At 61.6% G+C, this 46,893-nt stretch carries 49 protein-coding genes (1 of these 49 running past the window's edge); 26 read left to right on the forward strand and 23 right to left on the reverse strand.

Features of this window, described 5'->3' with window-relative positions; genetic code table 11:
- Window positions 1–276 carry the 5' end (the start) of a hypothetical protein gene (locus FZZ90_RS11855; protein ID WP_226425982.1) on the reverse strand. Its footprint begins 600 nt before the window's first position, so only the first 276 of its 876 coding nucleotides appear in the window; it begins with the start codon at window positions 274–276; its stop codon lies beyond the left edge, outside the window.
- Between the two features lie 153 nt (window positions 277–429).
- Between FZZ90_RS11855 and FZZ90_RS11860 the strand changes: the two genes are divergently transcribed.
- Window positions 430–933: a L,D-transpeptidase gene (locus tag FZZ90_RS11860; protein WP_226426031.1), complete on the forward strand. Its 504-nt coding sequence runs from the start codon at window positions 430–432 to the stop codon at window positions 931–933.
- On the opposite strand, the gene hemC is transcribed toward FZZ90_RS11860, so the two are convergent.
- The gene (gene hemC / locus FZZ90_RS11865) at window positions 934–1,887 is read right to left on the reverse strand and encodes a hydroxymethylbilane synthase (protein ID WP_226425983.1); all 954 of its coding nucleotides are present in this window, start codon (window positions 1,885–1,887) and stop codon (window positions 934–936) included.
- Between the two features lie 137 nt (window positions 1,888–2,024).
- Between hemC and FZZ90_RS11870 the strand changes: the two genes are divergently transcribed.
- Window positions 2,025–2,492 carry a hypothetical protein gene (locus tag FZZ90_RS11870; RefSeq protein WP_226425984.1) on the forward strand — a complete coding sequence of 156 codons (468 nt, stop codon included), beginning with the start codon at window positions 2,025–2,027 and terminating at the stop codon, window positions 2,490–2,492.
- A 189-nt stretch (window positions 2,493–2,681) separates the two neighbouring features.
- Here the strand turns inward: FZZ90_RS11870 and rpoD are convergent, their stop codons facing one another.
- The gene (gene rpoD, locus FZZ90_RS11875) at window positions 2,682–4,037 is read right to left on the reverse strand and encodes an RNA polymerase sigma factor RpoD (protein WP_226425985.1); all 1,356 of its coding nucleotides are present in this window, start codon (window positions 4,035–4,037) and stop codon (window positions 2,682–2,684) included.
- Between the two features lie 305 nt (window positions 4,038–4,342).
- Between rpoD and priA the strand changes: the two genes are divergently transcribed.
- Window positions 4,343–6,592 (forward strand): primosomal protein N', encoded by a 2,250-nt coding sequence (gene priA, locus FZZ90_RS11880; protein ID WP_226425986.1) that lies wholly within the window; start codon window positions 4,343–4,345, stop codon window positions 6,590–6,592.
- Here the strand turns inward: priA and FZZ90_RS11885 are convergent, their stop codons facing one another.
- From FZZ90_RS11885 to FZZ90_RS11895, 3 genes are read right to left on the reverse strand one after another with little or no spacing between them, the layout of a single operon-like run.
- Window positions 6,593–7,651 carry a DUF3153 domain-containing protein gene (locus tag FZZ90_RS11885; RefSeq protein WP_226425987.1) on the reverse strand — a complete coding sequence of 353 codons (1,059 nt, stop codon included), beginning with the start codon at window positions 7,649–7,651 and terminating at the stop codon, window positions 6,593–6,595.
- A 3-nt stretch (window positions 7,652–7,654) separates the two neighbouring features.
- Window positions 7,655–8,536, reverse strand: a complete 882-nt coding sequence (gene argB / locus FZZ90_RS11890; RefSeq protein WP_226425988.1) for an acetylglutamate kinase — start codon at window positions 8,534–8,536, stop codon at window positions 7,655–7,657.
- Window positions 8,537–8,539: 3 nt separating this feature from the next.
- Window positions 8,540–9,082: a DUF2854 domain-containing protein gene (locus tag FZZ90_RS11895; RefSeq protein ID WP_226425989.1), complete on the reverse strand. Its 543-nt coding sequence runs from the start codon at window positions 9,080–9,082 to the stop codon at window positions 8,540–8,542.
- A 69-nt stretch (window positions 9,083–9,151) separates the two neighbouring features.
- Here FZZ90_RS11895 and FZZ90_RS11900 point away from each other — a divergent pair, with 69 nt between their 5' ends.
- Complete coding sequence (locus tag FZZ90_RS11900) at window positions 9,152–9,340, forward strand: hypothetical protein (RefSeq protein ID WP_115023976.1); 189 nt, start codon at window positions 9,152–9,154, stop codon at window positions 9,338–9,340.
- A 29-nt stretch (window positions 9,341–9,369) separates the two neighbouring features.
- On the opposite strand, the gene FZZ90_RS11905 is transcribed toward FZZ90_RS11900, so the two are convergent.
- The gene (locus FZZ90_RS11905) at window positions 9,370–9,828 is read right to left on the reverse strand and encodes a single-stranded DNA-binding protein (RefSeq protein ID WP_226425990.1); all 459 of its coding nucleotides are present in this window, start codon (window positions 9,826–9,828) and stop codon (window positions 9,370–9,372) included.
- A 29-nt stretch (window positions 9,829–9,857) separates the two neighbouring features.
- Between FZZ90_RS11905 and FZZ90_RS11910 the strand changes: the two genes are divergently transcribed.
- Both FZZ90_RS11910 and cutA read left to right on the forward strand, forming a co-directional pair.
- Window positions 9,858–10,649, forward strand: a complete 792-nt coding sequence (locus FZZ90_RS11910; RefSeq protein WP_226426032.1) for a precorrin-6A/cobalt-precorrin-6A reductase — start codon at window positions 9,858–9,860, stop codon at window positions 10,647–10,649.
- Window positions 10,642–10,986 (forward strand): divalent-cation tolerance protein CutA, encoded by a 345-nt coding sequence (gene cutA / locus FZZ90_RS11915; RefSeq protein ID WP_226426033.1) that lies wholly within the window; start codon window positions 10,642–10,644, stop codon window positions 10,984–10,986. Before FZZ90_RS11910 ends, cutA begins: the two co-directional genes overlap by 8 nt.
- On the opposite strand, the gene FZZ90_RS11920 is transcribed toward cutA, so the two are convergent.
- The 4 genes from FZZ90_RS11920 to FZZ90_RS11935 form a co-directional block, all read right to left on the reverse strand.
- Entirely contained in the window at window positions 10,955–11,968 is a 1,014-nt protein-coding gene (locus tag FZZ90_RS11920; RefSeq protein ID WP_226425991.1) for an adenosine kinase, read from the reverse strand. The two genes, cutA and FZZ90_RS11920, sit on opposite strands and share 32 nt — an antisense overlap.
- Before the next feature lie 41 nt (window positions 11,969–12,009).
- Window positions 12,010–13,329, reverse strand: a complete 1,320-nt coding sequence (locus FZZ90_RS11925) for an adenylosuccinate synthase (protein ID WP_226401404.1) — start codon at window positions 13,327–13,329, stop codon at window positions 12,010–12,012.
- A gap of 85 nt (window positions 13,330–13,414) precedes the next feature.
- Window positions 13,415–13,840 (reverse strand): photosystem II protein Psb27, encoded by a 426-nt coding sequence (psb27, locus tag FZZ90_RS11930; protein WP_011363694.1) that lies wholly within the window; start codon window positions 13,838–13,840, stop codon window positions 13,415–13,417.
- Window positions 13,841–13,864: 24 nt separating this feature from the next.
- Window positions 13,865–15,646 (reverse strand): proline--tRNA ligase, encoded by a 1,782-nt coding sequence (locus FZZ90_RS11935; RefSeq protein ID WP_226425992.1) that lies wholly within the window; start codon window positions 15,644–15,646, stop codon window positions 13,865–13,867.
- 147 nt (window positions 15,647–15,793) lie between these two features.
- Between FZZ90_RS11935 and FZZ90_RS11940 the strand changes: the two genes are divergently transcribed.
- From FZZ90_RS11940 to FZZ90_RS11955, 4 genes are all read left to right on the forward strand, one after another.
- Complete coding sequence (locus FZZ90_RS11940; protein ID WP_370631062.1) at window positions 15,794–16,258, forward strand: resolvase; 465 nt, start codon at window positions 15,794–15,796, stop codon at window positions 16,256–16,258.
- Window positions 16,259–16,547: 289 nt separating this feature from the next.
- Entirely contained in the window at window positions 16,548–17,057 is a 510-nt protein-coding gene (locus FZZ90_RS11945; protein ID WP_226425994.1) for an inorganic diphosphatase, read from the forward strand.
- A 69-nt stretch (window positions 17,058–17,126) separates the two neighbouring features.
- Window positions 17,127–17,486 carry a 2Fe-2S iron-sulfur cluster-binding protein gene (locus FZZ90_RS11950; RefSeq protein WP_114987966.1) on the forward strand — a complete coding sequence of 120 codons (360 nt, stop codon included), beginning with the start codon at window positions 17,127–17,129 and terminating at the stop codon, window positions 17,484–17,486.
- Window positions 17,487–17,489: 3 nt separating this feature from the next.
- The gene (locus tag FZZ90_RS11955; RefSeq protein ID WP_226425995.1) at window positions 17,490–17,852 is read left to right on the forward strand and encodes a Spx/MgsR family RNA polymerase-binding regulatory protein; all 363 of its coding nucleotides are present in this window, start codon (window positions 17,490–17,492) and stop codon (window positions 17,850–17,852) included.
- Here the strand turns inward: FZZ90_RS11955 and FZZ90_RS11960 are convergent.
- Window positions 17,815–19,320, reverse strand: coding sequence for a hypothetical protein (locus FZZ90_RS11960; protein WP_226425996.1), 1,506 nt, complete (start codon window positions 19,318–19,320; stop codon window positions 17,815–17,817). The genes FZZ90_RS11955 and FZZ90_RS11960 overlap by 38 nt on opposite strands.
- 78 nt (window positions 19,321–19,398) lie before the next feature.
- Here FZZ90_RS11960 and lepB point away from each other — a divergent pair, with 78 nt between their 5' ends.
- Entirely contained in the window at window positions 19,399–20,064 is a 666-nt protein-coding gene (gene lepB, locus FZZ90_RS11965) for a signal peptidase I (RefSeq protein ID WP_226426034.1), read from the forward strand.
- On the opposite strand, the gene FZZ90_RS11970 is transcribed toward lepB, so the two are convergent.
- Together FZZ90_RS11970 and FZZ90_RS11975 are read right to left on the reverse strand one after the other, a co-directional pair.
- On the reverse strand, window positions 20,054–21,319 hold the full coding sequence (locus tag FZZ90_RS11970) for a dihydroorotase (RefSeq protein ID WP_226426035.1): 1,266 nt from the start codon (window positions 21,317–21,319) through the stop codon (window positions 20,054–20,056). The two genes, lepB and FZZ90_RS11970, sit on opposite strands and share 11 nt — an antisense overlap.
- Before the next feature lie 4 nt (window positions 21,320–21,323).
- The gene (locus FZZ90_RS11975; protein WP_226425997.1) at window positions 21,324–22,652 is read right to left on the reverse strand and encodes a histidine phosphatase family protein; all 1,329 of its coding nucleotides are present in this window, start codon (window positions 22,650–22,652) and stop codon (window positions 21,324–21,326) included.
- A gap of 76 nt (window positions 22,653–22,728) precedes the next feature.
- On the opposite strand from FZZ90_RS11975, the gene FZZ90_RS11980 reads away from it, so the two are divergent.
- The 7 genes from FZZ90_RS11980 (at window position 22,729) to FZZ90_RS12010 (ending at window position 31,251) form a co-directional block, all read left to right on the forward strand.
- Window positions 22,729–23,991: a type II CAAX endopeptidase family protein gene (locus tag FZZ90_RS11980; RefSeq protein WP_226425998.1), complete on the forward strand. Its 1,263-nt coding sequence runs from the start codon at window positions 22,729–22,731 to the stop codon at window positions 23,989–23,991.
- 3 nt (window positions 23,992–23,994) lie between these two features.
- Window positions 23,995–24,483 carry a hypothetical protein gene (locus FZZ90_RS11985; protein ID WP_226425999.1) on the forward strand — a complete coding sequence of 163 codons (489 nt, stop codon included), beginning with the start codon at window positions 23,995–23,997 and terminating at the stop codon, window positions 24,481–24,483.
- A complete protein-coding gene (locus FZZ90_RS11990; protein WP_226426000.1) occupies window positions 24,483–26,288 on the forward strand; it encodes a penicillin-binding protein 2 in 1,806 nt (601 codons plus the stop codon). The genes FZZ90_RS11985 and FZZ90_RS11990 overlap by 1 nt, the downstream gene beginning before the upstream one ends.
- Window positions 26,289–26,336: 48 nt before the next feature.
- Window positions 26,337–27,509 carry a transaldolase gene (locus tag FZZ90_RS11995; protein ID WP_226426001.1) on the forward strand — a complete coding sequence of 391 codons (1,173 nt, stop codon included), beginning with the start codon at window positions 26,337–26,339 and terminating at the stop codon, window positions 27,507–27,509.
- A 14-nt stretch (window positions 27,510–27,523) separates the two neighbouring features.
- Window positions 27,524–27,907, forward strand: a complete 384-nt coding sequence (locus FZZ90_RS12000; RefSeq protein WP_226426002.1) for a cyclic nucleotide-binding domain-containing protein — start codon at window positions 27,524–27,526, stop codon at window positions 27,905–27,907.
- A 429-nt stretch (window positions 27,908–28,336) separates the two neighbouring features.
- Window positions 28,337–29,719 carry a PucC family protein gene (locus FZZ90_RS12005; RefSeq protein WP_226426003.1) on the forward strand — a complete coding sequence of 461 codons (1,383 nt, stop codon included), beginning with the start codon at window positions 28,337–28,339 and terminating at the stop codon, window positions 29,717–29,719.
- Between the two features lie 53 nt (window positions 29,720–29,772).
- Window positions 29,773–31,251 (forward strand): cryptochrome/deoxyribodipyrimidine photo-lyase family protein, encoded by a 1,479-nt coding sequence (locus tag FZZ90_RS12010; RefSeq protein WP_226426004.1) that lies wholly within the window; start codon window positions 29,773–29,775, stop codon window positions 31,249–31,251.
- On the opposite strand, the gene FZZ90_RS12015 is transcribed toward FZZ90_RS12010, so the two are convergent.
- The 3 genes from FZZ90_RS12015 to pyrH are packed head-to-tail and all read right to left on the reverse strand — an operon-like array spanning window position 31,248 to window position 33,691.
- On the reverse strand, window positions 31,248–32,393 hold the full coding sequence (locus FZZ90_RS12015; protein WP_226426005.1) for a geranylgeranyl reductase family protein: 1,146 nt from the start codon (window positions 32,391–32,393) through the stop codon (window positions 31,248–31,250). The two genes, FZZ90_RS12010 and FZZ90_RS12015, sit on opposite strands and share 4 nt — an antisense overlap.
- Entirely contained in the window at window positions 32,390–32,938 is a 549-nt protein-coding gene (gene frr, locus FZZ90_RS12020) for a ribosome recycling factor (RefSeq protein WP_226426006.1), read from the reverse strand. The genes FZZ90_RS12015 and frr overlap by 4 nt, the downstream gene beginning before the upstream one ends.
- Window positions 32,939–32,977: 39 nt before the next feature.
- Entirely contained in the window at window positions 32,978–33,691 is a 714-nt protein-coding gene (gene pyrH / locus FZZ90_RS12025) for a UMP kinase (protein WP_226426007.1), read from the reverse strand.
- Between the two features lie 83 nt (window positions 33,692–33,774).
- Here pyrH and FZZ90_RS12030 point away from each other — a divergent pair, with 83 nt between their 5' ends.
- Complete coding sequence (locus tag FZZ90_RS12030; RefSeq protein WP_226426008.1) at window positions 33,775–33,969, forward strand: hypothetical protein; 195 nt, start codon at window positions 33,775–33,777, stop codon at window positions 33,967–33,969.
- Window positions 33,970–33,991: 22 nt separating this feature from the next.
- On the opposite strand, the gene cobO is transcribed toward FZZ90_RS12030, so the two are convergent.
- The 3 genes from cobO to FZZ90_RS12045 are packed head-to-tail and all read right to left on the reverse strand — an operon-like array spanning window position 33,992 to window position 36,499.
- A complete protein-coding gene (gene cobO, locus FZZ90_RS12035) occupies window positions 33,992–34,657 on the reverse strand; it encodes a cob(I)yrinic acid a,c-diamide adenosyltransferase (RefSeq protein WP_226426009.1) in 666 nt (221 codons plus the stop codon).
- A 22-nt stretch (window positions 34,658–34,679) separates the two neighbouring features.
- Entirely contained in the window at window positions 34,680–35,312 is a 633-nt protein-coding gene (locus tag FZZ90_RS12040) for a class I SAM-dependent methyltransferase (RefSeq protein WP_226426010.1), read from the reverse strand.
- Between the two features lie 32 nt (window positions 35,313–35,344).
- A complete protein-coding gene (locus FZZ90_RS12045; RefSeq protein ID WP_226426036.1) occupies window positions 35,345–36,499 on the reverse strand; it encodes a site-specific integrase in 1,155 nt (384 codons plus the stop codon).
- Window positions 36,500–36,571: 72 nt separating this feature from the next.
- Between FZZ90_RS12045 and hemH the strand changes: the two genes are divergently transcribed.
- The 6 genes from hemH to FZZ90_RS12075 are packed head-to-tail and all read left to right on the forward strand — an operon-like array spanning window position 36,572 to window position 43,066.
- Window positions 36,572–37,747, forward strand: a complete 1,176-nt coding sequence (gene hemH, locus FZZ90_RS12050; protein ID WP_226426011.1) for a ferrochelatase — start codon at window positions 36,572–36,574, stop codon at window positions 37,745–37,747.
- Window positions 37,748–37,803: 56 nt separating this feature from the next.
- Window positions 37,804–39,591 (forward strand): biosynthetic-type acetolactate synthase large subunit, encoded by a 1,788-nt coding sequence (gene ilvB / locus FZZ90_RS12055; RefSeq protein ID WP_226426012.1) that lies wholly within the window; start codon window positions 37,804–37,806, stop codon window positions 39,589–39,591.
- Window positions 39,588–39,935: a nuclease gene (locus FZZ90_RS12060; protein ID WP_226426013.1), complete on the forward strand. Its 348-nt coding sequence runs from the start codon at window positions 39,588–39,590 to the stop codon at window positions 39,933–39,935. Before ilvB ends, FZZ90_RS12060 begins: the two co-directional genes overlap by 4 nt.
- On the forward strand, window positions 39,928–40,152 hold the full coding sequence (locus FZZ90_RS12065) for a GIVxVP protein (protein ID WP_226426014.1): 225 nt from the start codon (window positions 39,928–39,930) through the stop codon (window positions 40,150–40,152). The genes FZZ90_RS12060 and FZZ90_RS12065 overlap by 8 nt, the downstream gene beginning before the upstream one ends.
- Window positions 40,153–40,185: 33 nt before the next feature.
- Window positions 40,186–41,376 carry an amino acid ABC transporter substrate-binding protein gene (locus tag FZZ90_RS12070; protein WP_226426015.1) on the forward strand — a complete coding sequence of 397 codons (1,191 nt, stop codon included), beginning with the start codon at window positions 40,186–40,188 and terminating at the stop codon, window positions 41,374–41,376.
- Window positions 41,377–41,398: 22 nt separating this feature from the next.
- Window positions 41,399–43,066 (forward strand): NAD(P)/FAD-dependent oxidoreductase, encoded by a 1,668-nt coding sequence (locus tag FZZ90_RS12075; RefSeq protein ID WP_226426016.1) that lies wholly within the window; start codon window positions 41,399–41,401, stop codon window positions 43,064–43,066.
- 3 nt (window positions 43,067–43,069) lie between these two features.
- On the opposite strand, the gene pgeF is transcribed toward FZZ90_RS12075, so the two are convergent.
- The 3 genes from pgeF to FZZ90_RS12090 are packed head-to-tail and all read right to left on the reverse strand — an operon-like array spanning window position 43,070 to window position 46,004.
- Entirely contained in the window at window positions 43,070–43,864 is a 795-nt protein-coding gene (gene pgeF / locus FZZ90_RS12080) for a peptidoglycan editing factor PgeF (protein WP_226426017.1), read from the reverse strand.
- An 11-nt stretch (window positions 43,865–43,875) separates the two neighbouring features.
- Window positions 43,876–44,760: a Tab2/Atab2 family RNA-binding protein gene (locus FZZ90_RS12085; protein ID WP_226426018.1), complete on the reverse strand. Its 885-nt coding sequence runs from the start codon at window positions 44,758–44,760 to the stop codon at window positions 43,876–43,878.
- Window positions 44,757–46,004, reverse strand: a complete 1,248-nt coding sequence (locus tag FZZ90_RS12090) for a S1 RNA-binding domain-containing protein (protein WP_226426019.1) — start codon at window positions 46,002–46,004, stop codon at window positions 44,757–44,759. The genes FZZ90_RS12085 and FZZ90_RS12090 overlap by 4 nt, the downstream gene beginning before the upstream one ends.
- Before the next feature lie 74 nt (window positions 46,005–46,078).
- On the opposite strand from FZZ90_RS12090, the gene FZZ90_RS12095 reads away from it, so the two are divergent.
- Window positions 46,079–46,893, forward strand: an 815-nt coding sequence (locus FZZ90_RS12095) for a creatininase family protein (protein ID WP_226426020.1), incomplete at its 3' end; no start/stop codon positions are given.

Below are 46,893 nucleotides of genomic sequence, written 5' to 3' on the forward strand. Positions count from 1 at the left end.
GAGATAGGCCAGGGACGCAAGGCGAGCGTGTTCGCCTGATTCGATTTCCTCGAGCAGTTGGCCGACTTCGCTGTTGATCGACGCGATCAGGTCGGCAGGTGCCGCCTCCCGCAGGCAGATGATCCCTTGCCTGCGCAGCGTCCAGGCCGCAGCGAGGAAGGTTCTGCGGTTGCTAAGTAGGTCGCCGAAGCGAAAGCTGATTGATTCAACCTCCTGGCTGAGGGCCTTGCCGTCGAGCAGGGTTGGCCGCGCCGTTGCGATCGCCGTGGAGGTCAACAGGGAGAGGAGAGATTTGAAGCAGGGTACCGCTGGATCGCAGGTCTCACGCTTGAGACCAAAGAGATCTTGAAGAGTTCAGTTTCAAGGCGATTGTGGCTGTTTTTTCTTGCGGCAATGAATACCTTGAGACCAATGGGTCTTGTGGGTCTCATGAAGTGGTCGTTGGTGCCGGCGCTGTTGCCTGGCCTGTTGGCGGTGGCTGTTTCTCCCTGTCTTGCTGCTGAACCTGCTGAGCTGGCGTTGCGGCGACCTGCTCGTGAGTCACGCATGGTCCTCGACCTCAGCAAACGACGGATCACCCTCGTTCGGGGTGAGCAGCAGCTTGGATCCTGGCCGGTGGCGATTGGAGATCCCAAGACGCCCACCCCCAAGGGGGAATTCGCCATCCTCAATAAGAAGGTCGATCCGATCTATGTGACCCATAAGTCGGGTCAGCGGCAGGAGCTGCGCGGACCCAGCAGCCCCATTGGCGATCGCTACATGGCTTTTCACCGCAATGGCCGCGGCGAATTTGGGATCCATGGAACGGCGTGGCCGCATTGGGTTCAGATTCGTGCGGCCGTCAGCCTGGGCTGCGTGCGCATGCTCAACAGCCACATCCGGCAGCTGTTTGATGCTGTGGATGTGGGAACGCGCCTGGAGATTCGCAGTTGATCAGGCTTCGGGGCGAACGGTGTCGAAGATCTCTTTGAGGATCTCTCCTGCTCCCTGATCTTTGAGGGTGTGGGCGAGGGAGAGGCCGATGGCTTCGGCGTCGCTGGAGGGGCCACTGGCTTGATCGCGGATCAAGCGTTTGCCATCAAGGCTGGCCACCATCCCGGTGAGGATCAGTTGATCGCCTTCGAAGCGGGTGTTCACGCCAATGGGGACCTGGCAGCCACCCTCCAGTTCCCGCAGGAAAGCGCGCTCGGCCAGGCAGCGCTGGGAGGTGGGTGTGTGCTCCAGCACTTTGATCGCCTCAAGCACTTCGGGCTTGTCCTCTACGCATTCAATCCCCAGGGCTCCCTGACCAACGGCGTGCAGTGAGATGTCGCCGGGGATCAGCTGGTGGATCCGATCGCCGAAGCCCAGCCGTCCCAGGCCTGCTGCGGCCAGGATCAGGCAGTCGTAACCACCGTTGTCCAATTTCTCCAGCCGGGTGATCACGTTCCCCCGAACGTCCTTGAAGACCAGGTGGGGGTAGTGGTGACGCAGCTGAGCTAGGCGGCGCAGTGAACTCGTTCCCACCACCGAACCTTCGGGAAGGGTGTCGAGCTTGTAGGCCTGGTTCTTGGCATTCACCACCAGCGCATCGGCCGGGTCTTCCCGTTCGGTGATGCAACCCAACATCAGGCCCTCAGGAAGGTTGGTGGGCAGATCTTTCAGGGAGTGAACGGCGATGTCCGCACGATCCACCAGCATCTGGGCCTCGAGTTCCTTGGTGAACAGGCCTTTGTCGCCGATCTTGGCCAGCGCAACGTCCAGGATCTTGTCGCCCTGGGTGGCCATGGCTTCCACGGTGATCTTCAAGCCGGGATGGGCCTTTTCCAGTTCCGCCTTTACCCAGTTGGTTTGCACCATGGCCAGCTGGCTGCGTCGTGAGGCGATGCGCAGTTCGGTGAGGGCCATGGAAAGGGCGAATCAGCCGCCCAGCCTACGCTTTTGGGCTTGGATTGATTGGTTCGTCTTCACGAGGTTGTGAAGCTTCGAAAGGGAAGATCTCTTTGTGAAGAACGCTTAACATTCCTCAGAACCGCAGGACAACCATGCCAGGACCCGTCGTCAATGGCGTTCGTCAGGCCGGAGTGATTGGCTCGGTTGCCCCGGACCCCCAAGAGCAGGAGGCCATGCTCCCCTTGGTGGCTGAGGGCTGCATTCGTCTAATCCTGTTGTGCAGTGGCGATGTCCTAATGGCGCGGCTGCGCCACACCACAGATCGCGATGGAGACCATGCCTTTCAACTGCTGCGGCCCCGTCTGGTGCGCTCAGCGGCGGAGCCCTCGCAGGACGGGCAGTCCAGCTGGGTGCTTCAGCCTTACCTTTCGGGGCTGACGTCGCAGCACAATCTGGTTCTGTTCAAGGGGGCAGTGGCCTCTGTGCTTGAACCAGATGCTCGCTTGCTCCAAACCTATGCCCTGGAAACACGCCAGGAGTGTCCCTTAGAAGAAACTCCGGTGGAGCGCTTGAAGCGTGCCTTTCAGGAATTCACTGAGACCTTCGAAGACAATCAGTGAACCTGTTGCACTGAGCTTTTGTTTTCCAAAGGAAAACCCCAGTCTCAGACTGGGGTTTGATCTCTTCCGTGTGAGGAGGGCGTCTCAATTCCCTCACGCTTGTTATAGGAGCCCGACACACCATTGAGCCAGGGGGAATGTACTTATGTATTACTCCCGTGACTGTTTGATGGCAGGCTCAGTTCGGGTTTACTTGATGTATTCCTTGAGCACCCCATTGCGGTTGGGGTGGCGCAATTTGCGCAGGGCCTTGGCTTCGATCTGACGGATCCGTTCACGGGTCACGTCAAAAATCTGGCCAATTTCCTCGAGGGTTTTCATCCGCCCGTCGTCCAATCCGTAGCGCAGTCGCAGCACATCGCGTTCGCGGGGGCTGAGGGTGGCCAAAACACCCTCCAGGTCTTCACGAAGCAGGTTCTTGGCAACGTCCTGCTCGGGATTCTCGATGTCGGCTTCGATGAAATCGCCCAGGCGGGAATCCTCTTCCTTGCCGATTGGGGTCTCCAGGGAGATCGGCAGCTGGGCACTCTTGGCGATGAAGCGCAGTTTTTCGATGGTCATTTCCATCGATTCGGCGATTTCCTCTTCCGTTGGCTTCCGGCCGAATTCCTGAGAGAGAACCTTGGTGGTTTTCTTGATCCTGGAGATCGTTTCGTAGAGGTGCACCGGCAGGCGGATGGTGCGGCTCTGGTCGGCAATGGCGCGTGTGATTGCCTGACGAATCCACCAGGTGGCGTAAGTGGAGAACTTATAGCCCTTTTCGTGATCGAACTTTTCGGCTGCCCGAATCAGGCCAAGGCTTCCTTCCTGAATCAGGTCTTGGAAGCTCAGGCCCCGATTCATGTACTTCTTGGCAATCGAGACCACCAGGCGCAAGTTGGATTGCACCATCTTTTCCTTGGCTCGTCGGCCCAGCATCAAGCGCCGGCGGAAGCGGATGAGCGGCATTTCCACGAGGGCCGCCCACTCTTTGTTGTCGGGTTCCCGGCCGTTGTCGCTTTCAAATTGAGCGGCAAGTTCCTCGAGATAAAGAAGATCGGCAATTTTGCGGGCCAGTTCGATCTCTTCGTCGGGACGCAGCAGTCGAATCCGGCCGATTTCCTGCAGATAAACCCGGATGGAGTCTTCGGTGTAAACGCCTTTAGGCCCGATCTTGATGCTGGCCAGGGCTTTGGCCTTGGCTTCTTTCTCAGCGGCTGCGGTTTTGGCTTTCTCTTCGGCGGTGGGTTTTGCTGCAGCTGCTTTAGCTGTCGAGGCTTTGGTGGCTGCTTTCTTTGTTGTGGCCTTTTTCGTAGTGGTTTTCGCCTTGGTGGTTTTCGCCGCAGCCTTTTTGGTTGATCCCGAAGGCTTGGCTTGATCCGCAGCGGCCAGTAGTTCGTCGGCCGCTGCGCTCAGGTCCTTTGCGCTCGCCTTACTGGTTCGTCGGCGTGCGGGGGCCTTTTTGGTCTCTTTTTCGGAATCCATGGTGACTTCCTTCACCTTGCCATCAGCATTGGCCAGAAGAACAATGTCCGGCTTGGCAGCTTTGGTGGCAGCAGGGGTCATGGTGTTAGTTGAAGTCGGATGAAGGGGAAACGCAAAAGCGGCAGAAACACACCAGCGGCAAAAGCCGGAACCAGAGACTTCCGTTCAAACGAAAGAGAACGACGCAGCTGACGCTGAGACGGAGTTCATGGGTTGACGGTGGTGTCCGCGAGTCGACGAAACGCTTGGACTGATTGTCTCTGTGCTGCCCGGGGTGGTCTCAGACCGGTCAAAGTGGCAAGGAATAAAACCTTGACTTCAGACTCTGTGTCTTCCCTCTGGATCGAGCGCAGGGTTGGCAGAAATTGCCCAACATCTCCACGTTAATGAAGTCTTCCGAAGTTTGCAAGGTCCTGTCGCATTCGCGGCGATGCGTTGAGGTCTGGCTGGAGGCCGGGCGAGAAGGGCGGTCCTTCAGCTATGCCGCAGATCCCACCATGGGATTGATGCCGGGAGATCTGGTGCGGGTGCGCCTCCGGGGTCGAGCCATGCATGGGCTGGTGGTGGCGGAGCGGGAGTGGGCTGAGCAGGATCTTCAGGAGCTGCAACCGGTGGAATCACTCCTGCAGCGAGCTGCTGTCGATTCGGATTGGTACAGCTGGCTGGAACGGGTGGCGGTCCGTTGCCATCTCAGTGTCTTTCGCACTTTGAAGGCGGCTCTGCCGGCGGGCTGGATTGGTCAGGCCGGCCAGCGTTCCCTAGCCGGCGGGCGTCAAATGTGGTGGATCCAGGCCCGTGTCCCCCCTGATGCTGCGGACCAACCCACCCCGCGCCAGCGGGAGCTTCTGGCTTGGTTGGAAGGCCAGGGCAATGGCGTTTGGCAACGGGACCTGGTGGCTTGTGGGTTTGGTGCCCAATTGCTGCCCCCCCTGATCCAGCAGGGTTACCTGGAGCGTGAGCAGCGTCGTTGTGAAGACCAGGGTTCCTCAGGTGGTGCTGGCCCCAAGGAGTGCCCCCAGGCTTTGACTGCTGAGCAGCAGGCCGTGGTCGATGCCTACCAACAGCTTTCTCCGGGGCGTGGACTGCTGCTCTGGGGAATCACCGGCTCCGGCAAGACCGAGGTGTATCTCCAACTGGCTGCTCAGGAGCTTGAGCGGGGCCGGCACGTCCTGCTGCTCACCCCCGAGATCGGATTGATCCCCCAACTCGTCGACCGCTGCCGCAAACGCTTTGGCTCGCGCGTCGTGGAATACCACAGCGGTTGTGGTGACGCCGAACGGGTTCGAACCTGGCGACGCTGTCTTGCTGCCGAACAGCCGTTGGTGGTGGTGGGAACCCGCTCCGCTGTGTTCGTGCCGTTGAAGCCACTGGGGCTGGTTGTTTTGGATGAGGAGCACGACAGCTCTTACAAGCAAGACGCCCCAATGCCCTGCTATCACGCCAGGGACTTGGCCTTGGACCGAGTTGTGATGCAACAGGCACGGCTTGTGCTGGGCAGCGCCACACCGTCGCTCGAGAGCTGGATTCAATCGGGCCCCGATGGTGCCTTGACCTTGGTGTGCCTGACCGAGCGGATTTCCCGGCAGGCCCTACCTCCTGTGCATGTCATCGACATGCGCCATGAGCTGGCCGAAGGGCACAAGCGTCTGGTCAGTCGCGCCTTGATGGATCGTCTTGCAGCGCTGCGGGAGCAGGGCGAACAGGCCGTGGTTTTGGTTCCTCGTCGGGGGTACAGCCCCTTTTTGAGCTGCCGCAGTTGCGGCGAGGTGGTGATGTGCCCCCACTGCGATGTGGCGCTCACCGTTCACCGCGGCCAGGGCGGACGTCAGTGGCTGCGATGCCATTGGTGTGACCATCGTGAGGACCTGGAGAACCGTTGCAGTCAATGCGGTTCCACGGCATTTAAACCCTTTGGGGCCGGTACCCAGAAGGTTTTGGAACTGCTCTCCCAGGAGCTCGAAGGCCTTCGATTGCTCCGCTTTGACCGCGATTCCACCGGGGGGCGTGATGGCCATCGACGCCTGTTGGACCGTTTTGCTGCCGGTGAAGCCGATGTCTTGATCGGCACGCAGATGCTGGCCAAGGGCATGGATCTGCCGAGGGTCACTCTGGCGGCGGTACTGGCGGCGGATGGGCTTCTGCACCGCCCCGATCTCCGCGCAGGAGAGCAGGCCCTGCAGTTGCTGTTGCAGTTGGCGGGCCGTGCTGGTCGAGGTGAGCGACCGGGGCAGGTGTTGGTGCAGACCTACACCCCAGAGCACCCGGTGATTCAACACCTGGTGGATGGTCGTTATGAAGCGTTCCTCTCCCAGGAAGTGGCCCTCCGCAAGGAAGCCGGTCTGGTGCCCTTCAGTCGCGCTTGTCTGCTGCGACTGTCTGGAGATTCCCCCAGCAAAACAGCAACGGCGGCAGCGGTTCTGGCGGAGCGGATCCGACCGATTTGTCAGCGCCAGAGCTGGTGGCTGTTGGGTCCGGCCCCGGCCCCGGTGGCCCGGGTGGCTGGCCGGAGCCGATGGCAGTTGTTGCTGCACGGTCCGGCGGGCTCCTCGCTTCCGTTGCCTCCGGGGCAGGCCCTTTGGGATGGCTTGCCCAAGGGTGTTGCGCTGACTGTGGATCCAGATCCGCAGCAGCTTTGATCAGGAGGGCAGCTCTGGGAAGCCAAAGCCCAGTTTCCGCCGCACCACCTGCAGCACCATGCTGCTGGTCAACAGCATCAGGATCACCACGGCCCCCAGGCCAAGCGGATTCCAGCGCCAGCCCTGCCAGCTGACTTCGGTGGTGGTGCCGGAAAGAGCCGTGCGCTCAACGCGCCCATGGTTGAGGCTCAGATGAACGTCGAGCCCAGGGATCTCGGGCAGATCGTTGAGGTCCACCATCAGCTGAAGGTGCTGCTGCACCCCCAGCAGCCAGTTGCGTTCTTCGAGCTTGAGCACCGGTGCAGGGAGTGAGACTCCAGCCGCGCGACCAGCCACGGCAACCACGGCGGCCATTTGTTGCGCCAGCTCATTCGATGAGACAACACGGCTGCTGATTTTTTGGCGCCCTGGGCCTGTTTGTTCGATCTTCAGCCCGGGCACATCCCGTTGCAGGTCTCGCTCGAATTGCTCCTGCCAGGGCAGCGGCCGTTCCTGGGTGCTCCGCATGTCCCAAGTGAGGGCCAGTCGATCCGGGCCGCGAAGGTCGAGATCAGCCTCGATTTGCACGCAGCCACTCAGCAACAGCGTGATCCCCAGCAGAACCGCCATCACCAGCACGGCGAAACCAGCCCCCGGTGAACGCGTCGGACCCGTTGGTGGTGGCGGCGGGGGTTCGGGTCGCCGCGACCGCCGCCGCCGCATGGTGGAGGTCTGCCCGCTGCCGGAGCCATTCAGCTCCAGTTGCGGCATCCGCATCGACCAGCGTTCCGGACGATCCAGGCTGGGGGCTTCCAGAATCCCGAGCAGTTGTTTGGCTTGCTGGCGCAACTTGGGATCACGGCAGCGACTCAGCAGCCTGCAGGTGGCGATGGCTTTGTCGTCCTGCCCCTGGCCCATCCAGGCGGTGATCATCAGGAGCCGAAGGCCCGGCCCCTCCGGGCTATTGATCGGGTGTTGCTCCGCTAGGGGGAGAAGCAGCTCCAGGCTCTGGCCGTAGTCCCCGCGCTCCAGGGCTGCCTCCGCTTCAGAGAGGTCCAGTGCTGCGTCCTGCTCGCTCACCCTCTAGCCGCGTCCCACCACCATGGTGCCAATGCCTGCGTCGGTGAAGACTTCGAGCAAGAGGGCATGGGGAACCCGCCCATCAATGATGTGGGCGGCTGACACGCCCTGGGCCAAGGCACGGATGCAACATTCCGTTTTGGGCGTCATGCCCCCTGCGACCACTCCGTCCTCGATCAGCTGTCTTGCCTCTGAAAGGCGCAGTTTGCGGATCAGGGAGTTGGGATCGTCCCGGTCTTCAAGGATGCCGGGGGTGTCGGTCAGCAGGATCAATTTTTCGGCTTCCAGGGCCGCCGCCAGCTCTCCAGCGACCGTATCGGCATTGATGTTGTGGGCTTGCCCGTCATCAGGGGTTGCGGCAACGCTGGAAATGACAGGCACATAACCCTTCTCCAGCAGCGGTTCGAGCACATCGGGATTGACGCGGGCAACGTCCCCCACCAGCCCATGGCTGCCGTCCCCCCAGGGGCGTGCCTCCACAAGGCTTCCGTCACTTCCGCTCAAACCAACCGCACGGGTGCCGAGTTGGTTGAGTCCATTCACGATTTGCTTGTTGACGCGGCCCACCAGCACCATTTCCACCACGTCCATGGTGTCGGCGTCGGTGACGCGCAGTCCGTCGCGGAATTCGGCGGGGATTTCCAGACGCTGAAGCCATTGGTTGATTTCGGGCCCGCCGCCATGAACCACCACGGGTTGGACCCCAACGCAGGCCAGCAGAGCCAGGTCGCGAAAGACGGCAGCACGCAGCTCGGCATGGGCCATGGCAGCTCCGCCGTACTTGATCACGATGCGCCGACCGGCGAAGCGCTGGATGTAGGGAAGGGCTTCGCTGAGCACCGAAACCCTGAGGGCGTCATCGTTGTTTTGTGTGGATTGGGCCATGGCTTAGGCCTCACCCGCTGGCAGCAGAAGAACGTCCAGCCGTTGCTGATCCAGTTCCTTGAGTTCCGCTCGCATCCCCTTGGCAAAGAAACGACCGAGCCGCTCTTGCCGCTCTTGCCAGCGCTCGAGGGGGACGGCTCCCAGCAGGAAACGCATCCGAAGGCCGTAGCCGCTGTCGGAATGCAGCTCTTCGATCTCCTCCAACTGCGGTGGGGTGTCCTCGTCCCAAAGTTTGAGCGCTTCCAGCGACGACTCCAGATGGGCCTTCTGGCCGTAGCGCCAGCGCGTCACATCACCGAGCAACTTGCCCAGTTCAGGGGCCGCAGCTTCGCGTTCTTTCTGAAAGGTCTTGATTGGTGTCACCCGGATCGCTGGTGGCAGCTCCGACGATTTCAATGCCAGTCCCCCCAACAAAATCGGGATTCCATAAAAAATCGTGGGGAGGCTGAGGTTGGCGCTTCCCGTGGCGTAAGCGGTGGCACCGACCACGGTCAGCACGCCTCCGGCGATGGTGACGAGGCTGCCGGGGGAGAAGAAATCCTTCATGAAGGCCTTGGCTTGATCGTCATTTTGACCTCTAGGCCATCAGGATGGAGATCCACTGCCTCGAGCTAGATGCCAGATCCATCGTCGACCGGGATGGATGATCTGCTCCAGCAGCTCGACCGTGATCGCAGCTGGTTGCTGCAGCAGATTGATGGTGGTCGCTGGCCCGAGCTGCGCCTGGATCTTGCCGCTCTTGAGCGGGAGCTCGGGCAACTGATCACCCGAGCCTCAGAACTGCAGGACGAAGCTGATCGTTGAGTTGCTCCGACCCGCGAGCGTCCTTTGATTCAGAAGGGGATGTCGTCGGTGTCGGGAACCAGGGGTGCAGCATTCCAGCTGGCCGGTTCAGGCTCTTTCTCCACCTTGGTCGGCGCAGCCGCGGGGGCCTGGCGGCTTGGGGCCGGGGCTGCCGGGTTGCCGGATGGGGGTGCGCCCGTGGCTGCCGCGCCAATCGGATGAAGCCGAGCCAGGGTGAATTCAGCCCGTTTCTCCTTCATGCCATCACCCCGGGGCATCGTGTTCATCCTCAGCCGACCTTCAATCAGCAGCCGCTGCCCTGTCTGCACACGGTTCTGCAGCTCCTGGGCCAGGTTGCCCCAGCCCACCACTTTCAATTCGCCTGGAGGATCACCGTCCCGAAGGGGATCAAAGCGCACGGCCATCTCCGCAATGGGAGTCTGGTTGTCCTGGGTGTATCGAACCGTCGGTGCGTCGATCACCTCCACTTCGAGCACGCAATGGTTCATGGCTTGAGCTGGTGTCGGCGCACATCCTGATGCAAGGCCCCGCGAATGACCAGCGTCGTGTGCTGCTGCTGGCTGGAACCGGTGAGGGGCCGCGCTTGGTGCAGGAGCTCTACCGCCGCAATTGGCGTGTGAGCGTGAGCGTGGTGACCGCAAGTGCGGCGAAGGCCTACGCGGGACTGCCACTCGAGCGGATCTTGATCGGTGCCCTGCAGGGCATTGGCGGAATTACGGCAGCACTGCACCAGGCCGGGCCTTTCCATTGGGTGGTGGATGCCACGCATCCTTTTGCGGCTCGGATCAGCCATGATCTGGTCACCGCTTGTGCGGATCTCGGCCAACCGCTGCTGCGTTTTGAGCGTCGCCTTGAACCGCTTGGAGCTGCCTCTCTGCTGGCTGATGCCGAGGCATTGGCCGCCCAGCCGCTCAATGGCCAGCGTCTACTGCTGGCCATTGGAGGTCGTCATCTTCCGGCCTTGACTGCCGCCGTGCGCCGCGCCGGAGGTATCCCCTATGGCCGTGCGCTTCCGTCCCCCGATGGATTGCGCGCAGCACTGCGGGCTGGTCTGCCCCCGGATCACCTGGCCGTGGTGCGCCCCCTGCTGGGGGAGGTGCCGGGGGCGATCGAGCGGTCTCTCTGCCGTCGCTGGGACATCGGGGTGGTGCTATGCCGCCAGTCTGGTGGTGTGACGGAACAGCTCTGGCATCAACTCACCACGGATCTGGGGCTGAGCTTGCTGCTGTTGCGGCGTCCTTCCCCCCCCGCTGGAATGGATTGTGTCGAGGATGTCAGCAGCCTGATGGATCGGCTTGAGTGTGATTGAAGCGAGTGGGCTCGTGCTGGCCCTCACCACGGAAGCGAACGCTGAGAGTGCCAAACAGCTGGCCGAGGCCTTGCTGGAGCGCCATCTCGTGGCCTGTGTTTCCGTCCACCCCGTTCAGTCGTTCTATCGCTGGGAGGGGGCGCTGCAGGCGTCCCATGAGGTTCAACTGCTGATGAAGACCTCAGCCCGGCATGTGGAAGACCTGCGCTCAGCTATCTCAGAGCTGCACAGCTATGACACCCCTGAGTGGTTGTGCTGGCCGGTGACGGCATCACCGGCTTATGGGGCTTGGGCTATCGCTGAGCTCAGTTCAGATGCGTCTCCGCCAGCTGCTTGAGGCAGACCTGGGAGCGGGCCCCCAGTTGGGTCACGATCTGTCCGGCGCAGACGGCTCCGAGCTCACCACAGCGCTCGAGTGATTCGCCCTGGGTGAAGCCATGCAGGAATCCGCCGGCATAGAGGTCGCCTGCACCCGTGGTGTCCACCAGGTCTCCCAGGCCGAAGATGCCGACATCCCAGCGCTGGTCTCCACTCAGCACAACGGATCCCTGGGCACCACGGGTGATCGCAATCACCGAGCAGCAGCCGCGCACCCGCTCGAGGGCTTGGTCGAAATCATCAGTTTCATAAAGCGACTGAATTTCGACGTCATTGGCGAACAGCACATCGACGTGGCCATTCACCAGTTCGAGAAAACTCGCTCTGTGTCGATCCACACAGAAGCCATCGGAGAGCGAAAGAGCGACCTTTCCGCCTGCTTCGCGGCAGGCTTCGGCGGCGGCGATGAAGGCCCGTTTGGCGGCAGGACTGTCCCAGAGGTAGCCCTCGAGATAAAGCACCTTGGCTTGCTTGACCATGGAGAGGTCGAGATCCTCGGGCTCCAGTTGGGTGGAGGCCCCCAGGAACGTGCACATGGTCCGCTCGGCATCGGGCGTGACGTAAATCAGGCAGCGCGCTGTTGTGGCTCCACTTGTGGCTGCTGGGGTCTCAAAGCGTGCACCAACGGCCCGGATGTCGTGGCTGAAAATGCTGCCGAGCTGGTCGTCCCGAACACGGCCGATGAAACCAGCGCGACCGCCGAGCTGGGCAATGCCCACCATGGTGTTGGCAACCGAGCCACCGGAGGTTTCGAGGCCAGCACCACTGGCCTTGTAGAGAGCCTCTGCCTGTTGTTCATCGATCAGCGCCATGCCCCCTTTCTGGAGGCCGTGTTCAGCGATGAAATTGTCGTCCGTCTGCACCAGAACATCGACGATGGCGTTGCCGATGCCAACGACATCGAGGCTGCAGGCGCTGGGGAAACGGGTCTCTGATGACATCGACGCGTGGAAAGCAGCCCCGAAGTATGAACCTCAGAGGCTTAGGCGCTCAATAAAGCCCGCTTGGGGCCATGGATCGGATCTTCGACAACGATGGTCTGATCACGGCTGGCCCCTAGGGAGACAATGGCGATCGGCACTTCCATCAAATCGGCGAGGAAGCGCAGGTAATCCATGGCCGGCTTGGGGAGGTCCTCAAGGCTGCGGCATTCTTCGGTGGAGCACTGCCAGCCAGGCAGCGTTTCGAAGATGGGTTTGCACTGGGCGAAGTCATCGGCACTGCTCGGGAAGTGCTCGATTCGCTCGCCATTGAGCTCATAGGCCACACAGACCTGAATTTCGTCCAGTTCATCCAGAACATCCAGCTTGGTTACGGCCAGACAGTCCAAGCCGTTGACCTGCACGGCATAGCGACCGATCACGCCGTCAAACCAGCCACAGCGCCGTTGGCGGCCAGTGGTGGTGCCGAATTCACCACCGCGTTCCGTGAGCTGGTCATTCAGGCTTCCGCTTAGCTCGGTGGGGAAGGGGCCTTCACCCACGCGGGTGGTGTAGGCCTTGGCCACGCCGATGACGCGGTCAATCAGGGTTGGGCCGACGCCTGCACCGATGCATGCACCGCCGGACACTGGATTGGAGGAAGTGACGTACGGGTAGGTGCCGTGGTCCAGGTCCAACAGCGTGCCCTGGGCACCTTCGAACAGGATGTTTTTGCGAGCTCGCGCTGCCTGATGAATCGTTTGGGTGCACTCCACCACGTGGGGTGCGAGGCGCTTGCCGTATTCCAGATATTCCTGGATGACGTCTTCGGCGTTCAGGGGAGCAACGCCGTAAATGGTTTGAAGAAGTTCGTTCTTCTCTTGCAGTGGGCCTTCAAGGCGTTCGCTCAGCCGCTGTTCGTCCAGGAGGTCGATGACGCGGATGCCACTGCGCTGCGACTTGTCGGCGTAGGTGGGGCCGATTCCGCGGCCTGTGGTTCCGATCCGGCGTGCCCCCCTCTGCTTCTCCATCGCCTGATCGAGCAGGCGGTGGTAAGGCATCGTCACGTGGGCCGTGGATGCCAAGCGAAGCCCTGAAATATCAATGTCGTTGGCGATGAGCATGTCCAGCTCACCGAGCATCACCTTGGGATCCACCACCGTGCCGGATCCGATCAGGCAGATCGTGTCGGGATAAAGGATTCCAGAGGGAATCAGGTGCAGCTTGAGCACACGATCGTCAACAACAATCGTGTGGCCTGCATTCACACCACCCTGATAGCGAACCACCACATCGGCGGAGCGGCTCAGGAGATCGGTGATCTTTCCTTTTCCCTCGTCACCCCACTGCGCTCCGATGACGACAACGTTGGCCAAGAACACGGCGGCCCGAAGCCGCAGATCTGCACAATCCGCGAGTATCTCAGATCTCGGGTGGCCTCGTCAAAGCTGAGTTTGTCTTGAGGGCTCAGCTGCCCCGGACCACTGATTTCTCAGCCTTGTTTAGCTCCTTGGCGATGCGGTCATGCAGCGCTTCGGGCAGGGGACGATTGGCGTAGGAGGCGTAATGACCAGCCAAAGAATTCAGCGCTGTCTGCATCGTGGTGAAGGAGCTGAGTCCGTTCACACGGGGCTGAGGCCGATAACGGGACATGTAGTCGTTGATCAGGGCCCGCGCGTCGGCTTCGGCTTCGGCGTGGGTCGGATCGTCCTGAGGCAGGTCAATCACCGTTAGCAGGGTGCGGGAGACCGCCACGGTGTCTTCCACGTAGTCGCCGCTGAGACGAGCTTCAGCATCCCCACTGCAGGCCGTAAGGAGGAGGCATAACCCCAGGCCAAGGGCTACGGCAGCCCGGCTGAGGGGGCGAAGCAGGCGTGTCAGTGCGGAAAGCATGAAACCCTTCAATGTGGATCGACTTTAGGGGTGGAGTGCCTTGGTCAGGCAGGTCACAGCCTCAGCATGGGGAAGCTTCTGCACCTCGCGGCTGCTGCGGCACACCAGTTCAACGGTTCCTTCGCTCGCGTCGCGTCCCACCACGATCCGCCAAGGGATGCCGATCAGATCCGCGTCTTTGAACTTGACGCCGGCGCGTTCTTTGCGGTCGTCGATGAGCACATCGACTCCGGCAGCCTGAAGCTGCGTATAGAGCGCTTCCCCAAGCTGGGCCTGGGTCTCGTCTTGGATGTTGGCAACAACGACGATGGCTTCAAAGGGGGCGATGGCGGTCGGCCAACAGATGCCGCTGTCGTCGTGGTGCTGTTCGACGGCAGCCTGCGCCAGCCTGGAAACGCCGATTCCGTAGCAACCCATCCAGAACGGTTCGGTCTTGCCGTTCTCGTTGGTGAAACGGCTCTCCATGGCCTCGGAATATTTCCGGCCCAACTGAAAAATGTGGCCAACTTCGATGCCTCTTTTTTCCGTCAGCCTTGATTCAGGGTTGTGTGTACAGACGTCGCCTGCTCGTGCATTGCGTAGATCCAGGCTGGTCGGCTTCTGCGCGATGGCGGCCCAGCTGGTGTTGAAACGGTGCAGATCGGGCTTGTTGGAACCACAGATGAAGCCGCCGAGTTCGCTGGCGGTTTCGTCCGCCAGACGCAGGAATGTTGGCTCCCAGGTCTTGGCTCCCTGCAGGACGTCATCGGAGAAGTCGGGCCCGATCGATCCAAAGGGGATCGGATCAATCTGCTGACGGTTGTTGTCGTCTGGTGTGATCGGGCGGCAATCGAGAACACCCTTATTCAGGATTCGACTGACGGCGTTCACAACCTTGGTCGGGTTGAGCTCCTGGTCACCACGGAGGCTCACCAGCAGGGGTTGGAGGGTGTCATCGTCCAGCGTCGCCACGAACAGCAGCACCTTCACCACTTGGCTCGGATCCCAGCCTTTGGCGTCGCAGAGGCTCTCGATGCTGCCCAAGCCAGGGGTTGGAATCGATTCTTCCGGGCCATCAGGGAGAGGAGATGCGGCGGATGGGATCGAAACAGCCTTTTCTTGATTGGCAGCGTATTGGCCGTCATCGCTGATCAGGATCAGGTCTTCCCCGGCATCCGCCGTCACCATGAACTCCTGGGAGGCGGCGCCGCCGATCGCTCCGCTATCGGCATCGACAGGGACGGCATCCAGGCCACAACGTTCAAAGATGCGGCGGTAGGCCTGATCCATGTCGCCGTAGGTCTCGCGAAGATCCGCTTCGCTGGCATGGAAGGAATAGGCGTCCTTCATGATGAATTCGCGGCCTCGCATCAGGCCAAAGCGGGGACGGATCTCGTCGCGAAATTTGGTCTGGATCTGGTACAGGTTCACCGGCAGCTGCCGGTATGACCTCAGCAGCTCACCCGCCAGGCTGGTGATCACTTCTTCATGGGTTGGGCCAAGCCCCAGCTCTCTGCCTTGTCGGTCTTCGAGGTGAAACATGATCCCCTCTCCAGCGGTGTAGCCCTGCCAGCGGCCACTCCTCTGCCAGAGCTCAGCAGGATGCAGCTGCGGCAGCAGGGTTTCTTGGGCGCCAGCGCGGTTCATCTCCTCTCGCACCACGGCGGTGATCTTCTGAAGCACCTTCCACATCAAGGGGAGGTAGGCGTAGATCCCTGATCCAACGCGACGGATGTAGCCGGCCCTGAGAAGCAACTGATGCGAGGTGATCTCCGCTTCGGCGGGAACATCCCGAAGCGTCACCAGCAGCAGGCGGGAGACGCGCATCAATCGGAAGAAAATGAGATTTGGAAGTTATCACCGCTTCGGAGGCATGCCGATCGCGGAAGTGTCTGTTTTGCTGGAATTCCACTGTGCGCCCTGAGTCTCGGCTGCTACCGTCCAGCTCAATCCAGCCTGTCCTAGGCCCGTCTCATGTTTCCTCGGTCCGTTGAATCTGTGGCGTCAAGCGTTCAACAAGCGACCGAGCTTTCCATGGATTCAGCCCATGCATCTGCGCAGGCCGAGGCCCTGGTCGGAATCGACGACGTTCAGAAATCCCTTAATCGCTCCCGTGCCTCGGTTTACCGATACACCAACACCGACCCACGCAACCTCAATCCCCCCTTCAACCCCCGCAAGCTGAATCCGGAGTACCGCAGCGATCAGAAAGATCCGCTGATGTTCCACCCAAATGAGGTGGCGCGCTTCGCGAAAGATGTTCTACGCATCAAGGAAGTCACCGTCGAGGTGCTGAACTCTCCCTCAACGGCGACGCAGCAAATCTTGGGATCGATCCTTGAGGAGCTCCGACTGATCCGAAGCCAACTCGAGGCGAGTGGACAATCACCTTCTGACCTGAGCGCACGTCTCGACCAGCAAGACCGGCCCGCCGCTTAATGATCGGTGCGTCCTGCTTTTGGCAGTGACAGAATGAGTTGATCAACGTTGTGATCGGAAGAGGGAGCTTTTGCAGCTCCCCGTTTTATGGCCTCAGATGTTCCCCACCCGTCTCACGATGACGCCATCGCGTCGTCGGAGGCGGATGAGCCGTTTAGTCGTCGCGCCTCGTTGACGGCCATCAAAGGATTACTAATTGCTGTTGTCAGCTTCAGTGCTCCTCTCGTGGCTGTGATCACGGATCGAACGTTCCCTTCTCCGCAACTGATCCCCACCGCCTCGGATCGGCATGGATCTCCATCAGCTCTCCCCGTCACCTTCGCCAGGATTGGTGAATCTCATCGTGGAGATTCCGGCAGGAAGCAGGAATAAATACGAGTACTCCGCCGAAGCTGGAGTGATGGTCCTCGACCGGGTGATGCACTCTTCAGTGCGTTACCCCTTCGACTACGGCTTTATCCCCAACACGCTGGCGGAGGACGGTTCTCCCCTCGACGCGATGGTGATCATGGCTGAACCCACCTTCGCGGGTTGCCTGATCAAGGCTCGCCCTATCGGTGTGTTGGATCTCCATGATCGGGGTGCTTACGACGGGAAGATCCTTTGTGTTCCCGATGCAGACCCCCGTCAGGACGAGATTCGCAGCATTCGCCAGATCGCGGCATCCCAGCTCGAGGAGGTTGCTGAATTCTTCAGGACGTACCGCACGCTGCAGGGTGGAGTTGTGACGATTGACGGATGGCGCGACCTTGATGCGGTTCAGCCCTTACTTGATTCCTGCATTAATGCAGCCAATTGATCTCAGGGAAGAGCCCCTTGATCGGGCCAGATGCTTGTAAGTTGGTGCGCACTGAGATTTGCGGTAACCGTGCCCACCATCCGATTCGAGCAGGAAGGCCAGCAGGTTGGCTGCATCGAGGGCGCGAATCTGCGTAAGGCTGCACTCGATGCAGGCGTCAATCCCTACAAGAGTCTCAACAACCTCAACAACTGCAGTGGCGTTGGTCAGTGCGGCACGTGTGTGATGGAGGTGGTTGAAGGGCAAGCCAACTTGTCCCCCCGCAGCGACGTCGAGGAGGTTTATCTGGCAGACCGTCCTGCGAACTTCCGTCTGAGCTGCCGTACCACAGTGTTCGGTGATGTCACCGTTCGTACCCGTCCCGCTGAAGGTGTGGGCCGCGGCTCCAACAGCCTTGTTGGTGCGATCAAATCCCTGTTCGGCCGCTGAGTCTTGGCCGGAACCCTCCAGGTTTACAGCTACAACCGCTGCAGCACCTGTCGAAAGGCATTGGCCTGGCTTACCGAGCGAGGCATCGCCCATGAGGTGCACGACATCACCCTGACTCCACCGTCAAAGGTCATGCTGGCGGCCGCTCACCAATCCCTCGGTGACAGGAAGCTGTTGTTTAACACCAGTGGCCAGAGTTATCGCGCCATTGGCGCGGCAGCAGTGAAGGCTCTGACAGATGACCAGGCGATGGATGCCTTAGCTGCAGATGGCAAATTGATCAAACGTCCATTCGTGGAAGTGAATAGCTCCACGTACTTGACCGGCTTCAAGCCTGATCTTTGGGAGTCGGCACTCCAGGGCTGAAGTTCAAGCCATCCAATTCGCTGATCAGGGCGTCCACATCGCCTTGGTCACGGATCTGCCTGAAGCTCGAGCGTTTGATCTCTTCCAGGAGGGCGACCAGCAGATCCTGGCTGCGGCTCAGTACAGGACCCTGCTCCAGGGTGTGGGCCAGTTCCTCCCAGAGTCGATCCAAGGTTTCGGATCCAAGGGATTCCAGAACCGGATCACGCTGACCGATGCGGTTTCCTGCTCCCTTGGACAGGTCGAGCACTGAGGTCACCATGCTTTCGGCCAGCTGGCGGCTGAATTCTGATTCGGCGTTTTGCAGTCCAGGAAGCCGCCGCAGGGCATCCGGCACGACGTTCTGGTCCAAGCTCTGCTGCACCAGATGGCTGATCACGGCTTGCAGTTGCGGTCGCATGGCTGGGCCAATGCGGGTCAGCAGCAGAGGAAGCCACAACCGCAGCAGCTCGATCACCTCCCGCTCATCGTTCAAATCACTGCTTTGGTAACTGCAGAGTCCGCGAACCCTCTCTGGCAGCTGTGGTGATCGGATCAATTGCTGCAGAGCATCGACCACCCTGATGGCGATCACTTCAAACAGCTCCACAGCCAACAGGGCCACCACGCCGCGGCTTATCACGGCACGTAGCGGTTCGAGTTGCAGTAGGCCGGCTCCGCAAAGCCGCTCTGTGACCGGGATCACCCTGAGCCAGCGCGCAAACGGCAGCAGCAGGGGCAGGTCGATCCAGCGGCGTAACAGGGCGTCGCGCCAGCGGATCGCCGGGTAGCGCTGTTTCAGACGCAAGGTGCGCAGAAGAATGTCGATCAGAAACAGCAGTTGAAACGGCGTGTCGATGCGCCAGCTCAAATCGCTGGGCCGGCCGTTCTCATCGATGCTTCGCCAATAGTTGCTTTCCACCAGTGGCAGGACCTTCTGGCTCCAGAACTGACGCTCCTGGCTCCAGGGGAAGCGTTCCAGATGCTCGGGGCTTAGGAGCAGGTTGGCGGAGTCACGGGCTGATTCCAGGCCGGTGCGGGCGCGGAGTCGGTTCTTGAATTTTTCAAGCGCGCCGGCTTGGCCTGAACTGATGAACGGGTTGCTGTCCATCAGCGCTGTGGTGAGCGCAGCCTGCTGCTTCAGCAGATCGGTGCTCTCAGCAGTGTTCGAGCCGTTCTGCTGCAGTGCAAGATCCAGGGCCGTGTAGGCCTTGAGATAAGCCTTGGTGTCGCGATGGGGTTCGATGCCCTTGAGTGGATCCAGCAGTGGGGTGATGTCTGGGAGCCAGGGCAGGGGAACCACCAGGGGAAGCGATGGCACCGGATAAAGATTGCGTTGCAGCCAGAAATTGCGCAGGGGGATGTAAGTGAGGTCGATGGCGACCCAGGTGAGATTGACTGCGGCGATGACAGCAATGGCCTGGTCCCACCGGCGCCAGCTGAGCAGGCCGTGTTGGGGCTTGAGTGCTTGCCAGCGTGGACGAATCATTGGGCCTGCAGGTTCCCCCTATCGTGGATGGAAAGATTGAGCCTGCCCACATTGAACGCGGAGAGAGGGCCTTCCGATGTGAAGGGCAGAGTGAGCGCGATATGGGAGTTCTGGGCCCCATTTCTGTTCACGGTTTCGCTTTATCTCCTGCTTCGGCAGTTCGCCTTTGAAGCCCGCTATATCCCTTCGGGATCGATGCTGCCGGGTCTTCAGGTCGGCGACAAGTTGATCGTTGAGAAGCTGTCGTACCGCTCACGACCTCCTCAGCGGGGAGAGATCGTTGTGTTCAATTCTCCCAGTGCCTTCGATCCCGTTTGGAAGTTGGAGGCCGGGCAGCCCAATCCACTCAAGTGCGGCGTTGTCACTTTCCCGGGCATCAGCTGGGTTGTGGATCGTGTGCTGTTACAGCGCTATCCCGAATGTGAGGCCTGGATCAAACGGGTGGTGGGTGTTCCTGGTGATGTCGTGGAGGTCAATAGCCTTGGTGCCGTGAGCATCAACGGCACGGCCTTCAATGAGCCTTACGTCACCAACTTCTGCTCCGATCGCGATGGAATGATCGGCTGCAAGGGCCTGTATGCCGTTGTTCCCGAAGACAACGTTGTTGTTTTGGGCGACAACCGCCGCAACAGCCAGGATGCCCGTCGCTGGCCAGGCGGTCCGTTTTTGCCTGACGATCAGATCATTGGGCGTGCCGTTTTTCGCTTCTGGCCTCCTTCGCGCATCGGTCCGCTCAGCAAGTGAGGCCACAGGCCACAACGCGTCCCTGAAGCTCCCGGCCCAGCCAGGGGATGTTGGCAGCACGCGGTGCTCCAGGGGTGTGGCTGCTGATGGTCCAGCCTTGATCGGGATCGAACAGCAGCCAGCGCCGGCTGCCCTGTTCAAGCTGTTCAGAGGGCTGGTCGATCAGCGCCGACGGCCCAAAGCTGAGGGCCTGCCAAAGATCTTCCACGGTCCAGCGTCCAGGCCGCACCAGGGCATTCCACAGCGCAGGAAGCACCACATGGTGGCCGCTGAGGCCTGCGGGGCGCTGGTCACCTGGCAACAGCATGTCCTCTGCATCAAGAGGCACAGCGTGGACAGCTACGGCAGTAATCGTTCGCTGCTGAACGGCCTGGATCAACTGCTGGCGGTCGCCTGGGCCACCGAGAGATGGGCAAACACGCCAGCCCGGGTTGCTGCTGGCCAGCATGCTGCGGTCGGTCAGAAGATGCCACCAGCTCACGCTGCTTAAGGGGGGTAACTCGCAGCCTGAAAGTTGCTGCACCGCCGCTGCCGTGGAGAGGTTCATCAGCCGCAGTTGTCGTTCCGGATGGCGTTGATGCAGCAGCAGCAACTGGCTGAGGGGAAGGGTCTCGCTGGTTATCGGATCCGCTGGCCACCCGGCCCGCAGCGTCTCCACCCCTTCCCGCACCAGACCCTCCCCTTGCAGATCTGGATCCCGGGGTGCCACGAGCACCGGGCATCTCCCCATCTCTCCGAGCAGCAATCCCCGCTCCAGCAACGTGGTTGGCACCATGGCGTCATCGTCCGCCAGTCCGATGGCACCGTGTTCGAGAAGATCGCCATGGGGAGCAAGTTCATCCGCCTTTCCGCCGCGGCTGAAGCCTCCCCAAAGGTGCAGCCGAACCGACGCCGTCTGATCCTGATCGAGACTGAACCCCTGGAGCCGCTCCGGACAATCGCGCCAGCTGCTGCTGCGGGGAAGCAGGGCAATCTGTCCATAGCCCCCTGCTGCGGCACAGTGCCGCAGGCTCACGGCTGTTTCTTGATCCCCACTGAAGGGGGTCTCAAGGATGGAATGGGGATCAACCAGGCAGGGGGCGACCAGTTGATCCGGTGCTGGACTGGCCTTGATGCCCAGGTCGAGGGCCTGCTGCCGGGCCTGGTCGTCAAAGCCGACGAGAACCCCTTGGTGGATCAGGACTGCACCGCGCTGAACCGAATGTCCGGGGCCACGCAGGATGCGCACCGGATCCAGCAGCAAGGTGTCGTTCATGACGTCAAAGAGCGCCTGCTGCCGTTCGGTCAATCACGCTTCCGAAATGGGAGGTGAGGTTGAGGCAGGTCACCACTGCAGGCTGGCCTGGATCAGCGGCAATGTCGACCACCGTGACGCCACCGTTGCCCTGTTTGACGGCCCAGATGTCGGCCGGGGTCAGCCCCAACAGATCGCAGAGGATCGTTTTGTTGACGGCGTCGTGGGCCACCACCAGCACCGTTTCCTCAGGCTTCAGCTCGCCAGCGATCTCTCCCCAGCTCCGGACGGAACGGGCCCACACGTCCTGGATGGTTTCCCCCTCAGGCATCTGCACGGTTTCCGGAGCCCGTTTCCAGGTGTCCAGCAGCTCCGACCAGCCATCTCTGATCTCGGATTCGAGCTTGCCTTCCCAGAGACCGTGTCCGATCTCCACCAGTCCGTCGATCTGAGTCAGGGGCACATCGGGATGCGCCTCGAGAATGATCTGGGCCGTTTCGGTTGGGCGCGAAAGAGTGCTGCTCCAGGCCCGATCGATGGGGATGTCTTTGAGGAAATCGCGGGCGGCCGCGGCTTGACGGCGACCGTTCTCATTGAGCGGAATATCGATCTGTCCCTGGAAGCGCCCGGCTTTGTTCCAGTCGGTCTCGCCGTGTCGCACCAAAATCAGCCTGGCGTTTTTGCCCTTCTCCGGCAGGGGTTGCAGATGTGTGGTGCTGTTCAAGCATTCGATCTGCACCTGGGGGCCGTTCTCTCCCGGCCGGAGATTGAAGATGGAAAGGGAGGTGTTGTCGACGCGGAGACGACGGAAGCCGTGGTCGGGTTCCCCCAGCAACACCAGCATCAGGCAGCGCAGGATGGCGTTGTGGGCCACCACCAGCACCGTGTCGTTGCCGTTGGCGGGGTGGCGCTCCAACAGGTTGCTGATGAAGCCCCGCGCCTGTTCCATCAGTTCAGGCAGTGGTTTGTAGCTCGAACCATCACGACGCTGGAGCTCCAGCTCCATGGGCCGCTGCTTCCAGATCTTGTAGGCCTCCGTTGAGCCTTGCTTTAGCTCGTCGATGGTCTGGCCGGACCAGGGCTCCAGATCCACTTCCAGCAGTCCGTCGTCAAAGACGGGACCCGGTGTCTGCCCGCCTTTGGCCTCCAGCAGGCTCGCAGTGGTTGCGGCCGCCCTCTGCAAGGGAGAGCTGTAGATGGCCTGGATGCTCACGTCCTGGAGCGAGCGGCCCAGGGCCCTGGCCTGTTCATGCCCCTCCTCGCTGAGGTTCGAGAGATCATCGCGGCCCTGGATGCGCCGTTCCTTGTTGAAACTGCTGAGACCGTGGCGGACCAGAAGAAGACGAAGGGGCACGGTTCAGCGTCAGGGCGCGGCCATCGTATGGAAGCGGCCTTTCGGGGGGACAATCGTGGGCAGTTGACGCCCGCTGGTGCCCAGTTCCCCACAACCGGTTTCCCCGCACTGGAAGGGACTTCTGGCGGCCTTGTCCCTCGCTTTGGCTGGTTTTATCTGGTTATCGGGCTTGATTGACAGCCTTTCGCGACCTTCGGTGGCACCTGCCCTGAGCCTTCAGCAGCAGGAGTTGACGCTTCTTGCTGAACCAGCGGTGCCGCCCCCGTTGCGGGATGCCCTCCTGGGGGAGTCGCCGCGGGATGCCCTGCTCAAGGCCCTGGAGGGAATCAGCTCAGAGGAGCGGAATGAGCGGCAACAACAGATGCTCCTGTTGTTGCAGGGCCAAGGTTCCGCATCAGCGGACCTTGCACGCGGCGCCGATGATCCTTTGTTCCAGCAGCTGCATTGCGAAGCGGGCACCTCTGATCCCACGCTCTGCATCGATGCTGCAGCCGCGGGGAAAGCGGCGTTCCGTTTGGCCCTCAGCACGGTGCTGCCCCTGGTGACGGCCCTGCTCGGGGGCCTGCTGCTGTTTGGTCAGGCCTGGCGTTGGCTGCGAGGCCGGCTGATGGCCTGGCCCGATGTTCAGGGGCCGGCGCTGACCCTGGTCGACATGGCGCTGCTGGTGGCGGGTGGCTTCGTGGTGATCAGTGCTGTTGGCGTTCCGCTGGTGGCGTTCCCGTTGGTGGGTGCACTGACGGCGGGGCTTGGCAGCCCTCGTCGCGAAGCCGTCAGCGTGGTGATCAACTACGCCGTGATGGCCTTGCCGAGCCTGCTGATCCTTTGGCGGCAAGTGCGTTCGCTGCCCAAGGAGAGGGCACCGCTGGGGGGATGGATGCAGTGGCGCGTGCGTCCGCTGCTCTCAGCTCTGCGCGATGCGCTGGCGGGCTGGTTGATGGTGACCCCGGTGGTGATGCTCACGGGGTGGTTGCTCGTGCGCCTGGTGGGGGATCCCGGGGGCAGCAATCCGCTGTTGGAGTTGGTGCTGGGCAGCCGTGATCCGCTTGCGCTGGCCTTGCTTGCTCTCACTGCGGTTGTGCTGGCGCCGCTGTTTGAGGAGACGATTTTCCGCGGTGCCTTGCTGCCGGTGTTGGCGACCCGGCTCGGTCCCCTCCCGGGGGTCCTGCTCAGTGGCCTGTTGTTTGCCATGGCCCACATCAGTGTTGGCGAGTTGGCACCGCTCACTGTGTTGGGAGTTGGGCTTGGCTTAGTGCGGCTCCGTAGCGGACGCCTGTGGCCCTCGGTGCTGATGCATGGGCTGTGGAACGCCGTGACTTTCCTGAATCTGCTGCTGCTCTGAGCCTTGCCCCGCCTATCTGCAGGTGGTTCACTGGCCTATTCGCCTGTGATCCCGGTGGTTGCCGCTCCGGAACAGCGTGCATCGACCACGGCTTTCGAGCTGATTCAAGGGTCACTGTCCTCCGGACGCATTGCACGACGCTCCCCTCTCCTTGGGGGGCTCCATCGCCTGATGGACGGCACGCTGCTGGGGTTGATTGCGGCGGTTGCGGTTCTGGCTGCTCTCACGCTGCACTGGCAGCATCGCTGGACTGTGGCCTTTCACCTGCTGGAGGCAACACGCACCCAGGCACACCGCTTGACGGAATCAACCGCTGTGATGGAACAGCATCTGTTGCAGCGTTCTCAGCAGCCCAACCGCCTGGTGCCAACGCAAGTGGCCAATCTGGTGCATCTCGATCGCCCCGATCTGGGTTCTTTGCAAGTGTCCGCGTCCTCTCCCATGGCATCGCTCCAGGCCCTGGGGAATCAGCCCATTAGGGCGGGGTACTGATGACGCGGCTGTCCGGGCATCGACCCGTCCGTTCGCGGCGTTCCCGCGCGCGGGTCGTTCCTCTGACCCAAGTTCCCCCAAAGCGGCTTTGGATCATTTTCTTGATCCTGGCGGCAGGCCTGATGGGGTTGGTGGGCCGCATGGCCTGGTTGCAGTTGGTGCAAGCCCCCGACCTGGAGCAGCGTGCCCGTCAGCTGCAAACGCAGCGCACCCAACCCTTGGGACAACGGCGTCCGATTGTCGATCGCACCGGCCGCCTGGTCGCGATGGATGAAAAGCGGTTCCGGCTCTGGGCCCATCCCCGTTACTTCAACATGCCGGGAGATGCCCCAAATCTCGTCCGTCCTGCCAAGGATGTAGCGGAGGTGTTGGCCGATCCCTTGGCTCGTCCCGTGCCTGCGCTTCTGAAGGCCATGGGAACCCAGGCCTCGGGGATCAAATTGGCTGAGGAGCTGGATCCGGAGACGGCCGATCGCATCCGTGCCCTTGGAATCAGCGGCCTGGATCTGGAGGCCTATCCCCAGCGGGTGTATCCCCAGGCGTCGTTGTTTGCCAACGTTGTGGGCTTTCTCAATGCGGAGCGGCAACCTCAAGCGGGTCTTGAGCAGAGCCGTGATGGTGATCTAGCTCGCCATGAGCAAACCCGATACCTCCGCCGCGGCGCTGATGGCACGCCATTGCCGGCCAACCTCGCCCCGGGTGCTTTCTATGGCGATGATTTGCGCCTGCAGCTGACGCTGGATTCGAGGCTCCAGCAGGTGGCACTCAAAGCTCTCGCTGAGCAGGTTGCCAAGTGGAAAGCCCAGAAGGGTGCCGCGATCGTGATGGATGCCACCAACGGTGAGCTGTTGGTGCTGGCATCGACACCCACCTATGACCCCAACCGCTACTGGGATTTCCCCACCGGGCGGTTTCGGGAATGGTCCGTTCAGGATCTCTATGAACCGGGGTCGACGTTCAAGCCGATCAATCTGGCTCTGGCACTTCAGGACGGCGCAATTCAGGCGACGGATCGGGTGAATGACGTGGGCAAGCTGATGATCGGTGGTTGGCCGATCAACAACCACGACAAAAAAGCTCATGGTTTGGTGGATTTCGCCACCGTCCTGCAGGTGTCAAGCAACGTCGGCATGGTCCAAGCCATGCGCCGTCTTGACGACGATGCCTACTGGAACTGGATGGAGCGTCTTGGCATCAATCAGCGTCCCGACACCGACCTCCCCGGAGCGGTGGCCGGACAGCTCAAGAGCAAGAAGCAGTTCACCAGTCAGCCGATCGAGCCGGCGACGACGGCCTTTGGTCAGGGGTTTTCGCTGACGCCGCTCAAGCTGGTGCAGCTTCACGGGATGCTGGCCAACGGTGGCAAGTTGATCAGTCCCCACATCACCCGTGGCTTCCGCTCGGGTGATGCCTTGGCTCCGGCGGCGGCACCCAGTGGTCAGCCGTTGCTGAACCCGGAGGTCACGCGCACGGTGCTTCAGTGGATGGAATCTGTGGTGGATCAGGGCAGTGGCAAGGGTGTGAAAACGCCCGGCTACCGAATTGGTGGCAAAACGGGAACAGCGCAGAAGGCCCTGAATGGGATCTATCTGCCAGGAGCCAAGATCTGCAGCTTTGTAGCGACCTTGCCGATTGAGGATCCCCGTTACGTGGTGTTTGTGGTGGTGGATGAGCCCCAAGGTGAACACGCTTATGGCTCCACCGTGGCCGTTCCTGTCGCCAAGCAGATCATTGATGCCTTGCTGGTTGTTGAGCGCATTGCTCCCTCAAAACCTGCTGAATTGAACAAGCTTTTGAACAGCTGACGCATCAAAAAGCGTCGCTACGTTACGGGTATTGAGCCGTCGTACATCATGGCCAGCCTGCTCGATCAGCTTTCACAAATGACCGTGGTCGTTGCCGACACGGGTGATCTGGAGGCCATCCGTAAGTTCACCCCTCGGGATGCCACCACCAACCCGTCGTTGATCCTGGCTGCTGCGCAGATTCCCGCCTACCAGAACCTGATTGATGAGGCGTTGCGGTCATCGCGCAAGTTGATGGGTAGCGATGCAGCGGTGGAAGACGTTGTGCGGGAAGCGCTGGATGAAATCAGTGTGATCTTCGGCAAGGAGATTCTCAAGATTGTTCCCCGTCGTGTGTCAACTGAGGTGGATGCTCGCCTGAGTTTTGATACCGATGCCACGATTGAAAAGGGGCGCAAGCTGATTCGTTTGTACAACGATGCCGGCATCAGCAACGATCGTGTTCTGATCAAAATTGCCTCCACCTGGGAAGGCATCAAAGCCGCCGAGGTGCTGGAGAAAGAGGGGATTCACTGCAACCTCACCCTGCTGTTTGGTTTCGGTCAGGCGGTTGCCTGTGCCGAAGCCGGCGTCACCCTGATTTCCCCCTTCGTCGGGCGCATCTTGGATTGGTACAAGGCAGAAACCGGGCGCGACTCCTATCCCGGTCCGGAAGATCCCGGCGTGATTTCGGTGACCAAGATCTTCAACTACTACAAGACCCACGGCTACAGCACCGAGGTGATGGGGGCGAGCTTCCGCAACATCGATGAGATCACCGAGCTGGCCGGTTGCGATCTGCTCACGATTTCACCGAAGTTGTTGGATCAACTCCGTGAGAGTGATGCCGTGCTGACCCAGAAATTGGATGCGGCCCATCCCACGGATGGCGAAGCCAAGATCCACGTCGATCGCGCCAGCTTTGATGCATTGATGCAGGACGATCGGATGGCCAGCGACAAACTCACCGAGGGCATCAAAGGCTTCAGCAAGGCCATTGAAACGCTGGAGCATCAACTGGCCCATCGTCTGGCTGAACTGGAGGGTGGATCCGCCTTCCGCCACGCCGTTTCCGAGATCTTCATGCTCAATGACATGAACGGTGATGGATCGATCACCCGCGATGAATGGCTCGGTAGTGATGCCATCTTTGATGCCCTGGATCAGGACCATGATGGTTTGATCTCTCAGGAGGATGTGCGCCAAGGCTTTGGCGCAGCCCTTGCTCTGACCTCTGTCTGAGTCGAGCTGGTTCCATGCATGCGCTCGACACCATGCGTGCTTTGGCCAGCAAGGCCGAAGTGATTCGTCTCCAGCAGGGTGAAGTGCTGTTTCGTACGGGCGAAACCGGCACCTGCATGTACGGTCTGCTGGAGGGATCGGTGCGGCTCACCTGGATTGATTCTGCAGGCCATGAGGGACACGAGGACATCCCAGTAGGCCATGTGTTTGGTGCTGGGGCCTTGGTGATGGAGGACCATCAGCGTCTGAGCACCGCCACGGCCACCAGTGATTGCCGTTTGATTGCCATGAACCGCGACAAGTTCCTGTTTGCAGTTCAGGAGACGCCGATGTTCGCAGTGCAACTCCTCGCATCGATTGATGCCCGTCTGCGGGACATCAAGTTGGCTGAGGGCTGAGACAGAACTTTTTTCGATGGGGTCTAACGATTGTTTGACTTGATTTTGAATCGTGGCTAAATGTGCTGCGATGTTATTTATTGAAAGGCCAAAGTGAGGCTTTGGATGCAAGGGGAAATATCTGGGGCGTCGAGGTTGTATTGGTCTGCACTTGTGGAGAAGTTGTATTGGATGATCCAATCTGTGTCTTTGTGGTGAATTCGAATGATGAAGCGCAGCTCTAGTTGAATCTCTTGTTGTTAAAGCGATGGATTGGCGCAAGAAAAATAGGCTTTGAACAGGAGTTTTCTCAAGCGTTTGGCGTGACAAATAGCTCGCCTATGCCGGCTATGCCGCATAGAGAGCTTGCTGGCATTGTCTGAAACAAGCAAGTGATTTTTTCGATTGATCAGTGAGAATGATTCGGATTTTGGATTCCGATCACTCGCGATGCGGCCTCTCCGCCTGGGAATGCAACTTGGATTGTTCCAGCTCAGTCTGGGAATCCTTGGCGTTCTCATCCTGGGACTGCTGAATCGTCTACTAATTCAAGACATCCAGCTGCCGGCGGTGTTGGCGGCCTTGGCCGTGGGTGCTCAGCAGTTGATGGGGTTCACCCGCGCTTGGTTCGGCCATCGCTCCGATGGCATCCCTCCCAGCCGGCTACGGCGCACACCTTTCATCGTGATCAGCTCCTTGGCGATCGCCCTGTTGTTCGGCGTTGCTTGTCAGCTGGTGCTCCGGTTGGCCGCCAGCATGGAGGCCTCCGGCGGTGAGCTCAATGCGCTGCTGATTGGCCTGTTGATTCTTGTTTTCGTGGGAATCGGCACGGCGATTGCCGCCGGTGGAACAGCCTTTTCGGCCTTGATCGCCGATCGCACCACAGAAGCCGATCGGCCGCGGGTGCTGTCGGTGGTGTGGGGGATGCGTCTACTGGGGGTGTTGCTGGGCAGTGTTCTGGTGAATCAGGTGTTCGGCAGTGCCTGTGCGGCCGATGCCAGCCGCACCGCTGTTCTGGCCGGACTTCAGCACTTGTCGTTGGTGACGCCGTTGGTGCTGCTGGGGCTTGGGGTGGTGTCTGTATTTGGCGTGGAACGCTGCACTACAGGCTTGATGGTGCCTGCGGGGGTGGCTCCCCAGGATGTCCCCCAGCGGTTGGCTTTGCCCCAATTGTTGTGGCAACTGCGCACCATCCCTCAGGCCGGACGCTTCCTCGGGGTGCTCTGCCTGTTCACTTTCAGCATGTTCCTCAACGATGCGGTGCTCGAGCCCTACGGTGCCGCCGTCTTTGGCATGAGTGTCTGTGCCACCACATCGCTGAATGTGTTGATTGCCCTGGGCTTCTTTGCTGGCCTGGGCCTCAGTGGCTTCTGGTTGATTGAGCGTGCCGGCAACATCAGAGCGGCCCGGGTGGGCGCGGTGCTGGCAGCTTTGGCTTTGCTGTTGATGCTTTGGGCCGGCTCTGAGCAGTCCATCCCCCTGTTGCGGACTTCCGTTGGCTTGTTTGGCCTGTCGCTGGGGGTGTGCATGAATGCCTGCCTCTCCTTGATGTTCAGCTTTGTGCAGCCCGGTCGCACTGGCTTCCTCCTGGGCATCTGGGGTGCGGGCTATGCCTATTCCTGCGGCCTGGCCACCATCAGTGGAGGCGGGCTGCTCACCTTGCTCAAAGCGTGGAACGGGGGTGATTTGTTCGCTGCCTATGGCGGTGTCTTTGGCCTGCAGATGGTTTGTTTCCTTGGTGCCGCGTTGATGACGCGCCATTTGGATGTGGAGGGTTTCCGCAACACGGTGAAAACCCGCTTTTCAGATGTCATGGAAATGGCAGTGGATTGAATCTTGGCTGGAGCTCCGGATCCACTAGAACCGGATTCCTTCAATTGCAGTGAATGGCAGCGCTGCAGATCGTCTGGTTCAAGCGTGATCTGCGCATCGTTGATCACCGGCCCTTGGCGGCTGCTGCCGAGTGTGGCCTTGTGCTGCCGTTGTATGTGGTGGAGCCGGAGTTGTGGCAGCAGCCCGATGCCTCCGAGCGGCAGTGGATGTTTTGCCGGGAGTCGCTGCTGGAGTTGCGCCAGGCCCTAGCGGATCTGGGCCAACCCTTGGTGGTGCGTGTTGGGGATGTGGTGCAGGTGCTGGAGCGGGCCCGGCGCCAGTTCGGTATCGATGGGCTGTGGAGCCATGAGGAAACCGGCAACGGCTGGACCTACCAGCGCGACAAACGCGTTGGGGCTTGGGCTCGTCAGCACGGCATCGCCTGGACGGAAATCCCCCAGTTCGGGGTGGCGCGCCGGATGCGCAGCCGCAATGGCTGGGCCAAGCGATGGGAGATTCAGATGACGGAGCCCATCACGCCAGCGCCGGCCGCGTTGCAACGCCTCGAGGGTGTTGATCCTGGAGTGATCCCTGAGGGTCCCTGTTCAGAACTGCTGTCGGATGCGTGTCCGCAGCGTCAGATCGGTGGCCGTTCGACCGGCCTCAAGGAGTTGAGCGACTTTCTGCAGCACCGTGCCCAGCGCTATCAACGGTCGATGTCGAGCCCCAACACCGCCTTCATCGGTTGTTCTCGGCTTTCGACGTATCTCACCTGGGGTTGTCTCTCGATGCGGGAGGTGCTGCAGACCAGCCGCAACCACAGGGGTCGCGGCGTCAGCAGCTTTGAATCAAGGCTGCACTGGCACTGCCATTTCATTCAGAAGCTGGAGGATCAGCCCGCGATTGAATTCAGCGATTTCCATCCGTTCATGCGGGGCATTCGTGCAGCGGATGCCGAGCGTTTGACGGCCTGGAGCGAAGGCCGCACAGGCGTCCCCTTTGTGGATGCCTGCATGCGCGCTTTGCGGGCCCATGGCTGGATCAACTTCCGCATGCGGGCGATGTTGATGTCCTTCGCGAGCTACAACCTCTGGCTTCCCTGGAGGCACAGTGGCCTGCATCTGGCCCGTCAGTTTGTTGATTACGAACCGGGAATCCATTGGAGCCAGTGCCAGATGCAGTCCGGCAGCACCTCGATCAACACGATTCGGATCTACAACCCGATCAAGCAGGGGATGGACCACGACCCCCAGGGGCTGTTCATCCGTCAGTGGTGTCCTGAGCTCAAGGATGTGCCCGCGATTCATATCCATGAGCCGTGGATGCTGGGTGGTGGCATGCCAGCACCGATTGTTGATGTCACCACATCCATGCAAGACGCCAAAGATCGCATCTGGGAGATTCGTCGTTCGGCCGGTTTTGATCGCCATGCCGATGCGATTCAGCGCAAGCATGGCTCCCGTAAAGCTGGCTTAAAGCCCACGACGGCACGCCGTCGGCGCAAACCTCAGCAACCCGACAACGGCAGTCAGCAGCTCAGCCTTGGCCTTTAGTTGCGCTGTAGCAGCAGCCGTTTGATCACCCGTTGGGCGATGTCGCCGTAGCCCATTTCCCCGGAGAGAATCTGAGCAATCCGCCGTGGTGCGGTGGGCCGCTTGATCCCCAGCTGATATCCCACACCGGGGAAGCGATAGAACACCTGGGCAATGCGCCGACCCCAGGCCATCGACTCACCCCAGCGCTCCCGCATGGCGCGGCTGTAGCCCCGCAGATCTCGACTGTCGCCCTTGAGCCATTGGCTGAGATGTCGAGCCGCCTCGCAGCCACTCATCAGGGCGGGGCGTAGCCCTTCCGCCAGAAATGGATCGCACAGCGATGCTGCATCGCCAACTACCACAATGCCGTTGCCATCAAGACGGTGATGGCCGTTCCACACCCGCAGTTGCCCCCGTTGGCGGATCCCAGCATCTGCGGCGAAGCCCAGATCCGGCAGCAGCTGGGCCAGCACCTGCTCCGGGTCGGCGTCCTGCTTACCGATGAAGCTGCCCACACCGATGTTCACCCCGCCAGCGAGGGGAAAGGCCCAGGCGAAGCCCTGCTTCACCAGGCCGAATTCAAAGCGTGTGGTGCCATCGCTGAGATTTCCCTGGCCCTCCAGCCGCACCGACATGGTGGTGGCCATCTGGGGCTGTTTCGCTCCCAGGCCGAGCTGTTGGGGCCAAGGGGACCCCGAACCATCGGCGATCACCACGGTCCGTCCCTGCCAATGGCGCCCATCGGTTGCCGTCACCTGCCATATATCTCCATGACGACGGATGTCATTGACCTCAACGCCTGTAAGCCGTTCAGCCCCAGCCTGACTGGCCTGGTCTGAGAGCAGTTGATCCAGCGTTTCGCGGCGCACGATCCAGAACGGTGCATTGCCGGGCAGCTCGGCGACCACCGGATCCTCCAGGCACCAACTGAAATCAACCTGACGGATCACCTGCTCCACCGCTGGCTCCAGTGAAAACGGGAACCACTGCTGTACAGAGGCTGCCATGCCACCACCGCAGGGTTTGACCCGCGGCTCGTCGTCGCGCTCAAGCGTCAGAACGTCATGGCCCGCTGCCGCGAGATGCACTGCCGCCGCACCACCAGCGGCCCCGGACCCGACGATCAGAACATCGCGGGTCCGATCCACTCCCTTGGTCACACTTTGAGGATGTCGGCTTCCTTGGTGGCAAGGTGCTTCTCGAGTTCGGCAATGAACTTGTCGAGCGTTTTCTGAACGCTGTCTTGCTCATCGCGGCTCTGGTCTTCGGAGAACTCTCCCTCCTTCTCCTGCTTCTTGATCTTGTCGATTGCGTCGCGGCGCAGGTTGCGCAGGGCCACCTTGCCTTCCTCGGCGTACTTGGAGGCCAGCTTGCAGAACTCCTTGCGGCGTTCCTCGGTGAGGGGCGGAACGTTGATGCGAATGATCTTGCCGTCGTTGTTGGGGGTGAAGCCCAGCTCACTCATGGCAATTGCTTTTTCGATCGAGGCCAGGGCGCTGATGTCGAACGGTTGGATCTGGATCGTCTGGGAATCAGGGGTCGACAGGGTGGCCAGCGACTTCAGTGGGGTTTCGGCGCCGTAGTACTCCACGCTGATGCGATCCAGCAGGGAGGAATTGGCCCGGCCGGTGCGGATGGTGTTGAAGTTGCGCTGGGTGGCCTCCACCGACTTGCGCATGCTGGCTTCGAGGTCCTGGGTCGACATGGTTGCTGGGGGTGGAGACGTGCGTACTCGGTTGCGTTATTAGGCGGGGTCGCCGATGCGGGACCCGATCGGTTCCCCGGCCACGGCTCTGCCGATGTTGCCAGGTTCAAACAGGTTGAAAACAACAATCGGGATGTTGTTGTCTTTGCAGAGGGCGATGGCGGTGCTGTCCATCACCCCCAACTCGCCGCTCAGCACATCTTGATAGCTGAGCTGGGCATGCTTCACCGCATCGGCGTGCTTGGCCGGGTCTTTGTCGTAGACCCCATCCACCTTGGTGGCTTTGAACACCACATCGGCGTTGATTTCGGCAGCCCTGAGGGCAGCGGTGGTGTCGGTGGTGAAGAAGGGGTTGCCGCAACCGGCGCCGAACACCACCACCCGGTTTTTTTCCAGGTGCCGGATGGCTTTACGCCGGATGTAGGGCTCCGCCACTTCCTGCATGGCGATGGCGGTCTGCACCCGGGTGGGAACGCCGGCCCTCTCGAGCCCGTCTTGGAGGGTGATGGCGTTCATCACCGTGGCCAACATGCCGACATAGTCGGCTGTGGCCCGTTCCATGCCCGCTGCAGACCCCTTCAGGCCGCGGAAGATGTTGCCGCCGCCCACGACGATCGCCAGTTGGGTGCCACTGGCCACCACTTTGGCCACATCAGAGGCAATTGACTGAACAATCGCGGGATCGATGCCATAGCCCTGAGATCCCATCAGAGCTTCGCCGCTGAGTTTCAGCAGGACGCGTGTGTAGGTCATCTACGGTCCAGATCCTTTCGACAGTAGCAAGCACTGGCAGAAGCCTCTGATCGCCGCTTGGATGGGGAAACCGCGGCTGTTTGATGACAAAGAGCGATGCCACCCAAAGCGGTGTGATGGCCCGTCTCACGCTTTCCGCTTTGGAACGGGCCAGCCAGGATCCGGACTGTTGGCGTGAGCCTGTGGTGCACCGCGCTCTGTTGGTGAGTGGACTGTCGGTGCTCACCGCGGCCACCCGTCATCTTCAGGACGATCTCGAGGCGGCTGAAGCGGCCTAACTAAGGCTGGGTTGTTCAACCCTTAAAACTCGATGCCCGCCTGAGCCTTCACCCCCTGTTCGCGGAAGGGGTGGTGCACCAGGGTCATCTCGGTTACCAGATCGGCCCGCTCCACCAGCTCGGCTGGTGCGCCCCGTCCGGTCACCGCTACGTGGGTGAGCTCCGGTCGCTCGTTCAATCCGTCGATCACCGTACCGGCCTCGATGTAGCCCAGTTTCAAGGCCACATTCAGCTCGTCGAGCAGTACCAATTTCACGCTCGCATCGCGTAGGTAGCCCAGGGCCGTCTGCCAGGCCGCCTCCACCAGTTGTTGATCCCGCTCTCGGTTCTGGGTTTCCCAGGTGAAGCCTTCCCCCAGGGCATGCCAGCTCACCTGCTCGCCGAAGGCCTGTAGTGCTCGTGCTTCGCCGGGCTCCCAGCCCCCCTTGATGAATTGAACAATCGCTACCCGCTCGCCATGGCCAAGGGTGCGAAGCACCAGCCCAAGCCCGGCTGTTGTTTTGCCCTTGCCCTGGCCGGTGAACACCAGCACCAGCCCCTTCTCCTTATCGCGTTCCTCCACCCGTTGCTTCTGCACCTGCTGGCGCCGCTCCATCCGTTTGCGGTAGCCGGCGTCGTCGGTTTCGGGAGCGAGCTTGCCCCCCATGCCCAGCTCTGCGGCGGATTGATCGAGGTCGTTCGTGCTCATGGAAAGAGGGGCGTTGTTGGTTCTATCGAGGTCGAGTGGCGGTGATGCGTTGCAGGGCCTGTCCCGCCAGCAGCTCTTGGCTCACGCTGCTGAACCCAAGTTGCTCCAGCTGGGAGGGGAGATCGTCCTCCAGCATGGCGGTGGCGGTGTCGGTTTCAAACAGGGCGCAAAAAAGTTGTTGGGGAAGCTTCAGCCAAGGTCCGGCTGGATGCAGATCCACAACCACCAACCAGCCGCCCGGTTCCAGCAGCCTCAGGGCGCTGCGCAGCACCCTCTCCCGATCGCTGCGGGGGAATTCGTGCAGTGCCACGCTCAGCTGGATGGCGTTGAAGCTGGCATCGGCCAGCGGCGGATCTTCGGCCAGCCCCTCCACCCGCTCCAGGGTGGGGTGGCGTTGGGCGGCGAGATCCAGGGCGCGGGGGGAGACATCGAGCCCCGTCACGGCATAGCCCGCCGCTAGCCATGGGGCCGCTGCTTCGCCACTGCCGCAGCAGAAATCCAGCACTGCCGCTCCAGGTTTGAGATGGGGTCGCAATGCCTCGAGCCCTAGGCCCCGCAGGCGCTCCACCCCACCCACACTCAGCGACGACACCGCCGTCACCGTGTCATAAATCCAGCGGTAGCGGTAGGCCAGCGGCCTCAGAAACGACGTCATCGTTGATGTGCAAAAGGGCAGTCAGGTTGATGTCAGGCCGGTTGCCGGGCCAGGGCTGCATCCACCGCCTGCTGCTGGTCACGCCGGGTGATCCAGTGGTGATAGGTGCGGGTGTGGATCGTCACCGAGTGGCCCATCATCCTGGCGGCAACGGTGTCCGGCAGGCCGACGTGGATGGTGCGCACCGCCCAGGCGTGGCGCAGGTCGTAGGGGGTGATCGGCAGGTCGTAGCGGCGGAACTGCTCACTCACCCGCCGTCCCACCTGCTGGAGCGTGGTCCGACGCAGATCGGTCTGGATCGCTGGCAGGGCGGCTGGATTCTCCGCCAGCTCCTGCAATCCGAAGCGCTCGACCCAGTCGGGGTGGAACGGCCAACTCTGGTGCTCACCGGTTTTGGTGGTCGGAAGCACCCGCAACACCTGATCCCCGCCTGGGGCCAGAGAGGAGCAATCGCAGAAGAACACCTCGTGGTTGCGCAGGCCGTAGGTGGCCATCAGGGCAAAGGCCAGGCGCCACTGCGGATTGGGAATGCGGCCTGCGGCTTCGAGGATCTGCGGATCGGTGGGCAGCTGGCGGAAGCGGGCCCGATGCAGGCCATAGCCGCCGGCCTCTTGGCGCCAGTCCTCCGGTAAGGGCAGCTCCAGATGCCGGGCTAGGGCGGCCAGGGCCGTGGCGCACTGCTGCCGGCTGCGGCTGCCGTCGTCGTAACTGGTCAGCGTTTGCATCAGCAGCGCTGGCTCCAGCGGCTGATCACTGCACTGACGCGCCAGTCGCCTGAGGTAGGGCAAGTAGGCACTGGTCCAGGTGGTGCGACTGCTCGCTGGTGAACGGCGTCGGCGCGGGTCGGCAAAAAAGGCTGCTTCGAAGCTTTCGATGGCGGTCTGGATGCTGATCGAGCGCCCCTTGGCCGTGGCTGATGAGGTGGGGGCCGACCAGAGCGTCCAATCAAAACTGCGCTGCTCCAATTGCAGCTGCACCAGGGCAGCAGTGCTGAGGGCTTGATTCAGTCCGGCTGGATCGGCCATCAGCCCCAGGCTGATGCGTTGCAAGCCGCTCTGGCTTGGATCCCCGCGCAATGGCAGAGACCCGCGCAGGTTCAGACGTCGTCCCCGCTGTTCGATGCGCAGGCGTGACCCCCGTGCCGCCAGCTGCGCATTGGCGGTCTCCAGCGCACTTTTGAACTCCATAAATGTGTCGTTGGAACCAAGGATCGCGTCCATGGCGGCTACGCTCAACCCCCGAAAAGCGTTCTGATGGGTATGTCTCGCGTCGGTGTCGTCCTGCTGAATCTGGGTGGCCCGGAGCGTATCCAAGACGTTGGACCGTTTCTGTACAACCTGTTCGCCGATCCGGAGATCATTCGGCTACCCAGCCCGGCGCTGCAGAAACCGCTGGCTTGGTTGATCAGCACCTTGCGCAGTGGCAAGTCGCAGGAGGCCTATCGCTCCATCGGTGGCGGATCACCACTGCGGCGAATCACGGAGCAGCAGGCCCGGGAACTTCAGAGCTTGCTGCGTCAGCGCGGCATCGATGCCACCAGCTACGTGGCCATGCGCTACTGGCATCCATTTACCGAATCCGCAGTGGCGGATATCAAGGCCGACGGCATGGATGAGGTGGTGGTGCTTCCGCTCTACCCCCATTTCTCGATCAGCACGAGTGGATCCAGTTTCCGCGAGCTTCAGCGCCTGCGGCAGGCGGATCCCGCGTTTGAGAAGTTGCCGATTCGCTGCATCCGCAGCTGGTTTGACCACCCGGGATATGTGAAGGCCATGGCCGAGCTGATCGCTGCAGAGGTCCGCAACAGCGACGATCCCACGAAGGCCCATGTCTTCTTCAGCGCCCACGGTGTTCCGAAGAGCTACGTCGAAGAGGCAGGCGACCCCTATCAAAAAGAGATCGAATCCTGCACCGATCTGATCATGAAGGAGTTGGCCGTTCAAATGGGCCACGACAACCCCTTCACCCTGGCGTACCAAAGCCGTGTGGGCCCGGTGGAGTGGCTCAAGCCATACACCGAGGAGGCCCTTGAGGAATTGGGCCAAGCGAAGACCAACGATCTGGTGGTGGTGCCGATCAGCTTTGTCAGCGAACACATCGAGACGCTCGAGGAAATCGACATCGAATACCGGGAGTTGGCCACCGAAGCCGGCGTGGTGAATTTCCGCCGGGTGCGCGCTCTCGACACCTACTCCCCCTTCATCGAAGGCTTGGCCGATCTCGTGGCTACCAGCCTTCAGGGTCCTGAAGTGAGTCTTGATGCGGCGGCGGAGCTTCCCAACAAGGTGAAGCTCTATCCCCAGGAAAAGTGGGAATGGGGTTGGAACAACAGTTCTGAGGTCTGGAACGGCCGTCTGGCCATGGTCGGTTTTTCTGCCTTTTTGCTGGAGCTGATCAGTGGTCAAGGGCCGCTGCATGCGCTCGGTCTGCTCTGATCAAGCCAGGGGCGCTTCGGGCCCTTAATCTTGAGGGTCATTGACCCGTCGCCTCTGTGACTCTCACCTCAGCGTCTTCGGCCGTCACTGGGCAGCAGGCCGGTCACGGTGGGCAGAGAATGTCTGGGGCGACAGCCCTGATGGATGCGTTGCGGCGCCATGGCGTCGACACCATTTTCGGCTACCCCGGCGGCGCCATTCTCCCGATTTACGACGCACTTCACATCGCCGAAAGCGAGGGTTGGGTCAAGCACATCCTGGTCCGGCATGAGCAGGCCGGCACCCACGCGGCCGATGCCTACGCCCGCGCCACAGGCAAGGTGGGCGTTTGCTTCGGCACATCGGGGCCCGGTGCCACCAACTTGGTGACCGGCATCGCCACCGCCCAGATGGACTCGGTGCCCATGGTGGTGATCACCGGCCAGGTGCCGCGTCCGGCGATTGGCACCGATGCCTTCCAGGAGACCGACATCTTCGGCATCACCCTGCCGATCGTGAAACATTCCTGGGTGGTGCGCGATCCGGCAGATCTCGCCTCCATCGTTGCCCAGGCTTTTCTGATTGCAGCCAGTGGTCGTCCGGGCCCCGTGCTGATTGACATCCCGAAGGATGTTGGCCAGGAGATGTTCGACTACGTGCCGGTTGAGCCCGGATCGATTGTTCCCAAAGGCTTCCGTAAGCCTCAGCCCCCCCGGGATGAACCGATCCTGTCGGCGCTTGAGCTGATCGCCGAGGCAGAGCATCCCCTGCTCTATGTGGGCGGTGGTGCGATCTCAGCCGGTGCCCACGACAGCCTGCGGGTGATTGCCGAGCGCTACCAGATACCCGTCACTACCACCTTGATGGGGAAGGGTGCATTCGATGAAAACGACCCCCTCTCGGTGGGCATGCTCGGCATGCACGGCACGGCCTACGCCAACTTCGCCGTCACCGAATGCGATCTGCTGATTGCTGTTGGAGCCCGTTTTGACGATCGGGTGACCGGAAAGCTCGATACTTTTGCTCCCCGCGCCCAGGTCATCCACTTCGAGATTGACCCGGCCGAAATCGGCAAGACCCGCCGCCCCGATGTGGCGGTGCTGGGAGACCTGAGCCTGAGTGTGGCGCGGTTGGTCGAGCTGAGCCTGCAGCAGCAGGTGCAGCCCCGCACGGCCTCTTGGTTGGCACGCATCGCTGAGTGGAAAAAGACTTATCCCCTCACCGTTCCTCCCGCCGAAGGCCCCTTATTCCCCCAAGAGGTTCTGCTGGCCGTTCGCGAGTTGGCACCGAATGCCATCGTCACCACGGATGTGGGCCAGCATCAGATGTGGGCTGCCCAGTACCTGCGTAATGGGCCTCGGGGCTGGATCAGCAGTGCCGGTCTCGGCACCATGGGTTTTGGCATGCCGGCTGCGATGGGCGCCCAAGTGGCTTGCCCCGATCGTCAGGTGGTGTGCATCGCGGGTGACGCCAGCATCCTGATGAACATTCAGGAGCTGGGAACCCTGGCGGCCTATGGCCTCCCGGTGAAGGTGGTGATCGTCAACAACCACTGGCAGGGCATGGTGCGCCAGTGGCAGGAGAGTTTCTACGAGGAGCGCTATTCCGCCTCCGACATGCTTAATGGCATGCCGGACTTCGTGGCCCTTGCACGCTCCTTCGGTGTGGAAGGCGTCCACATCCGCGAGCGGGAGTCGTTGCGCAGTGATCTCGAGGCGGCGCTCAAGGCTCCCGGCCCGATGTTGATTGACATCCACGTTCGTCGTGGTGAGAACTGCTATCCGATGGTTCCCCCAGGCAAAAGCAATGCTGAAATGGTTGGCCTCCCGGCTCCCATGCCGGTTCTCAACGCGCCGACCTCTTGATTCGTTTTGTCTTAATCGGCTTTTTGCTGCTGCTTTGGGCCGTGCCTGTACAGGCTGCTGAGGTGCTTCAGGTGCGCAGCAGTTCACTGCTGCAGGTTGGCGATCACAACCGCACCTACACCGTTGCCCTCTCCTGTGCTGCCGTTGATGCGAGCCAGGAAGCCGAGGCCACCGCATGGCTGCGTCAGGAGCTGCCGCGCCGCCGCAAGGTCAATTTGCGGCCGGTCGGCTCCAGTGAGGGTCAGCTGATGGCTCGGGTGACCCCGATAGGTGCTGAGCGTGACCTCAGCGCTGGCTTGATTGCCGCTGGTTTGGCCAGCAACAGCTGTGGGGTTGATGGCTGATAACCGCATTGCCAGGGGGATTGTGTTGGTGCCCTGCCTGCTGCTTGGGGCTGCCTTTCTGGCCACAGCCGCCTGGGGGCAGGGCGCCGCAGCTGAAAATCGCACCCTGGCCATTGGCATTGGTGCTGGCTTGCTTTTGGCTGGTGGTTTGTCCCAGTTGGGCGGCGGCTCTGAGACCTCTGTGACAAAACCAGACGAGTCAGACCCCTCTCCCTAATTTGCGTGGATCGGGTTGCTTCCCTCCGATTCCATGTCGAAGCCTGAGTGGCGACGTTGGCCTTGGCTGTCGTGGTTTGTTGTGGCAGCCACGCTGATCGGCTGCCAGTCAATCGTTGCCAGTGGGGTTAGTCGCCCAAGGTTTGCGGTGCTGCTGCCGATGGGGCACCGCGATGCTGAATTGCGGCACAACTTTCTCCAGGGCTTTCGTCTGGGCCAGGCTTCGGTGGAGGCCTGTGGTGAGCCCTTCCCGCAGGTTGCTTGGCATGGAACCAACTCCGGCGATGCGCCCGATCCGCAGTTGATGCCATCCAGTGATCTCAAGCTTCTGGTGGCTCCCCCGTCTGCGGATCTGCGGGCCTTTGCCGCCTTGGCTGACGAGCGGGACCTCACCGTGTTGCTCCCCTATCAGCGTGGCCAGTCGCTGGACACCCTGCGCGGGCTGGAAGGCCGTGAACGGCTCTGGCCGCTTGTTCCCTCCCGTCAGGAGGATCTGAAGGCGATGGTGGCGGCGGCGATGGAGGCCGGCTGGGGACGAGCAATGGTGGTGGAGGACCCTTCTGCCCTCGAATCCACCAGCTCAAATACTTTTGTGGAGCTGTTCAAGGCCGCTGGCGGCATTGTTGAGAGCTACGAAGCGCAGCCTGTCCAGCGGGTGGATCCCAGCAACAACGGGCGTCTGCAACGGTTCAAGGACGACATGGCCTGGTCTTGGGTGCCCACCGTTGTGGTCGCCGATGCTCCAGACGGCCTTCTCTCCCAAGAGCTGCGGGCTGAGCAACAGCAAGGGCGCTTCGGCGGTGGTGCGCCGCTGACGCCGAACTGGATTTGGCTCACCGAGGCGGAAGGTCTGCAGGATGCGCCCGCGGTGCCTTGGCAGCAGCTTGGGCTTCAGCACCCAGCCCGTGGCACGGCCTGGGCTGAATTTCAACAGGATTTCAAGCAGCAGACCGGCAAGGCTCCATCGTTGCTCGCGGGTGCGGGGTTTGATACGGCGCGGCTGTTGGCCCTTGCCGATGCAGCCCCCTTGCCGCTGTCTGCTGACGGGGGCGTCGATGCGATGGGGTGGTTGGACCCCGATCAGCAGGAGGCCGTCCCGATTTGCCAGGCCTTTGATCAGCGTCGACGCGGGGAGCGTCTCCGTCTGAAAGCCGTTGCCAGTGATTCCCGCTTTCGTGCTGGTCAGGCACCATCAGGCCAGGCCATGGCCAGTCTGATCGAATGAGGTCTGGGGACACAACCTCGAGATGCTGCGCCTTAGTGAACTGAAGCTGCCCCTCGACCATGGGGAGGAAGCGCTGCAGGAAGCGGTGCTCAAACGTTTGCGGATTCCCGCCGATCGTCTTTTGGGTCAGACCCTGGTGAAGCGCAGTGTTGATGCGCGGCGCCGCGACCGGATCCAGCTGATTTACAGCGTGGATGTGCAGGTGAAGGGTGAAGCCGCCCTGTTGCGGCGCATCGGCAACAAAGCTCGGGTGCGTCCGGCCCCAGACACCCGCTACCGGCCCGTGGGCCAGGCGCCGGATGGCTTCCCTTTGGACGCGGGCGATCGGCCTGTGGTGGTGGGGGCAGGCCCCTGCGGTTATTTCGCTGCGCTGCTGTTGGCGCAGATGGGCTTTCGCCCGCTGTTGCTGGAACGGGGTCAGGCCGTCAAGCAACGCACAGCTGACACCTTCGGCTTCTGGCGGGGCAACAGCCCTTTCAACCCGGAATCGAATGCCCAATTCGGTGAGGGTGGAGCGGGAACGTTTTCTGACGGCAAGCTCTACAGCCAGGTCAGCGATCCCGAGCACTACGGCCACAAGGTGCTGGAGGAACTGGTGGCCTGTGGTGCCAGCGAGGAGATCCTCACGCTGCATCGCCCCCACATCGGCACGTTCAAGCTCGCCACGGTTGTCCGCGGCTTGCGGGCTCGGATTGAAGCCTTGGGAGGTGAGGTGCGTTTCAACAGTCGCGTGACACGCCTTCAGCTCAGCGACAGCAGCGGTGAGAAGCCACATCAACTCGATGGAGTGGTTCTGGCCGATGGAACGGAGATTCCCTGTCGCCATCTGGTGCTGGCTCCCGGTCATTCCGCACGAGACTGCTTTGAAATGCTGCAGGAGATCGGTGTGCAGCTGCAGCGCAAACCGTTTTCCGTGGGCGTGCGAATTGAGCATCCGCAGCATCTGATTGATGCAGCCCGCTGGGGGGAGGCGGCTGGCCATCCGCGTCTCGGGGCAGCCGAGTACAAGCTGGTGCACCATGCCGAGAACGGCCGCTGCGTCTACAGCTTCTGCATGTGTCCTGGTGGATTTGTGGTGGGGGCAACGTCGGAAGAAGGCCGGGTGGTGACCAATGGCATGAGCCAGCATTCCCGCAATGAGCGCAACGCCAACAGCGGGTTGGTTGTGGCCCTGGACGCCGATGACCTGGCTCCGTTTGAACGCTTTCCCGGGGATCCGTTGGCGGGCATTGGCCTGCAACGGCATCTGGAGGAGCGCGCCTTTCGCTTGGGGGGCAGCAGCTATGCCGCACCGGCGCAGCGACTGGAGGATTTCCTGGCCTCTCGGCCGTCAACCCGGCTCGGAGCCATTGCAGCGTCCTATCAACCGGGTGTGCATCCCGCCGACCTGGCTGAGCTGCTTCCAGCCCCCATCATTGAGGCCTTGCGGGAGGCGTTGCCGGCCTTTGCCCGCAAGTTGAAGGGCTACGACCACGCCGATGCGGTGCTCACTGGCGTGGAAACCCGCACGTCATCGCCTGTGCGGATTCCCAGGGATGAGGCTTTGGAATCGCTCAATGTGAAAGGACTGGTGCCGGCCGGTGAAGGGGCGGGCTATGCCGGGGGCATCCTGTCGGCCGGAATCGATGGCATTCGGGCTGCTGAAGCCTTGGCCATCCAGATCCTGGGGACCAAACCCAGGCCCCATTGATCTTCAGCTGTAGTTGGGGGCTTGCGCCACGATGCCGCTCCACTGCACGGCTTTCACCTGATCCCGTCGCCAGGAGTGGAACAGCTCGGGTTCACTGACGGTGCAGAGCGGGCAGTGGGCGATCCGTTCGCCAGGAATTCCCGCACCCTGGAGCTGCAATCTGGCTGCGGTTCGGATATCCAGGCGATGCCGCCCCGGCTGCTTATCGGGCACCAGGGCCCCGGCCTTGGATAAGGCAGCCTCGCCGGGGATCGCGTCGCTGACGGCCTCCACCACCTCGTCGCCCACTTGGTAACAAGGGCCGCTGACGGCCGGACCCAGGGCAACAACCAGATCCTCCCGCCGGGCACCCCGCTCCAGCAACCGATCCAGGGCCGTGATCAGGATTCCAGCTGCCACCCCACGCCAACCGGCATGACAGGCCGCGGCATGCCCGGTGCCGGGATCTGCGATCAGAACAGGCGTGCAGTCGGCGCCGCACACCCAGAGGCTTTGCCCCCCACGATCACTCACCAGTCCATCGGCCTCAGGCCAGGGATCCTGACGGGCGTCGCTGCCGTTCAGAACGATTCCACTGTGGATCTGCTGGGGCCGGTGGACGCTGATGCCAGCGCTGATGTATCCCGCTAGTTGATCGGGCCCGCGGCCGTGCCAAAGCCGGGTGAAGAAGCCGTGCTCGAAACCCTGTTCATGGAGAAGATCGCTCTGGAGGTAATAGCCCCCGTAACAACCGATCCAGGTCCAGCCCTTCAACTTGTTGAAGCGGCTGTCTGGTCGATCAAACGGCCCGTCTTTCATCAGCCCTGCAATCAGGCCATCGGGATGTCTCGCAGCATCCAGAAGCCGCCGAAGGTCTGTTCTTCGGGGCTGGCTTGGATGGCGATGAATTGGAGGCCGCGCACCTGCTGTTGCGAGGTCGCCAGGGCTTCGGCAATTTCAGCGGCGACGCCCGGTTCTAGGTCGCTCACCAGCCAGCGGTCGTCCTGACCAGCCTCCAGCACCAGCTGGCGGTCTTCAACGATCATGCGCACGGGCTCTAGCCCCCCCAACCAGCCAGCCATGGCGAGCGAGCGGCTCTGGCTGAATAGGCGCAGACCCGGCACAGAGGCCTCGGGGTCGATGCCATCGGGCACCGGCAGCAGCCCGCTGAAACTCATCGGCCATTCCGATGCCTCCAGCAGCAGGCTTGCCGGCAGGGCGGCCCAGCTCCAGGCGTCTCCTTGAACTTCTTCCGGCAGGGGCACCGGAGGGGTTGGGACGGGCGCCGGCGGCGGTGCCAATGGGCCCGCCATGAATCCCTCTTCCTCGGGGTAGACCTCCCTCTCGCGCTGTTGAAGCCAATCGAGCAGCGCGAAGGTGCGGCGACTGGGAATCACCTCGAGGTCTTGTTCGGCTGCGGCGCGCTGCACCATGGTGCGCATCGAACTGCGCCAGCAGCGCAAACGGACGGGAGAACCCCAGCCTCCGCTGGCGGATGCCTCCTTGGCTTCTGCCAGGGCTTGGCTCAACCAAAGCGAATTCACCTCTCCAGAGGGACACACCTTGGCGAAGCGAAATGGCCCTGCATCGCCGCTTGCGGCGGGGGTGGAGGTGATCAGCAGTTCCCAACGCTTGCGGCCATCGGCCTCAAGAATTGGTCGGGAGTAGAAGTCGAGTTCCCAGTCTTCAGCGGCTGTCAGGGCAGCAGTGCTCATCCGGCGGATTGCTCCTGCTGCTTCAGCATGTTCTGGGCGCGGCTGGCGCGATCGGCAGCTTCAGCCATCACTTTGTCTTTTTCGATCAGCAGCTCTCCGGGGGGGCCTTCGAGAAGGGCTGTGTTGAGGCCAATGCGTCCACGGCCAGGGTCCAGTTCTGTGATCAGGGCCGACACGCGGTCGCCCTGATCGAACACCTCACGGATTGAGCGCAGGCTGCCATTTGTAATGGCTGATTGGTGCAGCAGTCCGCTGATGCCACCGAGGTCGATGAACAGGCCGTAGGGCTTCACAGCAGCAACTTGGCCCTCCACCAGTTGGCCCACTTCCAAATCCTGGAAGCGTTCGGCGACGGCGGCTCGTTTTTCGGACAGCACCAGCTTGCGCGTCTCCGAATTGACCTCGATGAAGGCCACGCCCAGGGTCTTGCCCACCAACTCCTGGTGATTTTCACCGTTTTGGAGTTGAGAGCGGGGAATGAAGCCCCGCAGCCCTTCGAGATCGCAGGTGACACCGCCGCGGTTGAAGCCATTGACGATGACTTGAACCACTTTCCCCTGTTTCTCCATCTCCTTGACCCGGTCCCAGCTTTTGCGCAGCTCCAGGGCGCGACAGCTGATTGTGACCATCCCATCAGCGTTCTGCTCACGGGTCACCAGAACTTCAACCTCCAGGCCCTTGGGGAAGCGTTCTCGGAAGTTGGTCACAACACCAAGGCCTGATTCGCTCTTGGGCATGTAACCGGGGGCTTTGCCGCCGATATCCACATACACCCCATCGTTTTCGATGCCGATCACCGTGCCCTTGATCACCTCACCGGTGGTGCCAACCGGAGCGTTCTCGTCCAGGGCGGCGAGGAAGGCTTCTTCATCGAAATCGAAGTCATCCACGCTGCGCGGTTGGTTGCGCTGCTCCTTCTTGGGTTTCTGATCCGGCGCACCCATCAGGTCTGCCATGGTCATGCCTTCCATGCCGCCCATGTCGAACAGCGCGTCGTCATCCGATCCTGGAGACGAGGAGGGTGCCTGCTGGACCGATCGCGGAGGGGTGGCAAGACCCGCCCGTTCCTCAAGGATGCGTGCCTTTTCCGCCGCAGCCTCTGCTGCTGCCCGTGCTTCAGCCGCTTCCAGAGCCAGCTTTTCCTGCTCCTCGCGGCGGTTGATCTGCATCACCTGCAGCGGTTTCGTCGCTGCCGGCTTGGGTGCCTTGGGGCGGTTGGGCTGCGGACTGCCGGCTGCGGGCATGGACCATTGGGCTTGTCGATCGCCCATTTTGACAGGCTGGGCTGGGATCAGCAGCTCCTTGCCTGTTCAACTCCATGGATCAGCTTCGCAAGCGATTTGATCAGCTGACCTGGCCCGAGGCCAGCAAAGCCGCCTCTCGGCCTGGTGCAACGGTGATTTGGCCGTTTGGAGCCTTTGAGCAACACGGTCCTCAGCTGCCCCTGTCGACGGACGCTGTTTTTGCCGACGGCATCCTCGATTTGGTCCTGTCTGGGCTTGATCCAGCTCTGCCGATTTGGCGACTGCCGTGTCAGGCCATCGGCTTTTCGCCTGAGCACCAGAACTTCCCCGGAACCCTCAGCCTTTCGGCTTCTCTGCTTCTGGAGCTCGTCGAACAGGTGGGCTCGCAGTTGGCGGCGATGGGGGTGCAGCGCCTTGTTCTGTTCAACGCCCATGGCGGCCAGATCGGTTTGCTTCAGGTAGCGGCCCGTCAGCTGCGCGCTCGCTGCCCGTCGCTGGCCGTTCTGCCTTGCTTCCTCTGGAGTGGGGTTGAAGGGTTGGCTGACCTGCTGTCCGATCAGGAGTTGCTCCACGGTCTCCATGCCGGCCAAGCCGAAACCAGCTTGATGCTGAAGATGGCCCCAGAACTGGTTGGATCGGCCCGCCCCGTGGATGGACGTCCAATACCGGGTTCAGATCAGGAACCGCCGGAGGGGTGGAGCCTTGAAGGGGCGGCGCCGTGCGCTTGGCTCACCGACGACCTCAGTGCAACGGGCGTAATCGGAGATGCGAGCCAGGCCTCTGTGGATCTGGGCAATCGCTTGGAAGGACGGCTGGTGAACCACTGGCAGGCACGTTTTCAGGCCCTTTTGGCCAGTCACTGGCCCCCCACCCAAAGCCTGCTCCCCAA

The sequence above is a fragment of the Synechococcus sp. MU1617 genome, assembly GCF_020514235.1.
Lineage (GTDB): Bacteria > Cyanobacteriota > Cyanobacteriia > PCC-6307 > Cyanobiaceae > Parasynechococcus.

Excerpts from the sequence above, each read along its gene's own strand:
- FZZ90_RS11860 (WP_226426031.1), top strand. The coding sequence starts at position 430 with ATGAAGTGGTCGTTGGTGCCGGCGCTGTTGCCTGGCCTGTTGGCGGTG.
- hemC (WP_226425983.1), bottom strand. The coding sequence starts at position 1,887 with ATGGCCCTCACCGAACTGCGCATCGCCTCACGACGCAGCCAGCTGGCC.
- FZZ90_RS11870 (WP_226425984.1), top strand. The coding sequence starts at position 2,025 with ATGCCAGGACCCGTCGTCAATGGCGTTCGTCAGGCCGGAGTGATTGGC.
- rpoD (WP_226425985.1), bottom strand. The coding sequence starts at position 4,037 with ATGACCCCTGCTGCCACCAAAGCTGCCAAGCCGGACATTGTTCTTCTG.
- priA (WP_226425986.1), top strand. The coding sequence starts at position 4,343 with ATGAAGTCTTCCGAAGTTTGCAAGGTCCTGTCGCATTCGCGGCGATGC.
- argB (WP_226425988.1), bottom strand. The coding sequence starts at position 8,536 with ATGGCCCAATCCACACAAAACAACGATGACGCCCTCAGGGTTTCGGTG.
- FZZ90_RS11895 (WP_226425989.1), bottom strand. The coding sequence starts at position 9,082 with ATGAAGGATTTCTTCTCCCCCGGCAGCCTCGTCACCATCGCCGGAGGC.
- FZZ90_RS11900 (WP_115023976.1), top strand. The coding sequence starts at position 9,152 with ATGCCAGATCCATCGTCGACCGGGATGGATGATCTGCTCCAGCAGCTC.
- FZZ90_RS11905 (WP_226425990.1), bottom strand. The coding sequence starts at position 9,828 with ATGAACCATTGCGTGCTCGAAGTGGAGGTGATCGACGCACCGACGGTT.
- FZZ90_RS11910 (WP_226426032.1), top strand. The coding sequence starts at position 9,858 with ATGCAAGGCCCCGCGAATGACCAGCGTCGTGTGCTGCTGCTGGCTGGA.
- FZZ90_RS11920 (WP_226425991.1), bottom strand. The coding sequence starts at position 11,968 with ATGTCATCAGAGACCCGTTTCCCCAGCGCCTGCAGCCTCGATGTCGTT.
- psb27 (WP_011363694.1), bottom strand. The coding sequence starts at position 13,840 with ATGCTTTCCGCACTGACACGCCTGCTTCGCCCCCTCAGCCGGGCTGCC.
- FZZ90_RS11935 (WP_226425992.1), bottom strand. The coding sequence starts at position 15,646 with ATGCGCGTCTCCCGCCTGCTGCTGGTGACGCTTCGGGATGTTCCCGCC.
- FZZ90_RS11940 (WP_370631062.1), top strand. The coding sequence starts at position 15,794 with ATGTTTCCTCGGTCCGTTGAATCTGTGGCGTCAAGCGTTCAACAAGCG.
- FZZ90_RS11945 (WP_226425994.1), top strand. The coding sequence starts at position 16,548 with ATGGATCTCCATCAGCTCTCCCCGTCACCTTCGCCAGGATTGGTGAAT.
- FZZ90_RS11960 (WP_226425996.1), bottom strand. The coding sequence starts at position 19,320 with ATGATTCGTCCACGCTGGCAAGCACTCAAGCCCCAACACGGCCTGCTC.
- FZZ90_RS11970 (WP_226426035.1), bottom strand. The coding sequence starts at position 21,319 with ATGAACGACACCTTGCTGCTGGATCCGGTGCGCATCCTGCGTGGCCCC.
- FZZ90_RS11990 (WP_226426000.1), top strand. The coding sequence starts at position 24,483 with ATGACGCGGCTGTCCGGGCATCGACCCGTCCGTTCGCGGCGTTCCCGC.
- FZZ90_RS11995 (WP_226426001.1), top strand. The coding sequence starts at position 26,337 with ATGGCCAGCCTGCTCGATCAGCTTTCACAAATGACCGTGGTCGTTGCC.
- FZZ90_RS12000 (WP_226426002.1), top strand. The coding sequence starts at position 27,524 with ATGCATGCGCTCGACACCATGCGTGCTTTGGCCAGCAAGGCCGAAGTG.
- FZZ90_RS12005 (WP_226426003.1), top strand. The coding sequence starts at position 28,337 with ATGCGGCCTCTCCGCCTGGGAATGCAACTTGGATTGTTCCAGCTCAGT.
- FZZ90_RS12010 (WP_226426004.1), top strand. The coding sequence starts at position 29,773 with ATGGCAGCGCTGCAGATCGTCTGGTTCAAGCGTGATCTGCGCATCGTT.
- frr (WP_226426006.1), bottom strand. The coding sequence starts at position 32,938 with ATGTCGACCCAGGACCTCGAAGCCAGCATGCGCAAGTCGGTGGAGGCC.
- pyrH (WP_226426007.1), bottom strand. The coding sequence starts at position 33,691 with ATGACCTACACACGCGTCCTGCTGAAACTCAGCGGCGAAGCTCTGATG.
- FZZ90_RS12030 (WP_226426008.1), top strand. The coding sequence starts at position 33,775 with ATGACAAAGAGCGATGCCACCCAAAGCGGTGTGATGGCCCGTCTCACG.
- cobO (WP_226426009.1), bottom strand. The coding sequence starts at position 34,657 with ATGAGCACGAACGACCTCGATCAATCCGCCGCAGAGCTGGGCATGGGG.
- FZZ90_RS12040 (WP_226426010.1), bottom strand. The coding sequence starts at position 35,312 with ATGACGTCGTTTCTGAGGCCGCTGGCCTACCGCTACCGCTGGATTTAT.
- FZZ90_RS12045 (WP_226426036.1), bottom strand. The coding sequence starts at position 36,499 with ATGGAGTTCAAAAGTGCGCTGGAGACCGCCAATGCGCAGCTGGCGGCA.
- hemH (WP_226426011.1), top strand. The coding sequence starts at position 36,572 with ATGTCTCGCGTCGGTGTCGTCCTGCTGAATCTGGGTGGCCCGGAGCGT.
- FZZ90_RS12065 (WP_226426014.1), top strand. The coding sequence starts at position 39,928 with ATGGCTGATAACCGCATTGCCAGGGGGATTGTGTTGGTGCCCTGCCTG.
- FZZ90_RS12070 (WP_226426015.1), top strand. The coding sequence starts at position 40,186 with ATGTCGAAGCCTGAGTGGCGACGTTGGCCTTGGCTGTCGTGGTTTGTT.
- FZZ90_RS12075 (WP_226426016.1), top strand. The coding sequence starts at position 41,399 with ATGCTGCGCCTTAGTGAACTGAAGCTGCCCCTCGACCATGGGGAGGAA.
- pgeF (WP_226426017.1), bottom strand. The coding sequence starts at position 43,864 with ATGAAAGACGGGCCGTTTGATCGACCAGACAGCCGCTTCAACAAGTTG.
- FZZ90_RS12085 (WP_226426018.1), bottom strand. The coding sequence starts at position 44,760 with ATGAGCACTGCTGCCCTGACAGCCGCTGAAGACTGGGAACTCGACTTC.
- FZZ90_RS12090 (WP_226426019.1), bottom strand. The coding sequence starts at position 46,004 with ATGCCCGCAGCCGGCAGTCCGCAGCCCAACCGCCCCAAGGCACCCAAG.